At 72.8% G+C, this 53,990-nt stretch carries 59 protein-coding genes (1 of these 59 cut by a window edge); 31 read left to right on the top strand and 28 right to left on the bottom strand.

The window, feature by feature from the left end; all coding sequences use genetic code 11:
* The first annotated feature begins 68 nt into the window (after nucleotides 1-68).
* Nucleotides 69-1,073: a LacI family DNA-binding transcriptional regulator gene (locus ACQP2P_RS30290; RefSeq protein WP_433606527.1), complete on the top strand. Its 1,005-nt coding sequence runs from the start codon at nucleotides 69-71 to the stop codon at nucleotides 1,071-1,073.
* Between the two features lie 77 nt (nucleotides 1,074-1,150).
* Complete coding sequence (locus ACQP2P_RS30285) at nucleotides 1,151-1,543, top strand: hypothetical protein (RefSeq protein WP_433606525.1); 393 nt, start codon at nucleotides 1,151-1,153, stop codon at nucleotides 1,541-1,543.
* A 29-nt stretch (nucleotides 1,544-1,572) separates the two neighbouring features.
* Here ACQP2P_RS30285 and ACQP2P_RS30280 read toward each other — a convergent pair whose 3' ends face one another.
* From ACQP2P_RS30280 to ACQP2P_RS30255, 6 genes are all read right to left on the bottom strand, one after another.
* Nucleotides 1,573-3,897, bottom strand: a complete 2,325-nt coding sequence (locus tag ACQP2P_RS30280) for a putative bifunctional diguanylate cyclase/phosphodiesterase (RefSeq protein ID WP_433606523.1) — start codon at nucleotides 3,895-3,897, stop codon at nucleotides 1,573-1,575.
* A gap of 66 nt (nucleotides 3,898-3,963) precedes the next feature.
* Entirely contained in the window at nucleotides 3,964-5,091 is a 1,128-nt protein-coding gene (locus tag ACQP2P_RS30275) for a VWA domain-containing protein (protein ID WP_433606521.1), read from the bottom strand.
* Entirely contained in the window at nucleotides 5,091-6,038 is a 948-nt protein-coding gene (locus ACQP2P_RS30270; protein WP_433606519.1) for a vWA domain-containing protein, read from the bottom strand. Before ACQP2P_RS30270 ends, ACQP2P_RS30275 begins: the two co-directional genes overlap by 1 nt.
* Nucleotides 6,035-6,919: a DUF58 domain-containing protein gene (locus tag ACQP2P_RS30265; protein WP_433606517.1), complete on the bottom strand. Its 885-nt coding sequence runs from the start codon at nucleotides 6,917-6,919 to the stop codon at nucleotides 6,035-6,037. Before ACQP2P_RS30265 ends, ACQP2P_RS30270 begins: the two co-directional genes overlap by 4 nt.
* Nucleotides 6,920-6,923: 4 nt before the next feature.
* Nucleotides 6,924-7,910: an AAA family ATPase gene (locus tag ACQP2P_RS30260; protein ID WP_433606515.1), complete on the bottom strand. Its 987-nt coding sequence runs from the start codon at nucleotides 7,908-7,910 to the stop codon at nucleotides 6,924-6,926.
* 89 nt (nucleotides 7,911-7,999) lie between these two features.
* Complete coding sequence (locus ACQP2P_RS30255; RefSeq protein ID WP_433606513.1) at nucleotides 8,000-8,770, bottom strand: S1C family serine protease; 771 nt, start codon at nucleotides 8,768-8,770, stop codon at nucleotides 8,000-8,002.
* 1,054 nt (nucleotides 8,771-9,824) lie between these two features.
* On the opposite strand from ACQP2P_RS30255, the gene lipB reads away from it, so the two are divergent.
* Both lipB and yicI read left to right on the top strand, forming a co-directional pair.
* Nucleotides 9,825-10,496 carry a lipoyl(octanoyl) transferase LipB gene (gene lipB, locus ACQP2P_RS30250; RefSeq protein WP_433606511.1) on the top strand — a complete coding sequence of 224 codons (672 nt, stop codon included), beginning with the start codon at nucleotides 9,825-9,827 and terminating at the stop codon, nucleotides 10,494-10,496.
* Nucleotides 10,497-11,823: 1,327 nt separating this feature from the next.
* On the top strand, nucleotides 11,824-14,154 hold the full coding sequence (yicI, locus tag ACQP2P_RS30245) for an alpha-xylosidase (protein WP_433606509.1): 2,331 nt from the start codon (nucleotides 11,824-11,826) through the stop codon (nucleotides 14,152-14,154).
* A 102-nt stretch (nucleotides 14,155-14,256) separates the two neighbouring features.
* Here yicI and ACQP2P_RS30240 read toward each other — a convergent pair whose 3' ends face one another.
* Nucleotides 14,257-14,721, bottom strand: coding sequence for an RrF2 family transcriptional regulator (locus ACQP2P_RS30240; protein ID WP_433619327.1), 465 nt, complete (start codon nucleotides 14,719-14,721; stop codon nucleotides 14,257-14,259).
* Between the two features lie 88 nt (nucleotides 14,722-14,809).
* On the opposite strand from ACQP2P_RS30240, the gene ACQP2P_RS30235 reads away from it, so the two are divergent.
* Nucleotides 14,810-15,547 (top strand): SDR family oxidoreductase, encoded by a 738-nt coding sequence (locus tag ACQP2P_RS30235; protein ID WP_433606507.1) that lies wholly within the window; start codon nucleotides 14,810-14,812, stop codon nucleotides 15,545-15,547.
* Nucleotide 15,548: 1 nt separating this feature from the next.
* Here the strand turns inward: ACQP2P_RS30235 and ACQP2P_RS30230 are convergent, their stop codons facing one another.
* Entirely contained in the window at nucleotides 15,549-15,776 is a 228-nt protein-coding gene (locus ACQP2P_RS30230; protein ID WP_433606505.1) for a hypothetical protein, read from the bottom strand.
* Between the two features lie 7 nt (nucleotides 15,777-15,783).
* Between ACQP2P_RS30230 and ACQP2P_RS30225 the strand changes: the two genes are divergently transcribed.
* Both ACQP2P_RS30225 and ACQP2P_RS30220 read left to right on the top strand, forming a co-directional pair.
* Nucleotides 15,784-16,341, top strand: a complete 558-nt coding sequence (locus ACQP2P_RS30225; protein WP_433606503.1) for a hypothetical protein — start codon at nucleotides 15,784-15,786, stop codon at nucleotides 16,339-16,341.
* Complete coding sequence (locus ACQP2P_RS30220) at nucleotides 16,338-18,203, top strand: glycoside hydrolase family 5 protein (RefSeq protein WP_433606501.1); 1,866 nt, start codon at nucleotides 16,338-16,340, stop codon at nucleotides 18,201-18,203. Before ACQP2P_RS30225 ends, ACQP2P_RS30220 begins: the two co-directional genes overlap by 4 nt.
* A 3-nt stretch (nucleotides 18,204-18,206) precedes the next feature.
* On the opposite strand, the gene ACQP2P_RS30215 is transcribed toward ACQP2P_RS30220, so the two are convergent.
* On the bottom strand, nucleotides 18,207-18,428 hold the full coding sequence (locus ACQP2P_RS30215) for a hypothetical protein (RefSeq protein ID WP_433606499.1): 222 nt from the start codon (nucleotides 18,426-18,428) through the stop codon (nucleotides 18,207-18,209).
* Between the two features lie 360 nt (nucleotides 18,429-18,788).
* Between ACQP2P_RS30215 and ACQP2P_RS30210 the strand changes: the two genes are divergently transcribed.
* A complete protein-coding gene (locus tag ACQP2P_RS30210) occupies nucleotides 18,789-19,298 on the top strand; it encodes an N-acetyltransferase family protein (RefSeq protein WP_433606497.1) in 510 nt (169 codons plus the stop codon).
* 324 nt (nucleotides 19,299-19,622) lie between these two features.
* On the opposite strand, the gene ACQP2P_RS30205 is transcribed toward ACQP2P_RS30210, so the two are convergent.
* Complete coding sequence (locus ACQP2P_RS30205) at nucleotides 19,623-20,195, bottom strand: hypothetical protein (RefSeq protein ID WP_433606495.1); 573 nt, start codon at nucleotides 20,193-20,195, stop codon at nucleotides 19,623-19,625.
* Between the two features lie 77 nt (nucleotides 20,196-20,272).
* On the opposite strand from ACQP2P_RS30205, the gene ACQP2P_RS30200 reads away from it, so the two are divergent.
* Both ACQP2P_RS30200 and ACQP2P_RS30195 read left to right on the top strand, forming a co-directional pair.
* Nucleotides 20,273-21,040 (top strand): aminoglycoside phosphotransferase family protein, encoded by a 768-nt coding sequence (locus tag ACQP2P_RS30200; RefSeq protein WP_433606493.1) that lies wholly within the window; start codon nucleotides 20,273-20,275, stop codon nucleotides 21,038-21,040.
* A 168-nt stretch (nucleotides 21,041-21,208) separates the two neighbouring features.
* Nucleotides 21,209-21,601, top strand: coding sequence for a RidA family protein (locus ACQP2P_RS30195; protein ID WP_433619325.1), 393 nt, complete (start codon nucleotides 21,209-21,211; stop codon nucleotides 21,599-21,601).
* A 203-nt stretch (nucleotides 21,602-21,804) separates the two neighbouring features.
* On the opposite strand, the gene ACQP2P_RS30190 is transcribed toward ACQP2P_RS30195, so the two are convergent.
* Both ACQP2P_RS30190 and ACQP2P_RS30185 read right to left on the bottom strand, forming a co-directional pair.
* A complete protein-coding gene (locus ACQP2P_RS30190) occupies nucleotides 21,805-22,017 on the bottom strand; it encodes a hypothetical protein (protein ID WP_433606491.1) in 213 nt (70 codons plus the stop codon).
* A 159-nt stretch (nucleotides 22,018-22,176) separates the two neighbouring features.
* Complete coding sequence (locus ACQP2P_RS30185; protein WP_433606490.1) at nucleotides 22,177-22,647, bottom strand: hypothetical protein; 471 nt, start codon at nucleotides 22,645-22,647, stop codon at nucleotides 22,177-22,179.
* Nucleotides 22,648-22,908: 261 nt separating this feature from the next.
* On the opposite strand from ACQP2P_RS30185, the gene ACQP2P_RS30180 reads away from it, so the two are divergent.
* Nucleotides 22,909-23,211: a hypothetical protein gene (locus ACQP2P_RS30180; RefSeq protein WP_433606488.1), complete on the top strand. Its 303-nt coding sequence runs from the start codon at nucleotides 22,909-22,911 to the stop codon at nucleotides 23,209-23,211.
* Between the two features lie 26 nt (nucleotides 23,212-23,237).
* Nucleotides 23,238-23,777: an AAA family ATPase gene (locus ACQP2P_RS30175; protein WP_433619323.1), complete on the top strand. Its 540-nt coding sequence runs from the start codon at nucleotides 23,238-23,240 to the stop codon at nucleotides 23,775-23,777.
* A 140-nt stretch (nucleotides 23,778-23,917) separates the two neighbouring features.
* Here ACQP2P_RS30175 and ACQP2P_RS30170 read toward each other — a convergent pair whose 3' ends face one another.
* The 4 genes from ACQP2P_RS30170 to ACQP2P_RS30155 are packed head-to-tail and all read right to left on the bottom strand — an operon-like array spanning nucleotide 23,918 to nucleotide 26,869.
* Complete coding sequence (locus tag ACQP2P_RS30170) at nucleotides 23,918-24,688, bottom strand: oxygenase MpaB family protein (RefSeq protein WP_433619321.1); 771 nt, start codon at nucleotides 24,686-24,688, stop codon at nucleotides 23,918-23,920.
* A 20-nt stretch (nucleotides 24,689-24,708) separates the two neighbouring features.
* Nucleotides 24,709-25,899: an MAB_1171c family putative transporter gene (locus ACQP2P_RS30165; RefSeq protein WP_433606486.1), complete on the bottom strand. Its 1,191-nt coding sequence runs from the start codon at nucleotides 25,897-25,899 to the stop codon at nucleotides 24,709-24,711.
* A 4-nt stretch (nucleotides 25,900-25,903) separates the two neighbouring features.
* A complete protein-coding gene (locus ACQP2P_RS30160; protein WP_433606484.1) occupies nucleotides 25,904-26,419 on the bottom strand; it encodes a hypothetical protein in 516 nt (171 codons plus the stop codon).
* 54 nt (nucleotides 26,420-26,473) lie between these two features.
* On the bottom strand, nucleotides 26,474-26,869 hold the full coding sequence (locus ACQP2P_RS30155; RefSeq protein ID WP_433606482.1) for an XRE family transcriptional regulator: 396 nt from the start codon (nucleotides 26,867-26,869) through the stop codon (nucleotides 26,474-26,476).
* A 750-nt stretch (nucleotides 26,870-27,619) separates the two neighbouring features.
* Here ACQP2P_RS30155 and ACQP2P_RS30150 point away from each other — a divergent pair.
* Complete coding sequence (locus tag ACQP2P_RS30150; protein WP_433619319.1) at nucleotides 27,620-27,970, top strand: PadR family transcriptional regulator; 351 nt, start codon at nucleotides 27,620-27,622, stop codon at nucleotides 27,968-27,970.
* Nucleotides 27,967-29,013 carry a hypothetical protein gene (locus ACQP2P_RS30145; protein WP_433606480.1) on the top strand — a complete coding sequence of 349 codons (1,047 nt, stop codon included), beginning with the start codon at nucleotides 27,967-27,969 and terminating at the stop codon, nucleotides 29,011-29,013. The genes ACQP2P_RS30150 and ACQP2P_RS30145 overlap by 4 nt, the downstream gene beginning before the upstream one ends.
* On the opposite strand, the gene ACQP2P_RS30140 is transcribed toward ACQP2P_RS30145, so the two are convergent.
* Complete coding sequence (locus ACQP2P_RS30140; RefSeq protein ID WP_433606478.1) at nucleotides 28,994-30,136, bottom strand: DUF5925 domain-containing protein; 1,143 nt, start codon at nucleotides 30,134-30,136, stop codon at nucleotides 28,994-28,996. The genes ACQP2P_RS30145 and ACQP2P_RS30140 overlap by 20 nt on opposite strands.
* 129 nt (nucleotides 30,137-30,265) lie before the next feature.
* Here ACQP2P_RS30140 and ACQP2P_RS30135 point away from each other — a divergent pair, with 129 nt between their 5' ends.
* Nucleotides 30,266-31,018, top strand: a complete 753-nt coding sequence (locus tag ACQP2P_RS30135) for an alpha/beta fold hydrolase (protein ID WP_433606477.1) — start codon at nucleotides 30,266-30,268, stop codon at nucleotides 31,016-31,018.
* 248 nt (nucleotides 31,019-31,266) lie between these two features.
* On the opposite strand, the gene ACQP2P_RS30130 is transcribed toward ACQP2P_RS30135, so the two are convergent.
* Complete coding sequence (locus ACQP2P_RS30130) at nucleotides 31,267-32,190, bottom strand: phosphotransferase (RefSeq protein WP_433606475.1); 924 nt, start codon at nucleotides 32,188-32,190, stop codon at nucleotides 31,267-31,269.
* Nucleotides 32,191-32,496: 306 nt separating this feature from the next.
* On the opposite strand from ACQP2P_RS30130, the gene ACQP2P_RS30125 reads away from it, so the two are divergent.
* Nucleotides 32,497-32,895 (top strand): hypothetical protein, encoded by a 399-nt coding sequence (locus ACQP2P_RS30125; protein WP_433606473.1) that lies wholly within the window; start codon nucleotides 32,497-32,499, stop codon nucleotides 32,893-32,895.
* 133 nt (nucleotides 32,896-33,028) lie between these two features.
* Here ACQP2P_RS30125 and ACQP2P_RS30120 read toward each other — a convergent pair whose 3' ends face one another.
* A complete protein-coding gene (locus tag ACQP2P_RS30120) occupies nucleotides 33,029-34,078 on the bottom strand; it encodes a hypothetical protein (protein WP_433606471.1) in 1,050 nt (349 codons plus the stop codon).
* Between the two features lies 1 nt (nucleotide 34,079).
* Complete coding sequence (locus ACQP2P_RS30115; RefSeq protein WP_433606469.1) at nucleotides 34,080-34,577, bottom strand: SigE family RNA polymerase sigma factor; 498 nt, start codon at nucleotides 34,575-34,577, stop codon at nucleotides 34,080-34,082.
* Between the two features lie 329 nt (nucleotides 34,578-34,906).
* Here ACQP2P_RS30115 and ACQP2P_RS30110 point away from each other — a divergent pair, with 329 nt between their 5' ends.
* The 4 genes from ACQP2P_RS30110 to ACQP2P_RS30095 all read left to right on the top strand — a co-directional run bounded on the left by ACQP2P_RS30110 (nucleotide 34,907) and on the right by ACQP2P_RS30095 (nucleotide 38,437).
* Nucleotides 34,907-36,007, top strand: a complete 1,101-nt coding sequence (locus ACQP2P_RS30110) for a hypothetical protein (RefSeq protein WP_433606467.1) — start codon at nucleotides 34,907-34,909, stop codon at nucleotides 36,005-36,007.
* A 157-nt stretch (nucleotides 36,008-36,164) separates the two neighbouring features.
* Complete coding sequence (locus tag ACQP2P_RS30105) at nucleotides 36,165-36,668, top strand: hypothetical protein (protein ID WP_433606465.1); 504 nt, start codon at nucleotides 36,165-36,167, stop codon at nucleotides 36,666-36,668.
* 67 nt (nucleotides 36,669-36,735) lie between these two features.
* A complete protein-coding gene (locus tag ACQP2P_RS30100; protein ID WP_433606463.1) occupies nucleotides 36,736-37,419 on the top strand; it encodes a HEAT repeat domain-containing protein in 684 nt (227 codons plus the stop codon).
* Nucleotides 37,406-38,437 (top strand): MerR family transcriptional regulator, encoded by a 1,032-nt coding sequence (locus tag ACQP2P_RS30095; protein ID WP_433606461.1) that lies wholly within the window; start codon nucleotides 37,406-37,408, stop codon nucleotides 38,435-38,437. Before ACQP2P_RS30100 ends, ACQP2P_RS30095 begins: the two co-directional genes overlap by 14 nt.
* A gap of 21 nt (nucleotides 38,438-38,458) precedes the next feature.
* Here the strand turns inward: ACQP2P_RS30095 and ACQP2P_RS30090 are convergent, their stop codons facing one another.
* Nucleotides 38,459-39,286, bottom strand: coding sequence for a helix-turn-helix transcriptional regulator (locus tag ACQP2P_RS30090; protein ID WP_433606459.1), 828 nt, complete (start codon nucleotides 39,284-39,286; stop codon nucleotides 38,459-38,461).
* 112 nt (nucleotides 39,287-39,398) lie between these two features.
* On the opposite strand from ACQP2P_RS30090, the gene ACQP2P_RS30085 reads away from it, so the two are divergent.
* The 3 genes from ACQP2P_RS30085 to ACQP2P_RS30075 all read left to right on the top strand — a co-directional run bounded on the left by ACQP2P_RS30085 (nucleotide 39,399) and on the right by ACQP2P_RS30075 (nucleotide 42,147).
* Entirely contained in the window at nucleotides 39,399-40,304 is a 906-nt protein-coding gene (locus tag ACQP2P_RS30085) for an oxidoreductase (protein WP_433606457.1), read from the top strand.
* Between the two features lie 103 nt (nucleotides 40,305-40,407).
* Nucleotides 40,408-41,523, top strand: a complete 1,116-nt coding sequence (locus tag ACQP2P_RS30080; protein ID WP_433606456.1) for a glycosyltransferase — start codon at nucleotides 40,408-40,410, stop codon at nucleotides 41,521-41,523.
* 72 nt (nucleotides 41,524-41,595) lie between these two features.
* Entirely contained in the window at nucleotides 41,596-42,147 is a 552-nt protein-coding gene (locus tag ACQP2P_RS30075) for a hypothetical protein (RefSeq protein ID WP_433606454.1), read from the top strand.
* Nucleotides 42,148-42,162: 15 nt separating this feature from the next.
* Here the strand turns inward: ACQP2P_RS30075 and ACQP2P_RS30070 are convergent, their stop codons facing one another.
* The 3 genes from ACQP2P_RS30070 to ACQP2P_RS30060 are packed head-to-tail and all read right to left on the bottom strand — an operon-like array spanning nucleotide 42,163 to nucleotide 43,154.
* Nucleotides 42,163-42,363, bottom strand: coding sequence for a hypothetical protein (locus tag ACQP2P_RS30070; RefSeq protein ID WP_433606452.1), 201 nt, complete (start codon nucleotides 42,361-42,363; stop codon nucleotides 42,163-42,165).
* Between the two features lie 7 nt (nucleotides 42,364-42,370).
* Nucleotides 42,371-42,643: a DUF3618 domain-containing protein gene (locus ACQP2P_RS30065; RefSeq protein ID WP_433606450.1), complete on the bottom strand. Its 273-nt coding sequence runs from the start codon at nucleotides 42,641-42,643 to the stop codon at nucleotides 42,371-42,373.
* A gap of 58 nt (nucleotides 42,644-42,701) precedes the next feature.
* A complete protein-coding gene (locus tag ACQP2P_RS30060) occupies nucleotides 42,702-43,154 on the bottom strand; it encodes an anthrone oxygenase family protein (protein WP_433606448.1) in 453 nt (150 codons plus the stop codon).
* A 390-nt stretch (nucleotides 43,155-43,544) separates the two neighbouring features.
* Here ACQP2P_RS30060 and ACQP2P_RS30055 point away from each other — a divergent pair, with 390 nt between their 5' ends.
* Together ACQP2P_RS30055 and ACQP2P_RS30050 are read left to right on the top strand one after the other, a co-directional pair.
* Nucleotides 43,545-44,234, top strand: a complete 690-nt coding sequence (locus ACQP2P_RS30055) for a TetR family transcriptional regulator (RefSeq protein WP_433606446.1) — start codon at nucleotides 43,545-43,547, stop codon at nucleotides 44,232-44,234.
* A gap of 172 nt (nucleotides 44,235-44,406) precedes the next feature.
* The gene (locus ACQP2P_RS30050; RefSeq protein ID WP_433606444.1) at nucleotides 44,407-45,324 is read left to right on the top strand and encodes a DUF3500 domain-containing protein; all 918 of its coding nucleotides are present in this window, start codon (nucleotides 44,407-44,409) and stop codon (nucleotides 45,322-45,324) included.
* Between the two features lie 466 nt (nucleotides 45,325-45,790).
* On the opposite strand, the gene ACQP2P_RS30045 is transcribed toward ACQP2P_RS30050, so the two are convergent.
* Entirely contained in the window at nucleotides 45,791-46,612 is an 822-nt protein-coding gene (locus tag ACQP2P_RS30045; protein ID WP_433606442.1) for a transglutaminase-like domain-containing protein, read from the bottom strand.
* Nucleotides 46,613-46,666: 54 nt separating this feature from the next.
* Here ACQP2P_RS30045 and ACQP2P_RS30040 point away from each other — a divergent pair, with 54 nt between their 5' ends.
* The 4 genes from ACQP2P_RS30040 (at nucleotide 46,667) to ACQP2P_RS30025 (ending at nucleotide 48,923) form a co-directional block, all read left to right on the top strand.
* Nucleotides 46,667-47,071, top strand: a complete 405-nt coding sequence (locus ACQP2P_RS30040) for a DUF6158 family protein (protein ID WP_433606440.1) — start codon at nucleotides 46,667-46,669, stop codon at nucleotides 47,069-47,071.
* Nucleotides 47,072-47,136: 65 nt separating this feature from the next.
* Entirely contained in the window at nucleotides 47,137-47,406 is a 270-nt protein-coding gene (locus ACQP2P_RS30035) for a BatC protein (protein WP_433606438.1), read from the top strand.
* Nucleotides 47,407-47,418: 12 nt separating this feature from the next.
* The gene (locus tag ACQP2P_RS30030) at nucleotides 47,419-48,483 is read left to right on the top strand and encodes an NAD-dependent epimerase/dehydratase family protein (RefSeq protein ID WP_433619317.1); all 1,065 of its coding nucleotides are present in this window, start codon (nucleotides 47,419-47,421) and stop codon (nucleotides 48,481-48,483) included.
* A gap of 107 nt (nucleotides 48,484-48,590) precedes the next feature.
* Entirely contained in the window at nucleotides 48,591-48,923 is a 333-nt protein-coding gene (locus tag ACQP2P_RS30025) for an STAS domain-containing protein (RefSeq protein ID WP_433606436.1), read from the top strand.
* Here the strand turns inward: ACQP2P_RS30025 and ACQP2P_RS30020 are convergent.
* The 3 genes from ACQP2P_RS30020 to ACQP2P_RS30010 form a co-directional block, all read right to left on the bottom strand.
* Nucleotides 48,907-49,959, bottom strand: coding sequence for a glucose 1-dehydrogenase (locus ACQP2P_RS30020; protein WP_433606435.1), 1,053 nt, complete (start codon nucleotides 49,957-49,959; stop codon nucleotides 48,907-48,909). The genes ACQP2P_RS30025 and ACQP2P_RS30020 overlap by 17 nt on opposite strands.
* A gap of 52 nt (nucleotides 49,960-50,011) precedes the next feature.
* Nucleotides 50,012-50,953, bottom strand: a complete 942-nt coding sequence (locus ACQP2P_RS30015) for a hypothetical protein (protein ID WP_433606433.1) — start codon at nucleotides 50,951-50,953, stop codon at nucleotides 50,012-50,014.
* 232 nt (nucleotides 50,954-51,185) lie between these two features.
* The gene (locus ACQP2P_RS30010) at nucleotides 51,186-52,547 is read right to left on the bottom strand and encodes an extracellular solute-binding protein (RefSeq protein ID WP_433606431.1); all 1,362 of its coding nucleotides are present in this window, start codon (nucleotides 52,545-52,547) and stop codon (nucleotides 51,186-51,188) included.
* A gap of 140 nt (nucleotides 52,548-52,687) precedes the next feature.
* On the opposite strand from ACQP2P_RS30010, the gene ACQP2P_RS30005 reads away from it, so the two are divergent.
* Entirely contained in the window at nucleotides 52,688-53,779 is a 1,092-nt protein-coding gene (locus tag ACQP2P_RS30005) for a diguanylate cyclase domain-containing protein (RefSeq protein WP_433606429.1), read from the top strand.
* Nucleotides 53,780-53,845: 66 nt separating this feature from the next.
* On the top strand, nucleotides 53,846-53,990 hold the beginning of the coding sequence (locus ACQP2P_RS30000) for a methyl-accepting chemotaxis protein (protein WP_433606427.1). It continues 1,487 nt past the right edge of the window; the window shows 145 of its 1,632 coding nt (coding positions 1-145); its start codon is at nucleotides 53,846-53,848; its stop codon lies beyond the right edge, outside the window.

Genomic DNA, 53,990 nt, shown 5'->3' with positions numbered 1-53,990 from the left:
ACGACGTGATCGACAACGGTCGGGGCGGTGCGGGACGCGCGGGCGCGGGAACCGCTACCGTGTGCGCCATGGCAACGATCGGTGACGTGGCGAAGCAGGCGGGAGTCTCCCCGAGCACGGTCTCGTATGTCCTCAGCGGCAAGCGGACCATCTCGGACGAGACCCGCGCGCGGGTCCTCGCCGCGATCGAGGTGCTCCGCTACCACCCGCACGCCGGGGCGCGGGCGCTGGCCAGCAACCGGTCCAACGTCATCGCGCTGATCATGCCGCTCTACACCGGCCTGTACGTGCCGATCCTCATGCAGTTCGTGATCTCCGTGGTGACCGCCGCGCGCCGGTTCGACCACGACGTGCTGCTGCTCACCCAGGACGAGGGGGAGAAGGGCCTGGAGCGGGTGTCCGCGAGCTCCCTCGCCGACGGGCTCATCGTCATGGACATCGAGGAGCACGACCCCCGGCTGCCGCGGCTGCGCACCCTCGGCCGGCCCTCGGTGCTCATCGGCTTCCCGGCCGACGGGACCGGGCTGACCTGCATCGACCTGGACTTCGCGGCGGCCGGCGCGCGGTGCGTGGACCACCTCGCCGACCTCGGGCACCGGTGCGTGGCGCTGGTCGGGTCGCCGCCGGAGGTGTACGAGCGGGGGCTCGGCTTCGCCCGCCGCACCGCCGACGGGTTCCACGAGGCGCTGCGCCGGCGGGGACTCACCGGGTCGACGGTGCCGTGCGAGCCGTCCCCGGACGCCGTGCACGCCGTGGCGGAGTCGCTGCTGGCGCGCCATCCGGACCTCACGGCGGTCGTGGTGCACAACGAGCCGGCGGTACCGCTGCTGCTGGACGCCTTCGCCGCGCTCGGCCGGTCCGTCCCGCACGACGTGTCCGTGGTGGCCATCGGCCCCGACGACCTCGCCGAGCGGTCCAAGCCCCGGCTCACGTCGGTCGGCATCCCGGCGGAGGAGATCGGCCGGCGCGCGGTGGAGCTGGTCGCGGCGAAGCTCGACGGCCGCCCCGTCCCCGACGCGACGCTGGTCGAGCCGGTGCTGGTGCCGCGGGACAGCGCGGGCCCGATCCGCTGACGGGACAACCGGCAAGGCCATGATCCGGTACCGTGTGCGCCGCCCCGTCCGCGAGCCCACCCGGAGCTGAGCCGCCCATGTCCGAACTCTCCTGCCGCTTCTGCCACCGGACGCCCGCCGCGAACGTACGCTTCCACGGCCACCAGGGCATGCTGGTCCTGATGCGCTTCAGCCGCCTCGACGGCCCGTTCTGCCGCGACTGCGGGCTCGCCGCCTACCGCGACATGAGCGCGCGGACGATGGTGCGCGGCTGGTGGGGCGTGTTCTCGCTGTTCGCCACCGCGGGCGTGCTCCTGCTCAACACGGCCCGCCGCGGCCGGGTGGCGGCGCTGCCGCAGCCGCAGCGGGAGCGCAACGAGCACACCCTGGACCCCGGCAAGCCGCTGCTGGACCGCCCCGCCGCCTACGGCCTGCTGGTGCCGGCGCTGCTGCTCGTCTTCGTCGGCTGGTCGGTCGTCAACGGCGGCTGAGCCGGAGCACCGGGTGGCCGCGCGGCCGGCTAGGACAGGTAGTCGGCGACGGTGATCGACCGCTGGCGGGCCAGCAGGGCCGAGACGCCCTCGGCGGTGAGCGGCTCGGCGAGGTGGTAGCCCTGGCCCCGGGTGTAGCCGAGCTCGCGCAGCACCGCGGCCTGCTCGGCGCTCTCCACGCCCTCGGCCACCGTGTCCAGGCCGAGGGCCCGGGCCAGCTGGATCACCGCGCGGGCGACCGCCTGGCGGGCGTCGGCCGCCGCGGGCCGGCCGTCGTCGATCTCGATGCCGTCCACGAAGGACTTGTCCAGCTTCACGATGGCGGCCGGGAAGGCGCGCAGCAGGCTCAGCGAGGACTCGCCGGTGCCGAAGTCGTCGAGGGCGAGCCGGATGCCGAGCCGGTCGAGCTCGTGCAGGGTGCGCGACACCTGCTGGCCGCGCAGGACCGCCGACTCGGTCACCTCCAGCACCAGGTGCTCGTACGGCAGGCCGGTGTCGGCCAGGGCGGCGGTCACGTCGGCGACGAAGTCGGGGTCGTGCAGCTGGCGCGCGGAGACGTTCAGGCCCGCCTCGAGCAGGCTGCCGGGGCCGAACTCGGCGCGCCAGCGGGCCGCCTGGCGGCAGGTCTCGCGCAGCACGAACAGGCCCAGCGGCACGATGAGGCCGGTGCGCTCGGCGGCCGTGATGAACTCCGCCGGGCTGATCACGCCGCGGACCGGGTGGTGCCAGCGCACGAGGGCCTCGACGCCGACGACGCGGTGGTCGGCGAGGCGCAGGATCGGCTGGTACACGACCCGGAACTCGTCGTTGTCCAGCGCCCGGCGCAGCTCCCCGCCGAGCTGCATGTGGGCCAGGACCGGCTCGGCCATGCCGTCGACGTACCGCACGAACCCGGCCTTGCCCCGCTGCTTGGCCGTATACATGGCCACGTCGGCGTCGCGCAGCACCGAGTCGACGGTCGCCCTGACCGGCTGGTCGGGCCAGGCGGTCGCGATGCCGACGCTGGCCTGCACGAGCAGCCGGTGCGCGCTGATCGGCTGGTCCAGCGCGGCCAGCAGCCGCCGGGCGAGGACCTCGGGGTCGGCGCCGGCCCCGGTGAGCAGCACCGCGAACTCGTCGCCGCCGACGCGCACCGGCAGGCCGTCCGTGCCCACCTCGGCCCGCAGCAGCCGGGCGACGGAGACCAGCAGCTCGTCGCCGACGCCGTGGCCGAGCAGGTCGTTGACGGTCTTGAAGTCGTCGAGGTCGACGAGCAGCACGTGGGCGGGCTCGGCCGCGGCCAGGGCGGCGGCGATCCGGTCGCGGAACAGCGCCCGGTTGGCCAGGCCGGTGAGCCCGTCGTGGCTGACCTCGTGCTGCAGCCGCTCCTCCTGCACCCGCGTGCTGTGCAGCAGCCGGGCGTTCTCCCGGAACGCGAGGTACTGCCGCAGCGTCACCAGCACCGTGACGAGCACCGCGGCGAGCAGTACCACGCGGCTGGGCCAGCCCAGCGGCGCGCCGAGCGCGACGGCCACGAGCGGCACGTCGGCCGCGGCCACGGCGAGGTAGGGCAGCAGCACCCCGCCGCGGCCGCGGGCGCGGCGCAGGCCCAGGTCGGCCCGCACCTGGGCGAGGACGGCGAGGGTGGCCAGCAGCGGCGTCAGCGGCATCACGATCGCCTGGGCGGGCGCGCTGCCGGCCGCGCCGAGCCGGACCGCGAGGACGGTGACGATCGCGGCGGTGACCCCGCCGGCGGCCGCCATCAGCCGGATCGCGTCGCGGTCGACGGGCCCGCCGGCGACGTAGGACACCTTCGTGGCCGCGCCGACCGCGACGAGGAGCCCGAGCCCGGTGAGCACCATCGCCTGCGGGCTCCACGGCTCCGCGGCGGCGATCATGGGGGCCAGCCCGGCGTACCAGAGCACGACCGCGCAGCCGAGGAACCCGATGGTGCGGTCCAGCAGCATGCGCCACCACTCGACGCCCTCGGCGGCGACGACGGGCACCCGGATCATGGCCCAGATCGCGACGAGGAACCCGACCGCGGCGCACGCGGCGGCCGGCACCGGCATGGGGTGGGTCCGGGCCTCGGTGGAGTGCACGAGCATGTCGACGGCGAACCAGGCGTAGCCGAACGAGATGAGCGCGACGGCGGCGAGCATGGTGCGCCAGAACCGCCGCGCGACGGGCTGCAGATCGCCGGCGCGCAGCAGCCGGTACACGCTCACGGTGGCGAACACGCCGCCCAGCGGGGCGAAGACGTAGGCGATGGCCTCGGTGCCCGCCCCCACGGTCAGGTGGGCCACGCACCACACGGTGCCGAGGGCGGCCACCGCCGCGGCGGCGAGCACATAGCGCCGGGCCTCCCGGGTCACGGATGGAACGATAGCGTGCCCGTTGCGTGCCGGATCTCACCCGAACGTTCCGTTCCGGCCAGCGCATCAGCGCCGAATGGGCGGGCCTCCCGTCGATGCCCGCTCGGGGCCGCCCGCCGGCGCGGCGGCCGGCCGCGGGCGGGACCACCACTGGGCGAGGGCCACCGCGGCGAGCACGAGCAGCGCACCGCCGAGGGCGAACCAGACGCTGATCTCCGTCTTCCTGTGCTGCAGGGTCACCTGGCTGGGCAGGTCGTGCAGCACGTCGCCGAGGGCCTTGGCGTTGTCGGCCTTGAAGTACTTGGCCCCGGTCATCTCCGCGACCTTGGTCAGGGTCGGCTCGTCCATGTCCTGGAACCGCCCGCGGCCGCCGAAGCCGAAGCCGCCGCCGCCCGGCCCGCCGCGGAAGCTCTGGTTGCCGCTGATCTGGTTGCTGGAGCACACCATCGGCGAGGGCTGGTCGGTGCCGAAACCGATGGTGAAGACCCGCAGGCGGCGGGCGGCGGCCTGCTCGGCGGCGGTGATCGGGTCCACGCCGTCGGTGTTGCGCCCGTCGGTGAGGATCACGATCGTGTCGGGCTCGTAGTCGCCGCCGCCGGCCCCGGCGGTGCCCCCGTTGTCGGGAACCTCGACGCCCGTCGGGGGCACGTCGGGGTTGATCTCGGCGATGGCGTCGATCGAGGCGAGGATGGCCAGGCCGATGGCGGTGCCGCGGGAGGTCCGCAGCCCGTCGATCGCCTTGGCGAGCTTGTCCTTCTCGGTGGTGGGCGGCACCAGCAGGCCCGCGGTGCCGGAGAAGGCGACCAGGCCGATCTTCGCGCCGCCCTCGTGCTCGGCGATGAACTCCTTGGCCGCCGTCTGCGCGGCGGTCAACCGGTTCGGGTCGACGTCGGTGGAGCACATCGATCCGGAGACGTCGATGGCCAGCAGGATGGTCGCGGCGTCGTCGGGCACGAGCACCGACGCCTGCGGGCGGGCGGCGGCCGTGCCGGCGAAGAGGATGCCGGCGGCGAGCAGGCCGAGCGGGACGCGCCGGCGCCACGAGGAGCGGCCGGGCAGCGCGGCGCGCACGAGGGCCACGCTGGACAGGGTCACGGCCACCTTGCGGCGACGGCGGCGGCTCCACCACCGGTAGGCCAGCAGCAGCGGGAACGCCAGCAGGATCGTGAGGGCCCACGGCCAGGTCAGCGACATCAGAGGATCCGTCCGAACCAGGTGGTCATCAGTATGCCCCCGATGGTGAGCAGCAGCACCGCGATCGCCGCGGCCGCCCCGGTCAGCTCGACCGGCTTGCGCTCGGTGGTCAGCCGCAGGTCGAGCGACTGGTACACGTCGTGCAGCGCCTGCGCGTTCTCGGCGCGGTGGTAGTTGCCGGCCGTGGTCTGCGCGATCTGGGTGAGCAGGTCCTCGTTGAGCGACGTCGCCACCTGGTAGCCGTCGACCTCGACGGTCGCGCCGTCGACGGTGCCGACGCCGACGGTCTCGATGCGCACCCCCGCCTTCGCGGCCAGGCTCGCCGCCGCGAGGGCGTCGGGGCCGCCGGTGTCCTCGCCGTCGGAGAGCACGACGATCGTGGCGTTGCCGAAGTACCCGATGTCGGGCGCCGCCTCGCCCGAGTTCCCGTCCGGCAGGCTCACGGGCTTGCCGACGACGACCGTCAGCGAGGCGAGGATCGCCTGGCCCAGCGAGGTGCCCCCGTTGACCTGCAGGCGCTTGATCGCCGCGGCGGTCGCGTCGTGGTCGTCGGAGGGCTGCTGGGTGGTGAGCGCGCCCTGGTCGAAGGCGACGATGCCGATGTTGACGGTGTCGGGCTGGGCCGCGACGAACTCGGTCGCCGCGGACTTGGCGGCGGCGAGCCGGCTGGGCTGCACGTCCCCGGCCTTCATGCTGTTGGACACGTCGAAGGCGAGGATGACGGTGCCGGCGGCGCGCGCGACGGGCAGCGTGGCGGCGGGGCGGGCGACGGCGAGCAGCAGCAGGGCCGCCGCGGTCAGGAACATGACCTGCGGCAGGTGCCGCCGCAGCGCCGACCCGGCCCGCAGCGCGGCGGGGCGGCGGCGGTGCATCCGGAAGTACACGAGGAACAGCGCGACGGTCACGACCACCGCGACCGCCACGAGCAGCGGGTATTCGAACGTCATCGGCGCCTGCGCCCGGTGTCACGGACCATGGCGACCAGCGCCTGCAGCGGGTCCTCGTCGGTGCTGACCACATGCCCGCGCACCCCCGAGCGGCGCATGGCCTCGGCCACGCCGGCCTCGCGCGCGTCGACCTCGGCCCGCAGCCGCAGCCGGAACTGCGGGTCGCCGGTGTCGACGAGGATCTGCTCGCCCGTCTCGGCGTCCTCGACGACCACGAGCCCGAGGTCGGGCAGGTCCAGCTCGATCGGGTCGACGACCCGGATCGCGATCACCTCGTGGCGCAACGTGAGCCGGGTCAGCTGCGGCTCCCAGCCCTCGCCGATGAAGTCGGAGACGACGAACACGAGGCTTCTGCGCCGCGCGGTCGACGCGGCGAGGCGCAGCATGGCGGCGAGGTCCGTCGCGCCCCGCTCGGGGCCGCGGGTGGAGGCCCTTGCGATCTCATGAGCCAACCGCAGCACGTGTACCCGTCCGGCGCGCGGCGGCAGCACGAGCTGTTTCGCGTTGTCGTAGAGGATCGCGCCGACCCGGTTGCCGCCGTACGTGAGCAGCCGGGCCAGGCTGACGGCCAGCTCGGTGAGCGTCGCGTCCTTGCCGTTGCCGGCCGTGCCCACGCGCATCGAGGCCGAGAGGTCCAGCACCAGCCAGGCCGTGAGCTCGCGGTCCTCGGTGTACTGGCGCACGAACGGCTCGTCGAGGCGCGCGGTCACGTTCCAGTCGATGTGCCGCACGTCGTCCTCGGCGGTGTACTCGCGCAGGTCGGCGAAGTCGATGCCGGTGCCGCGGAAGACCGTGCGGTACGACCCCTGCACCTGCCCGTCGAGGCGGCGCAGGATCTGCCACTCCAGGCGGCGCAGCAGGCGATCCTCGGCCGTGGTCATGCGCTCAGCGGCTTCCGTCGCGCGCCGGGGCCGGTGCGGGCACGGCGACCGCGGCGAGCACCTGGGCCACGATCATGTCCGGGGTGACGTCGTCGGAGAGGGCCTCGTAGGACAGCACGAGCCGGTGGCGCAGCACGTCCGGGGCGAGCTCGTGCAGGTCCTCGGGCACCACGTAGTCGCGGCCGCGGATGAACGCCAGGGCCCGCGCGGCCAGCACCAGGTTGATCGAGGCGCGCGGGCTGGCCCCGAAGGTGACGTAGCGGGTCAGGTCGCCGAGCCCGACGTCGGCCGGGTTGCGGGTCGCGTTCGTGAGCCGCACCGAGTATTCGATCAGCGACGGGTCGACGTAGACCTCGTCGACCTGGCGCTGCATCTCCACGAGCCGGTCGGGGTCCACGACGGCCTGGGTGACGGCCTCGGGCAGGATGGCCCGCTCGACGATCACGAACTCCTCGGTCGGGCTCGGGTACCCCACCAGGACCTTCATCATGAACCGGTCGACCTGCGCCTCGGGCAGCGCGTAGGTGCCCTCCGACTCGATCGGGTTCTGGGTGGCCATGACCAGGAACGGCTTGGGGATCCGGTGGGTCTCCCGGCCGATGGTGACCTGCCGCTCCTGCATCGTCTCCAGCAGGGCGCTCTGCACCTTGGCCGGGGCCCGGTTGATCTCGTCGGCGAGCAGCAGGTTGGTGAAGACCGGGCCGAGGCTGACCTGGAACTCGCCGGAGGGCTGGTGGTACACCCGCGTCCCGACGATGTCGGCGGGCACCAGGTCCGGGGTGAACTGCACCCGGTGGAACTGCCCGCCGATGGCCGCCGCGAGGGCCTTCACGGCGAGCGTCTTGGCCAGGCCGGGGACGCCCTCGACGAGGATGTGGCCGCGGCTGAGCAGGGCGACCATGAGCCGCTCGAGGAGCCCGTCCTGCCCGACGATGGTCTTGCGGACCTCGTAGAGCACCTGCTCGACGGCGGTCGCGTTCGGTACGTCCATGCTCTTCCTTACCGTCATTGTTCCGGTCCTGGTTCACCGGGCCCGGTCGAGCCCGGGGCCGCGCCGGTGGGTACCGATCTTCCTCACCGTCATTGCTCCGGTCCTGGTTCCCCGGGGCCCGTCGAGCCCAGGGCCGCGCCGATGGGCACCGCGAAGCCGACGCCGACGAACGTGCCGGCCGAGGTGGGGTTGGCCAGCGCCACCACGATGCCGATGACCTCGCCCTTCGCGTTGACCAGCGGCCCGCCCGAGCTGCCCGGGTTCACGGCCGCGTCGAACTGGATGAGCCCCGTGAGCTTCGTGCCGTCCGGGTTGGCCGCGGCCCGGTCGAGCCCCGAGATGACGCCGGTGGTCGTGCTGCTGGTCAGGCCGAGCTGGTTACCGATGGCCACGACGTCGTTGCCGACCGCGATCCGTCCCGAGTTGCCCAGCACGGCCGGGACGAGCACGTCGGGCAGCGTCGCCGGCGTGAGCGTCGCGATGTCGAGCTCCGCGTTGGACCCGGCGACCCGCGCGGCCGACTCGGTGCCGTCGGCGAAGCGGACCTTGATCGCGGTGCCGCCCTTGACCACGTGGTACGCGGTCAGGATCGTGCCGGTCGCGTTGGCGACGACCCCGGTGCCGGTCGCGCCGCCGTCGGGGAGCGTCGTCTCGATGGTCACCACGGACGGCGCGACGGCCTGGTAGATCTGCGCCGTGGTGGGCGGCCCGGACGCGCTGGGCGAGGCCCCGGCCGAGGGCCTGGTCGCCGCGGGCGCCGCTCCTTCGCCGCCGGCCTGGAACGCGAGGATGCCGGTCGCGACGATGGCGAGCACGACGACGCCGACGCCGATGCCCAGGTCACGGCGGGTGAGTGCCACCGGCGTCCGGCTGCTCCTGCCATCCTGCCCGGGTTGCGGGTCCGGCTCCGGGCTCGGGCCGCCCGGGCTCGGGCCGCCCGGGCTCGGGCCGCCCGTGCTCGGGCCGCCCGTGCTCGGGCCGCCTGGGCTCGGGCTGCCCGTGCTCGGGCTGCCCGGTTTCGGTCCGGGCCATCTCGCGAGAGCGGGTTTCGCGGGCTCGCGCTGTTTGGAGCCGGGTTCCGCGATGACCGTCACCTCGGGGCCGGCCCACTGCCGCTCGGGCTTCCCGGCTGGGCGCATGGGGCAAAGATAGCGTCGGTAGCTCGGAGAACGGTAAGAGTGCGCTCGGTCGTGCGGCCTGGTGTCGTGCTCATGGTTCGTCATCCGCACGGGTTCGCGTTCGTGGTGGAGCGACTGGGGGAAGTATTCGCGGACCCTGCCGCCGGGCGGCCACTTGCTTGTGCCGGGGCGGATCGGGTCCGGGTCCGGGTCCGGCACGATCTGCGCGTCCGGCCGCTGTAGTTCCGGCCGCAGCCTGCGGGCACCTCGGACGGGCCGGTGGTGGAGATCGCGGCCACGGTGTGGTGCCGGGCGGTCGCTCCGGTGCCGGCCACCTACGGGATCTCCGAAGCCGTCCGCATTGCTGCCCTCGATTGCGGCCTCTGTGTGCGGCCCGCGTTGCCGGCCGCGTTGCCGCCCTCGTTCGTCGCCCTTGTTGCGGCCTCGCTCGTCAGCCGTCCGCGTTGCTGCCCTCGATTGCGGCCTCTGTGTGCGGCCCGCGTTGCCGGCCGCGTTGCCGCCCTCGTTCGTCGCCCTTGTTGCGGCCTCGCTCGTCAGCCGTCCGCGTTGCTGCCCTCGATTGCCGGCTCTGTGTGCTGCCCGCGTTGCCGCCCTCGTTCGTCGCCCTCGTTGCGGCCTCGCTCGTCCGCCGGTGTCAAAATCGGACAGGCGCCCGCGAGGGCCCCGGCGGTGATTACTAAATTATCGAATTGCCGGTAATCAGTAATCGGTAATTCGGCGAACGTCACAGAGCGTGCATCCGTGGCGGGAAGTGCCCGCGAGGGAGGATTGACCGGTGGCGGAGCTGATGCGGGTGGATCTGGGGGAGGTCGAGTACACCGAGGCTCTCGAGGCGATGCGCGGCTGGGTCACGCAGCGTCAGGCCGGCGCCGCCCCGGACCGACTGTTTCTGCTCACGCACCCGCCGATCGTCACGTACGGGCGGCACACCGCGCTCTCCGACCTCCCCCGCGACGGATCACTGCCCGTCATCGAGGTCGACCGCGGCGGGCACGCGACCTATCACGGCCCGGGGCAGCTCGTCGGGTATCTGGTCATGAACCTGCGCGACGGTGGCCCCGGCGATGTCGTGCGCTGGCTCGAGCTCGCGCTCATCGAGGCGCTCGGGGATCTCGGGTTCGCGGCGGTGCGCCGGGACACGCCGAAGGGGGCGGACAGCCTCGTCGGGGTGTGGACGCCCGAGCACCACAAGATCGTGTCGATCGGGATGCGTATCCGGGGCGGTGTGACCAGTCATGGGTTTGCCGTCAATGTCGATTCGGATCTCGGGGTGTACGAGCGGTTCGTGGCCTGCCGGCTCGATGGGGTCACGATGACGTCGCTGCGGAAGATGGCCGAGGATGCCGGGGTCCCGGTGCCGTCCATGGAGCGGGTGCGGGACGCGGTTGCCCGGCGCCTCGGGGCCACCGTCGGCGCGACCTCCACGCCGAGCGCCGGGGCGGCGTAGCCGAGGCGTCTTCGGCGGCGGCCTGCTCCATTCGGGGTGTCGGGGTGGTGTGGCCGAGGTGCGTTCGGCGGCGGCCTGCTCCACTCTGCGTGTCGGGGTGGCGTGGTCGAGGTGCGTTCGGTGGTGGTCTGCTCCACTCCGCGTGTCGAGGTGGGGTGGTCGAGGCGTCTTCGGCGGCGGCCTGCTCCACTCTGCGTGTCGGGGTGGCGTGGTCGAGGTGCGTTCGGTGGTGGTCTGCTCCACTCCGCGTGTCGAGGTGGGGTGGTCGAGGCGTCTTCGGCGGCGGCCTGCTCCACTCCGGGTGTCGGGGTGGCGTGGCCGAAGCCCGGTCAGTGGTGGCCTGCTGCACGCTGAGCGTCGGCGGCGGTCTGTACGGTCGAGCGTGCCCGAAATCCGGGCGATCAAAAACGGCCACGGCGACCAGCCGGCGTACGTGACACCGGGGCGCCCCACCGGGGTGAAGGTGTGAACAGTGAGGCCCTGTCGCCGGGGCGTCCGCGCCCGTTGAGTGTGGGAACGGCGTGGCTCCTGTCGCCGGGGCGTCCGCGCCTGCTGGGTGTGGGAACGGCGTGGCTGCTGTTGCTGGGGGCATCCGCGCCTGCTGGGTGTGCGAACGGCGTGGCCCCTGTTGCCGGGGTGTGCCGCGGGCTGAAAAGGCGCCGCCCTGCGCCCGCACCAGGGCCCGCCACGAGTGTGCGAACGGTCATGCCCTACTGCCGGGCTGTGGACGCGTTCGCCGCGGTAGGGCGGAAACCGGCGAATGCCCCGTCGGGCGAAAAATGCGGATATGTCGCGGCGCGAAGCGCCCAACATATCAAGCATCCGGCCCCCAGACCCGAAAGAGAGCTCTGGAAGTTTCCCGATCAACCCCGCCCCACCAGCGCCAAGCCGATCGACTGTTGACAATCACCGCACGACTTCGTAACTTGCCAGTCGAAGCGCTTCGACACGATTTCGACACACCCCATCGGAAGCCGCGAAGACGCCCCAGTGAGCGAGACCGACTGCGCACCGCAACCGGCGCGGCGACACCCCCGCCGCGTCACACCTCCCCATCAGGAGCAGACGTGTTCACGCGCATCCGCAGCGCCGCTGTAGCCGCGGCGGCCATGCTCGCCCTCGCCTGCTCGCTCACCGCCTGCGGTGGTGAGCACGCCCGGGGCGACGGCACGACCTTGAAGCTCTGGCACTACGAGCGCGCGACGAGTGCCATGGGCATCGCTGCTGGGCATCCTGCCCGCGGTGCTGTTCTTCCTCGTCTTCCAGCGCACCCTGACCCGGGGCGTCACGGCGGGTGCGGTCAAGTGAGAACCCACATGGAGCCCGCATGAAGTTCACCGACGGGTACTGGCAGCTGCGCCCCGGCGTCGAGCCGCAGTACCCCGTGCACGTCCGCGACGTCGAGGTCCGCGCCGACCGGCTCACGGTCTACGCGCCGGCCAAGCGCATCGTGGAGCGCGGCGACACGCTCAACATGCCGCTGCTGACCGTGCGGTGCACGGCCCCGGCCCCGGACGTGATCGCCGTGCGCGTCACCCGGTACGCCGGCGGCGTCGACCGCGGCCCGCACTTCCGGATCGAGGCCGACCCCGCCGCCTCGCCGAAGGTGACCCGCGACGAGGAGTACGCCACGTTCACCTCCGGCGAGCTCTCCGCCCGCTTCGCGCTCGGCGACGAGTGGCGGCTGGAGTTCACGGCCGGCGGCCGGGTGCTCACCACCAGCCCGCGCAAGGCGATGGCGGCACTGTCCACGCAGGACGGTCACTACCTGCGCGAGCAGCTCGAGCTCGGCGTCGGCGAGACCGTCTACGGCCTCGGCGAGCGCTTCGGGCCGCTGGTGAAGAACGGCCAGACCGTCGACGTGTGGAACGCCGACGGCGGCACCAGCAGCGAGCAGGCGTACAAGAACGTGCCGTTCTACGTCACCAGCGGCGGCTACGGCGTGTTCGTCAACGACCCGGGGCCGGTCTCGTTCGAGGTCGGCTCCGAGGCGGTGTCGCGGGTGCAGTTCTCGGTGCCGGGGCAGGTGCTGGAGTACCTGGTGATCTACGGCCCGAGCCCGAAGGACGTGCTGCGCAAGTACACGGCGCTGACCGGCCGGCCGGCGCTGCCGCCCGCGTGGTCGTTCGGGCTGTGGCTGTCCACCTCGTTCACCACGAACTACGACGAGGCCACCGTCACGTCCATTGTGGAGGGTATGGAGCAGCGCGGCCTGCCGCTGTCGGTGTTCCACTTCGACACGTTCTGGATGCGCGAGTTCCACTGGTGCGACTTCGAGTGGGACCCGGAGACGTTCCCGGACCCGGCCGGCATGCTCGCCCGGCTCAAGTCCCGAGGTCTGCGGATCTGCGTGTGGATCAATCCGTACATCGCGCAGCGCTCCGCCCTGTTCGCCGAAGGTGCCGCGAACGGGTATCTGGTCACGTACCCCGGCGGGGACGTCTGGCAGTGGGACCGCTGGCAGGCCGGCATGGGCCTCGTCGACTTCACCAACCCGGAGGCGAAGGCCTGGTACCAGGCGAAACTCCGCGGCCTGCTCGACCTCGGCGTGGACGCGTTCAAGTCGGACTTCGGCGAACGCATCCCCACCGACGTGGTCTGGCACGACGGCTCCGACCCGGTGCGGATGCACAACTACTACACGCACCTGTACAACGAGGCCGTCTTCGACGTCCTGCGCGAGCACCGCGGCGACGGGGAGGCGGTGCTCTTCGCCCGCTCGGCGACCGCCGGCGGCCAGCAGTTCCCGGTGCACTGGGGCGGCGACTGCTCCTCCACCTTCCCGTCGATGGCCGAGAGCCTGCGCGGCGGGCTGTCGCTGGCGATGTCCGGGTTCGGCTTCTGGAGCCACGACATTGGGGGCTTCGAGGGCACCCCGGACCCGGCCGTGTTCATCCGCTGGATCCCGTTCGGGCTGCTGTCGTCGCACAGCCGCCTGCACGGCAGCGGGTCGTACCGGGTGCCGTGGCTCTTCGGCGACGAGGCGGTCGCCGTGCTCGGCGAGTTCACCCGGCTCAAGGCGCGGCTCATGCCGTACCTCTTCGCGGCCGCCGTCACCGCCCACCGCGAGGGCGTGCCGGTGATGCGGCCGATGGCCCTGGAGTTCCCCGACGACCCGGCCTGCTCGCACCTGGACCGGCAGTTCATGCTCGGCGACTGCCTCCTCGTCGCCCCGGTGTTCAGCGCCGGTGGCGACACCACGTTCTACCTGCCCGCGGGCCGCTGGACGGACCTGCGTGGCGGGGAGGTGCTGACCGGGCCGGGCTGGGTCAGCCGCCGGTACGGGATCGGCGACCTGCCGGTGCTCGTCCGGCCCGGCTCGGTCATCGCGCTGGGGGCGCGTGACGACCGCCCCGACTACGAGTACGCCGACGGGGTGACCCTGCGCGTCTTCGAGCTCAAGGACGGCGCGGCCACGACCGTCGAGGTCCCGACCTCGCGGGGCCGGCCCGCCGCCACGTTCACCGTGCGCCGGGCCGGGACCGTCGTCGAGGTGCGCCGCGGCGGGAGCGCGGCGCCCTGGCGGGTGCAGCTGGCCGGCGTCCACACGGTGGCGGCCGTGGACGCCGGCCGGCTGGCTCCCGCGGACACGGCGCCGGGCGGCGTCGTCATCGAGGCGGACGCCGGCGCCGAGCAGGTGATCGTCCGCCTCTCATAGGCCTTCTCGCTCCCACGGGGGAACCGGGGCCGGCGCTCACGTGTGGGGTGGCGCCGGCCCTGTCCACCACGGGCTCGCCCCAGCCATCGGCGGCGGCCGTGTTCACCCCAGCCATTGCCGGATGCCGTCGAACGTGCCCGGGCCGTAGTCGCTCGTCACGCCGGACGCCAGGTCCGCGATGGTCACATCCCGCAGCGCCGCTCGCCAGGCCTCGTCGGCGGCCATCATCGCGCGGTGCACCGGGCACGGGACCGTGCACGCCTCGGCCGGGGTGGCCAGGGGGCCGCGCTGGCGGATCTCGGTGCAGGTGAAGGCCGGGGTGGCGCCGTCGACCGCCTCGACGACGTCCAGCACCGTGATGTTCGCCGGGTCCCGGGTCAGCGCGTAGCCGCCGGCGTGGCCCTGCACCGAGTGGATGAGCCCCGCGCGGGCCAGGCTCTGCAGCTGCTTGGCCAGGTAACTGCCGGAGACGTCGTGCAGCTCGGCCAGGCGCGCGGCGGGCACCGGCCCGGCGGCCGCGGTCAGGACCACGCAGCAGTGCAGCGCCCACTCGACACCACCCGACATCTTCACCCGGCCATGCTACTTGACTCGGACACGATGTATCCGGGAACATTCCTTCTCGGACAAAACTTATCCGAGTTGGAGGACGGTCATGAAGGTCGTGGTTTTCGGCGGCACCGGGCTCATCGGCCGCAAGCTGATCGCGCTGCTCACGGCGGCCGGGCACGAGGCGGTCGCGGCGTCGCCGAGCTCGGGGGTCGACACGGTCGCGGGCACGGGCCTGGACGAGGTGCTCGCGGGCGCCGCCGTCAGCGTCGACGTGACGAACTCGCCGTCGTTCGCCGACGACGACGTGCTCGCGTTCTTCCGCGCCTCGACGGCGCACATGCTGGAGGCGGCGTCGCGGGCCGGCGTGGGGCACCACGTCGCCCTGTCGATCGTCGGCGCCGACCGGGTGCCGGACAGCGGCTACCTGCGGGCGAAGGTCGCGCAGGAGGACCTGATCACGAGCGGGCCGGTGCCCTTCACCATCGTGCGCGCGACGCAGTTCTTCGAGTTCGCCGCGGGCATCGCGGCGGCGTCGACCGGGCCGGACGGCACGGCGCACCTGACGCCGGCGCATCTGCAGCCGATGGCGGCGGACGATGTGGCCGCGACGCTCGCCGACGTCGTGCCGGGCGAGCCGGTGCAGGGGATCGTGGAGGTCGGCGGCCCGGAGAAGATCGGCCTGGACGAGTTCGTGCGCCGGGCGGTCGGGTCGGACCCGAAGGTCGTGACGGACCCGGCGGCCCCCTACTTCGGCGCCGTCATCACCGACGACTCCCTGGTGACGGGCCCGGGCGCGCGCATCGGCGGGATCACGTACGCGTCCTGGCTCGCGGCCCGCTGACTCAGGCGTACGCCCCGCGGTCGTAGGGCAGGCCCAGCTCGCGGAAGACCAGCCCGGCCGAGCCGTTGCGCGGGTCCCACAGGTCCTCGTTCGCGGCCAGGGCGCGCAGGTACTCGGCGCGCTGCGGCTCCGGCAGCGCCTTGAGCAGCGGGCCCCAGTCGCTGCGCGCGGTGTGGACGGACGCGACCGGGGCCAGCGCGAGGCGGCGGCAGCACCGGGGCGCAGGCACCGATGGCGTGACCGGCCGCAGCGCGTACACCCGGATCGGACAGCGCGGCCCGCGCGGCGGCCAGGATCGCGGGGACGACCTCGCGGCAGCCGGCGATCGCGCGGGCGTAGACGGCGTTGCCGAGCAGCTCGTCGCCGTAGATCGCCTCGTCGTCCTCCTCCTCGATGGCCGCGGTGACGGCCGCCTCGACGTCCTCCCACGCGGCGAACCCGGTCAGGTCGAGGGCCGGCTGGGCGGCCTCGGCCACCGCGGCCAGGAAGTTGAGCAGGTTCGCGCGCAGGGCGGGGTCGGGCACGCCGGGAAGGATCTCGGCGACGGTGGCGGCGGCCGGCGGGGTCGCGATCCAGGGGGTGCCCTGGTGGATGACGGCGCCCCACAGGTGCCGCATCGCCGCGCCGCGGGCCGCCTCGTCGTCGCCGGTGAGGGCGGCCAGGTGACCGGGCGTGTCCTCGGCCCGGCCGTACGCGTGCAGCAGCATCCCGTAGTCCGTCACGCCGGGAACGGTACCGCCGGGGCGTCGCATCCGGTTCCAGAGCCGACTTTTCAGCTACGCTCATCGATATGAAGCGGGTTCTGCTCGTGCTGGCGCTGGTGGCCGGCCTCGTGCCGCTCGTGAGCTTCCGGACGACCGCGACCGCCGCGCAACCGCAGTGGACGCCGCCGCTGAGCACGCGGGGGCGGTACATCGTGGACGCCGACGGCCGCCGGTTCAAGCTCAAGGCCGGCAACTGGCACGGCGCGAGCGGCACCTGGACCGGCTCCGGCGATCCCGAGGCCGACGCCAACCACCACGCGGGGGAGAACTCGGGCCGGGTCCCGCTCGGGCTGGACCGGGTGGTGCTGGACACGATCGTGGCGCAGTTCGCCGCGACCGGGATCAACAGCGTCCGGCTGCCGTTCTCCAACGAGATGGTGCACGACACCAAGCCGGTCACCGACGCGGCCGTGGCCGCCAACCCGGCCCTGCGGGGGCTCACGCCGCTGCAGGTCTACGACGCCGCCGTCGCCGCGCTCACCGGGGCCGGGCTCGCGGTGATCCTCAACAACCACACCAACACCACCCGCTGGTGCTGTGGCGTGGACGGCAACGAGCGATGGAACGCGAGCCAGTCCGACGACACCTGGCAGTCCGACTGGCTGTTCATGGTCCGCCGGTACCGCACCAATCCGCGCGTCGTCGGCGCCGACCTGTACAACGAGGTCCGCCGCAGCGTCTGGGACGACCCGAACTGGGGCCTCGGCGACAACCACGACTGGTTCGCCGCCGCCCAGCGCCTCGGCGACCGGATCCTGGCCGAGGCCGACCCGGACCTGCTGATCATCATCGAGGGGATCAACTGGACCGGCATCCCCGTCGACGGGTTCGCGCACGGCCGCCCGACGCTGGAGCCGGTCCGCGCCCTCTCGCCGTCGCTCGTGCGCTCCGGCAAGCTCGTGCTGGCGGCGCACTTCTACGACTACACCGGCCCGCACCACAGCGGCGCCACCGGCGTCGGTGAGACCAGCGACCCCCGCTACCGCGACCTGAGCCGCGACGAGCTGTTCGCGACCCTGCAGCAGGAGGCGTTCTACGTCGCCGACGAGGCCGCCCGCCACTACACCGCGCCGCTGTGGGTGAGCGAGTTCGGCATCGGCCGGTTCGGCAGCGACGCGAAGAGCCGGGCCTGGTTCGCCAACTTCGTCGACTACCTCGTCGCGCACGACACCGACTTCGCATACTGGCCCCTGGTCGGCTGGCAGGACAACGGCACCGGCAACGGGTGGGCGCTGCTGAGCTGGGACCGCTCCGGTCACCTGCTCGGCATCGACGACGGCGGGGACTGGCGGGCCGCGGACTGGCACCGGCTCGTCGCCGCGCCCGGCCGCACCGGCGTCGTCGAGCCCGTCGCGCACTGGTCGATGCTGAGCCCGGACCACGGCGACTTCGTGCAGTCGCTGCGGATGCGGGCGCTGCCCGACTGGGACCCGGGGGCGCGCAAGGCCGCCTGCCCCGACGGGCAGCGGCTGGCCGGGCTCGCCCGCGACGGCAACCGCGGCCTGTGCACCGACGCGGGGCCGGCGCTCGCGTGGCCGGCCTCGTCCGCGGCGCAGGTGGTCACGAATGAGCGGTACGTCACGACGGACTGGGCGGGCGGCTACACGAAGTTCCAGTGCCCGGACGGATCGTTCCTGATCGGGTACGCCGTGCGCGGTGCCACGGTCTCCAGCGCCCTCTGCGCCCCGTCGGGGGCCGCGGTGCCGTCCGGCGGCCGGACGGTGTGGTTCGACCGGGGCGACAACCGGCCCGCCGAGGCGCACGGCGGGGACTTCGCCGGCGGGCACTACAAGGGGCAGTGCGGGGACGGGGAGTACGCGGCGGGCATCGCCTTCACCCGGCGCGTCGGCTCCAACGGCGCCCCGGCCGCCCTGTTCTGCCGCGGCCTCTAGCACCTAGCGGCGGCGGGCGCCGGCCATCGTGACGCCGCCCGTGACCGCCAGCACCAGGCCGATGCACAGCGCGCCGCCCGCGACCGCCAGGTTCGCGTAGCCGAGGTCCGCGAGCGGGGCGCTCACGTCGTAGAAGCCCTGGGTGAGGTAGTACACGACGGTGTAGGCGACGCCGCCGGCGAGCAGCAGCAGACCCGCGACGAGCATCGATCGGCCGACAGTCATGCGCCGATGCTACTGAGCCGCCGCCACCCGCACCGGCGCCGCGGCGCACAGGGGGTTTCCCGGGACCGTACGGGCTTCCGGAAATAACCCGGTGCGGCGACGGCGGCCCGGTGCCTACACTTGGCGTCGATCGCGGTGCGCAGCCGGCGGATACTTCTGGTGATGCATGGGTTCGATTCCCGTACCCCGCCGGCGCCCTGGATCTCGCGATCATCGAAGACTGCCGCGTATCGGCCCTCGCGCCGGATTCGGCAGGCCCGCGCCGCGGTGGTGCCGGCTGTGCACCGAACTGCTCGTGCACCCGACGTCCATGCTGCAATCGAGTGGCGGGCCCGCATTGCCCGAAGGCAGGATGACGCCGTGGCTGACCTTCAGGGATTTGTGATGCGTTTCAGCACCGAACGTGATGCCAGACGGCTGGAGGAGCTGCAACGCGGAAGCTGGATACCCACAGTGACGCCGGCCGGTCCCTACCAGCCACGCCGCTTCTTCGACCACCACCGTCCCGATGAGGTACTTGTCGCAGAGCGCGACGTGCTGCCGATCGGCTACATCGTGGTGCGCCGCGCCTCGCAGATGGCAAGTCACGCCCACGTCGCCGCCATCGAAGGGCTTGGTGTCGCCGCGGACGCCCGGCGGCGAGGCGTCGCCGGCGCACTCCTGCACGCCGCCGAGCGCGCGGCAGCCGCGCGCGGGTTCACGCGCCTGACGTTGCACGTCCTGAGCTGCAACGTCGCCGCGCTTGCCCTCTACGCCCGGCACGGCTTCGAGACCGAAGGCGTGCTCCGTGGCGAGTTCCGGCTCCCCGTCGGGCCCGGCGGCGCGATGACAAGCGTCGACGACATTCTGCTCGCCAAGCGGGTGGCCTGAACTCGACCGCATACATCGCCGTGCCAACAGTGACCGTGCGCCGGGATCCACTGTCCGGGCTCCCGGCGCAATGGCCCGGCCCGGGTGCCAACCCCAGACGGCGCAAGTCTCGTGTACCGGGGTGAGACGACGTTCTGAGGGGTGCTGGTGGACGATGAGGCGGGATTTCGGGAGTTCGTGTCGGCACGGCTGGGGCGTCTGTCGCGGATCGCGTACCTGTTGACGGGCGACCATCACAAGGCCGATGACGCTGATGCGGTACCCCGGCTGATCGTGGTTCTGCCGGCCGGGACCGGTCATCGTCCCGGCCGGCGGGGCCGCGGATCACACCAGGCCCAGCATCCACTCCACACCGTGACGGGCGGCGGCGACGCCGGGCTCGCGGGACTGTGCGGTGAAGACGAGCACGCGGCCGTCCTGGCGCGGGTACAGGTACACGCCATGCCACCACGGTTCGCCCTCATGCTCGTACGCCAGCTCGAGGACCTGCACGCCCCGGCCCATCGTGCGGCGGGCGACGACCGTCTGGCCCTCGCCGATCATCACGTCCGGGTCGGCGATGCGCGCCGGGCCCTGCACGGAGATGGACGCGTCGTGCTCTCCGGCGAGGCAGTACGGGTCCATGGTCGACTCGACGCTGAAGCCGTCGGGCCAGACCGCCTTGAAGCCGGTCGTCTCGATCACCCAGTACGGGTGGTCCGGGCCGGGCTCCACGTCGACGATGCCGGGCACGGTGCGCGCGTCCGAGGGGTCGACGATCGCCGTCGCCGGACCGTCCGGCCGCCAGTGCGTCACCACCACGACGTCGGAGCCGGCGTCGGGGCGCTCGAAGGTGTACGGCCAATGCGGCATCAGTACCAGACCATGACCGGCGAGGCGGGCGAAGACATGTCCCATGCCCGCGCACTGTAGTCACGACGGTGCGCCGCGGATCAGCCGCCGTCCTGAGCGGCCGTCTCGGTATCGTGCTGCGCATGGCCGATCAGGTGTTACAGGACGACCCCCATCGCCAGGTGGTGCGGATCGGCGATACCGTGCGCCGTCCTGTGCACCCGTGGTCGCCTACCGTCCACGAGTTGTTGCAGCACCTGGAGAGCGTCGGATTCCCGTACGCGCCCCGGTTTCTCGGCATCGATGCCGAGGGCCGAGAGGTTCTCACCTACCTCGACGGCGAATCGGGCGGCGCAGCCTGGGCCAAGGTCGTCGAGGACGCCGGTCTGCTCGCGATGGCGCGTCTTCTGCGCGATTACCATGAAGCCGTACGCGGCTTCCGCCCGACGGCCACGGCCGGGTGGGCAGCCTACGCCGGAAGCTTCGGCGCCGACGAACTGGTCTGCCATGGCGATTTCGGGCCGTGGAACCTGGTGTGGCGAGGCCTTCAGCCGGTCGGCATCCTGGACTGGGACTACGCGTGGCCCGCCCCGGCCGTTCACGACATCGCCTACGCGCTGGAGTACGTGACACCGTTTCGCGACGATCGGATGTGCATCGAGTCGTTGCGCTATCCCACACCGCCGGATCGGCGGCGCCGAATGGCATGCTTCGCCGGCGCCTACGGGCTCACGACGACTGCCGGGCTTGTCGACGCCGTCATCACCCAGCAGCGCCAGGTGTGGCTGCGGGCTCGGCACCTCGCCGCAGCGGGACGACAGCCTCAGCTGGCATGGCAGGAAGCCGGCGTCCTGGATGGAGTCGCGAAGCGGATCGACTGGAGTCGCAGCAACCGGCACCTGTTCGAGTAGTCCTGGGGCTCCATCTGTGGGCGCCGCCACGAACAGTAGCGGCGCGCCCGCAGCGGCAGATCGGGACGCCCGGCGATCGCGGGTGGCCGGGGATCATGGGTGGCCGGATTTTCGTTCGTCACTGCCGGGCGAGTCTGCGACGATGCGTCCGTGACCGTATCCGGCTCCATCGAGCTGATCCGCGCGCCCCAGCTGACCGACCAGGCTCCGTACGCCTACGCCGCGGTGGCCTCCGACGTCCGGCGGCTGGTGTTCACCGCCGGTGCCTGCCCGCTCGACGAGGCCGGCGCGACCGTCGCCGTCGGTGACGTGGCCGGGCAGGCCGAACAGGTGATGGCGAACCTTCGCACGGCGTTGGCGGCCGCCGGTGCCACCCTCACCGATGTGGTCAAGACGACCGTCTACGTCGCCAGCCACGACCGCACCGACCTCGTCACGGCGTGGGACGTGGTCCGCCGGCACTTCGCCGACCACGATGCGCCCAGCACCCTGCTCGGGGTCGCGGTCCTCGGCTATCCCGACCAGCTCGTCGAGGTGGAAGCCGTCGCAGCGCTCCGCTGACTGGAAGCCGGTCACCGTCGGCAACGCCCAACATCCCACCGCCCAGCGCCGCTCAGCGGCAAACCACGATGTCAAGATCGGCCGGCCGGCCGGCCGGCCGGCTCGGAGCGGCGGTGGTCGGCACCGTCGGTGCGTGAGCTGTGGGACTGAGGTCGGGCCGCGACGGCCCGGTCGGCGCGGACTCGCCGACCGGGCCTGCGTCCTCAGCCGAGGAGCATCGCGCTGAATCGCGATGCGAGCGCGTCGAACTCGATGACGCGTACGCGCAGCGTGGCGCCGACCGCGGCGCTGCCACCGCGGACGAGCCCTGACAGACCGCCGTCGGACTCGACGAAGAGCCCGAACGGCTTGGTCGACGTGACGACGACGTTGATTTCGTCGCCCGGCGTCAGAAGGGTTCCGGTCATGCGGCTCACCCCCTCTCGATACCTCAGGGTGAGTCGGACGGCGGCGCCGACGTGGCCCCAGGGTTGCCCTTCGTCGCGGGGTCATGACCGGCGCCGGGCTCCGCCCGGACGTCACGCCTGCCATGGTACCGAACGATGGCGTTCGATCCGCAAGCCTGGTGTGGGCGGTCAGGCCGCCGTCGGTGACGGGTCAAGCGAATCGTCGGAGGGCTGCGCGGGTGCCTGGTCGGCGGCCGGCGGGCGGAGCAGTCCGGTCGCCCAGGACGCCGGGGCGGCGATCGCCGAGACCACGATGCCCACGATCACCGGTGCGGAGGCCCCGTGCGTGGCCGGCGCCAGCCGCCGATGAGGGAGTCGAGGGCGATGCCGGCGTTGATGGCCGAGGCGGGCAGCGTGGCCCGCCAGGTCGGCACCGGGGCCGGACGGGGCGACGATGCGGTACTGCAGCGACGGCACCATGCCGAAGCCGGCGATGCCCCAGATGGCCAGCGCCAGGGCGACGAGCAGCGGCACTTCCGCCACGAAGTACAGCAGCGCGACCGAGACGCCGGTGACCTGGCCGAGGAACGGCGTGATGTAGGTCAGTGTCGCGTATGGTCCGGCGAACAGCAGCACGCACAGCCCGAGGAGGGCGAGCACCCGCGGCGCGATCGCGTGGCGGGCCTGGGTCCAGGCGTTGCCCGCGCCGCCGCCTGGGGACGGCGGGACGGCCAGCGTCCCAGGAACAGCAGGAGCAGTGCCAGGCTGGTACGTCTGCGGCTCGCCGGCGCGGCCTGCGGACTCGTGATCTCCGTGTCAGTACATCCAAGGTCGTAGGTAGGGAACGATCCCTAACATTCGCGGTGGCTATAGTTTCCAGGGCACCCGTCTCTGGTTCGTGGGTGATGGCGAGGGGGCACGATGCGGCGGTCAGGCTCCGAGACCCGCGAGCACCTCCTGCAGGCGGCGCACGATCTGTTCTACTGGCGTGGCATCAGGGCCACCGGCGTCGACATGGTGGCCGAGGTCGAGCCCGTCGACGACCCCGACGCGCTCGCCGACCGCCTGGCCCTGATCGCCGAAGGGATGAACGCGTCGGTGCAGGCCCTGGGCATCGACGGCCCGGTCCGGCAGGCCAGGGCCATGGCGGAGCTGCTGCTCGACGCGGCCACGACCCGCGACGCCGCGCGCCGCCCGGCCCAGCCGTCCCGTTCCGGCAGCTGACGTCTGCCCACCGGTCATCGGCAGTGATGATGAGGCGACCGACGCTGTTTCTGACGGTGGGGCTCCCGGGCACCGGGAAGACCACCGCCGCCCGACGTATTGAGATCGAGCAGGGAGCGCTTCGTCTCACGAAGGACGAATGGGTGAAGGCGCTCTTCGGGTCCGAGAACCCGCCGTCGGCCGGGGACGTGATCGAAGGACGGCTCATCCAGATCGGGCTGCGCGCCCTGGAGCTAGGCAACACTGTCATCATCGACTTCGGCCTCTGGAGCCGGGATGAGCGCTCCGCGCTCCGCCAGGCAGCGACCGACCGGGACGCCACGGTGAAGATGCTCTACTTCGAACTCACGCCGGCCGAACAGCGCAGACGCCTTGATCAGCGCCAAACCGAAGCCCCACACACGACATGGCCCATGTCCGACGAGGAGCTCGCCGAGTGGGCGGCCCGGATCGAGGCGCCGACGCCAGGCGAGCTCGAAGGCAGCGAGCCCATCGGCGGCCCACCGGCCGGATTCGCGACGTGGGACGAATGGCGCGGACACCGCTGGCCACCATCGGTCTGCTGACCCGGCCCCTCGCGGCGCTGCCACGACCGTATGAGCGGACGCCTCATCCGGCACGCCACGATGAAAGCGGGAGTGGCTCAGTCCGACGTGCCGAATGCCGAGGCGTGGATACTGACGCGGCCGGGCTGACGGCGTAGCCGCTAGCTTGGACTGCCGGCATGGCGGAGGAGTCGCGCTCGCGTCCTGAGCACACAATGGAGCAGCTTCCGTGCCCACCAGGCTGGGCGGGGCGTGCCTGTCGCCTGCGCCAACGCCGGATCGAGTAGGGCATTGGTCAGGTGGCGGCCGAGCGGCCGGATCGGCCGGGGAAGTTTCGCTACCAAGCCTTTTGTCGCGGCCATCAGCTCAGTCGCGGCAACGCTGGGCGCGAAGCGGTCGCGCTCGAACGTATCGAAATAGTGTTCGTAGGCCTCGATGGTGCGCGGGATGCCGACGATGTTCATGCGCCTGCCGAGCTTGGTGTAGAAGTGAAAGATCGCCGCACGTTCGTGGCAGCACAGTGGCCGCCAGCCGTGTCGGTCGATCCAGCGCGGCACGATGACGATGAAGGTGCCGAGAACGTATAGGTAATCCTCGTTCGAGATGGCGAACTGGCGGTGAATCCGATTGAGCTCACGCGTCGCGGCACGGCCGCGCGGGTGGTCGAGGCCATGGTCGATGAGTTCGTACATCAGCCTGCCGGTATCACGGGCACGCTGCGCTGGCTGTTCGGTGGTCTTGCCGGTGCCGTGCAGTGTCTCGGCGATCGATGGCACGGCGAAGGTGCGCCAGAAGGCCAGCAACAGTCCGAGTCGATGGTCGAATGGGAACTCATGCCTTGCTGTGATGCGATAGATCTCGTCGGCGTCGGCAACTGGGTCGAGGCGCTGTAGTTCGGCAAGTCGCTTGAATCGGTTTGGGCGGTGCAACATCACGGTTCTACTTCCGCTCGTTACCAGGTCCGCGACGTGTCGCCCGGCAGGTTTCGCAACGCGACGGACACGGCAGCAAGCCACTTGAGCTCGGCGGCGGAGGAGCTGCGTGCGTCACCGGACGCATGTGATGATCCGGCGGATGGCTCATGCATTCCGCCTGCATGCAGGGCTGCGCGCACCCTGGCGGCTTCCCGGGAGGCCAGAACTGCGACAGGCTGACTACCCCCGGTGGAGCCGACCGCGTTCCCGTGGCGATCAGCGTGCGCGGGCAGCTCTTGCAGGGCCAGGAGCCCGTCGCGGATCTCGACGACGCGGCGGTAGAGCCGGTAGTCGAGATCACGAAGCATGGCCAGGTCGGCTATTCGTGAAGCCGGTGGATCCAGCGCGATTGACGGAATAGCGCGGTAGAGCTCGTGCCACAGCGGGTACAGCTGCAGGTAGCGGCGGGCTCGCAGCGGCCAGCCGGCAGCGCGGGTGAGGCCGGAGCCCCATGACGGAATCGTGAAGCCGACGGTGATGGTGATGGCGCCCACGCAGGCGCAGGCGGTAGCGATGTCATTCAAGGCGTGGATACGCGCGGCCGTCGTCCAGGCCGTCAGCACGAAGGCTGCCTTGCCGGCGCAGTACCCGAGTGCGGTAAGGGAACCGGTGGCGACCAGACGAAGCCCGCGCCGGAGCCATGGGTGATCGGGCGCCGTGGTCGCGACGCGGCGCGCGAACTGCAGTCCTCGGTAGGCACCGATGCTCAGGCCAATGCCGAACGCGGTGACGTACACGAGCAGGAATGTCCCGCCCGCCGGTTGCGGGCCGAAGGTGTCGTCAAAGTCGGCGGTCGGCGCCGCACCTGCCCCTGACCAGGCGAAGAGAGCGGTCATCGCAGCGATGACCGCTCCGAAGAACAGCAGTAGCCGCCTGCTTCGACGGCGGGCTTCCTCGGCAGGCAGGTGCCAGAGCATCAGCATGATGAGAGCCGCGACGCTGTAGCCGACGATGCAGATGTACGTGAGCAGTGAGGCCAGGTTCTCCACGCCGGTGACGTCGGTGATGGCGGCTACCACGGGTGGCAGCATCATGGTGAACCCGGCTGATGGCAGCGCAATCGCGAAAGTCAGTGCCCACAGCGCCGGGTTGCGAGGATCGCGGCGCACCGCCGCGGCCTTGTAGGCGACGGCGCTCCATGCCAGTGCTGCGCAGCCCAGGAAAGCCAAGGATCTAATCATGTCTTTCCCTCCCGTGCTCCAGTGAGCGTCCGAGGCGGCCGACGATCGGATCGTCCGGCACCGGTGGAGTTCGGCGGACTTGGCTGATGCGCTGGCCGAGCAGTGATGCGAGGACTTCGGCCTCCTGCTCGGCCAGTGTGCTGTATGTCGTTCGAGCGAAGACACGCTCGATGATCCTTGGATCGATGTGCCGGAAGAGCGCAGGCACTTCGTCGTCGCCGCCGAGCTGGAGCCGGTGACCGAGCAAGAGGTGCGCGACTTCGTGCAGCGCGATGTGGTCGCGTTGCGGACCGGTCGCTATCTTGGTCACCGCGATGTAGTCGGTGGTGTCGGTCGCAATGCACAGACCGCACGGCGCCCCGACAGGAAGATCGAGCGCGAGCAGGTGCATCGGGCGCCCCCGCTGTTCGGCGAGAACGGCAAGAAACGCGTCCAAGTTGAAGGGTTCCGGTACGGACAGGCCGCGAACGATCGTCCGGCATCGTCTGCGGATGCTGCGGAGCGTCACGCGGGCCCGCCTCGACGCTGCGGACGGCCGCCAGATCCCGACCCCGACTTCCACTCAGCGATCATCGACGGACGTGTCCGGCTGACGCTGTTCCAGTTCGCGGATGGCCTCAAGCATTCTCGTGATGGCACCGATCGCCTGCTCCGCTTCGGGGACGACTGACTGCCGGAGCGCCACTGTGCGAGCGCGAACCTCGTTGACGAGGGCGGCAACGGCCAACTCGCGGTCGACCTCGAGGGCTATGCGGTCACTGGTGAAGTACTCCACCGGCACCCCGAAGAATTTCGCGAGCGCTCGCAGGTGGCGCAGGTGCGGGTCATCCTTCTCCCCGCTGCGCAGGTGCCCGATGTAGGCGTAGGAGATCGGCTCGCCGGCGGAGGTGACTGCATCCGCAACCTCGCGCAAGGTGTACCGCTCTCCGTTAGGCTTGCGGACCTTCTCGAACAACACGGTAAGGCGGTCCGCCAACGTTCCCCCGCCGCTTGGTTCGTCTGGGCCGGTCACACACGTCTCCCAACCTCTGTGTCCACTTATATACACATGATTCGGGTCCGTGTATAGGCATTGACGATCCCGTGGGATCTGTGCATAAGATTCGATGCCCGGTCATGGAATGGCCAATGGCCGGCGGCCGCAGGGGTCGTGGCTGGCTTTGGAGGCAGCGTTCGCCACGGGGGAGTGCGCTGGCCGCCCGAGCCGGCCACGACCTGTGGGGTGTCCAGTTGCGGCTGCTGGATCAGTCACGCCCAGGGGGACTCGCGGCCTTTGTGCTGGGCACGTCCGCGCCGGTCGTGCGGGAGAACGTCATCGCTGATCCGCGTACCGGGGAAGGGATGGCACAACCGTCGTCATCATGACCCTCATCACGCCGACGGCGGGACCGTCTTCGACCGGCCGTTGGAGAAGTTCGACGCGATGCGCCGCAGCCTTCAGGCGACCCGCGCCCGGCTCGCACTGGAACTCGCGTTCGCCAGTGACGTCGTCGGAGCCGGCTTTGGATGGTCGACCTCGACCGAGCTGACCGACGACGAGACGGCCCGGCAACTACGGTCGGTTCAGCGGATCGCGGCTCGTGCGGAACGTGATCAGGGCTACGGCCGTTCGTCGCTGCGGATACACGCCGAGATCTCGGGTCGGGATCGGCCGGGGCATGCGGTGCGGATGTTCCGCTATACCTTCGCACGCGATATATTGGGCCACGTGGAATCCCCACTGCGTGAACCCACGTTCCTGATCCTCACCGCCCTCGCCGGCGAGCCGATGCACGGCTACGGCCTGATCGCCGAGGTGGCCCGGCTGTCCGAGGGGCGCATCTCGCTGCGGCCCGGCACGCTGTACGGCGCATTGGACCGGCTGGTCGACGCGGAGCTGGTGGCCGTCGACCGCGAGGAGATCGTCGACGGCCGGCTGCGCCGCTACTACCGGCTCACCGAGCCGGGCGGCGAGGTGCTGGCCGCCGAGACCGAACGCATGCGCCGCAACGTCAAGGCGGCAACCGCCCGGCTGCGCGCCGCCAAGGCCGCGCCCCGCCCGAGCCGGGGATTCGCATGAGCCTGACCGATCTCGAACGGCGCTATGCGCGCTGGATGGCGCTGTTCTATCCGGCCGGCTATCGGCGGACGCGTGGCTCGGAGCTGATGGACACCTACCTGTCCCTCGCCGCGCCCGACCGGAGGAGACCCTCGCCGGCCGACGTCTTCGACCTCGCGGCCGGTGGGCTGGGCCAGCACCTGCGGGCCGCACCCGGCCTCGGCCCCGGCTTTCGGCTCGCCGGCCTGCTTGCACTGACGACCGCCACCGCATTCGCAAGCGCGTGGACGATCCTCGAGGTACGGGCGCCAATCGTGTTCTGGCATCGGTATTCCGGACCGTTCATGTCCCTCGGGGCGGCGGCGTGGGTGTTGTGGTTGCTGGCCGCCGTCGTGTACGCCGTCGCTCCCGGCCGGTGGTTCCGCCGCGCGGCGGTCCTCGCCGTGCTGGTCACCGCGGGTATCGCGCCCGCCGCGACGCTGACCGGCATGCTCCGCCCGCCGCTGGGCGTGCTGCTGCCCCAGCTCGTGCTCGGCATCGTCGCGGTTGGCGCCGCCACACGGTACCGCTGGTGGGTCCGGCTGGCGCCGCTCGCCGCCGCGGCGTTGACCGTGCCGGTCGTCGTGGCCGCCGAGCCGCGCCTGGGCTTCGACGGCGACTACTACCTGCCCGCCGCAACAGCCTTGCCGGCCGCCGCGGTGACGCTGCTCATCGGCGCGACACTGCTCACGCTCGGCCTGGCCGGCCGCCGCGACTCCCGCGGTGCCTGGGCGCTGCTCATCCTGCTCACGCCGATCGGCATACTCGCCCTGCACCCGATCGGTGCGATGCTCGACAACACCGGCCCCGGCCGGCCGACCGTTCCGCAATGGCCATCCATGGTCGCCGCCGGGGTACTGGTCGCCGTCGTGGGACCGGCGCTGCTGCTCCTGACCCTCGCCGCAACGGCTCGACGCCCGGCGGGCGGCCGGTCACTGCCCGCCGAGGCCACCCATTGCCCAACCTGCGGCGCCCCGTTCGTCATCCGGGACGTCGTGCACCGCGTTACAGGTACTGACCGCTGAGGAGCGGCTCCCGCTCGGCTGTGGTGTCGAAACCGTCGCGCAGCGCGTACAACTCGGCGAGGGTCGCGCCCTCGGCTGGGATGCCGGCCGACGTGCCCAGCCAGGCCGCCGCCTCACCGAACGGCAACGCGGGTACCTCGATCCGGGCCAAGCAGCGGCCCGGCCGGACGACAGCCGGGTGCAGCCGGGCGAGATCCTCGTTGGTGGTGATCGCCACCAAGACCTTGCGACCTTGGCCGAGCAGGCCGTCGGTCAGGTTGAGCAGCCGGGACAGCGCCTGGCCGGTGTGCTGCTTGGCCTCGCCGCGGATCAGCTCGTCGCAGTCTTCGAGCAGGAGCAGCCGCCACTTCTCGTGCTTCTTGTCCGGGCACGAACAGTCGCCGGCCCGGTTGAGCGCGACCTCCATCAGGTAGGCCGGGCTGCAGAACAGCGTGTCCGGGTCGAGCACGCAGTCGAACTGGCACCAGTCCCGCCACTCGTGGGCCAGCGCGCGCAGCACGGTGGTCTTGCCGGTGCCCGGCGGCCCGTGCAGCAGCAGGAGCCGACCGCGCACCGAGGTACGGTCGACCTCGACGAGCCGGTCGAACTGCGTCGTTGCGCTGCGGGCGTAGTTGTTGCGGATGTCGGACCACGGACCGGCGGTAATGGGCCGCGGGTTGCGTTGCGGGCCGTGCGCCGAGGCGTACCAGAAGCCCATCGAGACGGCCTTCTCCACCGGTGGGGTCTCGTCGGTCATCCCATCGATCGCCGATGCGATGATCTCGTCGCCGAGCTCCGCGCTGGTCGCGGTGACCGACACCGTGGCGGTCTTGTTGCGCGGCCAGTGCACCGCGCGCAGGGTCCAGCCATCACCGGCGGCCAGGCTGGCGCGCTCGGTCTCGTTGACGGCCTTGCGCAGCACCAACACCCCTGGCGGCAGGAGGGTTGCCTCGTCGCGGACGTTGTTGAGGTCTTTGGTGACCGCGTACGGCTGGGCGCCGGTGACGAACGAGGTCAGCGCAAGGGCGTCGATGACATCGCGCGGGGAGTCGGCGTCGTCGACTGTGACGACGATGGGCAGCAGCGTCTCCGGGACGGTGCCGGGGGCGCCGAGCTGCAGCGGGAACTGGCGTGGACTACGCACGGATCAATGATCGCCACTGGGGCTGTCGCGGTACACCGAGTTTCCAGGCTGCGGCTTCACCAGCCGACGGGACAACGCGAACGGAGCGACCCCACTATGCTCACCGGGAGCGCTCCCAAGGAGGCCCTCATGCGCCGAGTCGCGGCACTTTGCCTGACCCTGATGCTCACCGCCTGCTCGGGCGGCTCCCCGGACCCGGCGCCGCCGTCGGAGGGCCCGAAGGCCGGGTCCCATTGCGCCGACGCCGCGGATCGCGGCAAGCGGGTCGGGTTCGCCACCCCGGCGGGCACCCAGCTGGCGGGCGTCGAGCTCGGGACCGGCTCGAAGGGCATCGTGCTCGCTCACCAGAACGGCTCGAACCTGTGCGAGTGGCTGCCGTTCGGCCAACGCCTCGCCACCCTCGGGTATCGGGTGCTCGCGTTCGACTTCGGCGGCGACGGCGACTCCGGCCCGCACCAGGGCGACGACCGCCTGGACGACGACGTAGTGGCCGCGGCCACCCACCTGCGCACGAGCGGGGCCACCGACGTGGTGCTGATGGGCGCCTCAAAGGGCGCGGCCGCGTCGCTCGCCGCCGCCGTCACGCTGACCCCCAAGCCGATGGCGGTCGTGTCGCTGTCGGCGCCGGCGGTGTTCGGCGGTGTCTCGGCCGAGGACGCGGTGCCGCGCCTCGCCTCGCCTGCACTCTTTCTGGCCGCCGAGAACGACCACCCGTTCGCCGACGCCGCGCAGCAGTTCGATGCGGCTGCGCCGAAGGCCGTACCGCATCAGGTCTTCATCGCCATCGGCGCCGAGCACGGGACGGGTCTGCTGGCCGGAGGTCAGGCCACGAAGGTCACCGAGCTGATCGAGGCGTTCCTCAAGCAGCACGCGCCGGCGTGACGACCAGGCTGCTGCACGGCATTCTGGCGCGCCCGGCGGCCGGTCGGGCCGATCGCCGCGATGGCGGTCGCGGCCGCCACCGGCTGCCAGCGACCCCGGTGAGCGCAACCGTCCCCGCGACGGTGCCCACCCGCCGCCGCAGGCGGGAACCCATGCCCCGGCGAGCGATCCATGGCGACGCAACGACCCTCCGCCGGCTCGCTGACGTACTCACGACAGGAGTCCTGGAACTGGCTTCGTCGGCCGTTCTATGCGTTCGCTCGGCGGAGGCGTTCTGCCGCTTGCGTCCGGAGCGCGTTGCCGCACACCGGGGGTTGGCCGTGCAGGGCTTCCCATCGGGCGTTGTGGGCTGCAGGCCATAGGCTGGCGGCCCACGCGATCTCCAGTTCGACGGCTGTAAACGAACGTCCCCGGCTGTGCTGGTAGGCGGTCAGGAACGCCTCAGTACTGGCGATCGGCGCAAGCGTAGGCAGTCCTGAGCCTCTGGGAAACACCCCGCTCGCCGCTCCTACCAGCGCGGCCTCCGGCTGCCAGGCCAGGCTGTCCCAGTCGTGTACCGCCCACAGTTGCCGGCCGTGCCACCGCAGGTTCTGTGCCTCGAAGTCGGCGTGGCTCAGGACGCACGGCAGGTCGGCGGCCAGCGTCCTTCCCCGGGCCCTTTCCGCTGTCTCGGTGACGTATGCGGGCACCTTGCTCTGGTCGCGCTCATCGAGGAAGCTGATCGCCGGCCACAACCCGGGGTCGGTGTGGTCCCAACGCACCCAGCGCGGATTCGGCAGCGGCGGGGTGACGTCGACGTCGGCCAATTCAGCTGTGACCCGGGCGTATACCTCCGCGTAGCGGACGGCCACGTCCGGCGTGTCCCCCTGCAGGATGTCACCGCCGGGCCGGAATACTTCGGCATGGACGGCCAGCGAACCGACACCGATCACCGGTGTGAGCGGCCGTGCGCATGGAAACCCGCGCTCGGCCAACCGGGCCTGCGCCGCGACGCAGGACCCGGCCCGACCGTCGTCGCCGCGCGCCTTGATCACAACGTCTACGCCGGAGGTCAGCCGAAGACCGAACACCGTCGAGATCTGTTCCAGGCCGAACAGCACGTCGGCAGGCTCGGCACCCAGATGGTCCAGACACCATCCAGACAACCAGTCCGGCGTGTCGTTCAAGTGCATAGTGAGACTATGCCAGGTGCGCTACGACGTCTGTCAACGTTCGCGGCATCGCGTCCACGCCCGCTTGGCCCGGCGTCGCAGGACATCGGCCTAGCCGGTCCATCGGTGCGGCATTGCGCTGGCGGGAGCCACGACGACCGCCGCGTCGGGCCTTGGCCGGAATCGGGAATGCTGCGACCCCGGCCAGACCCGCATCCCCGCGGCTACGAGCGTGCACCTGCTGGAACATGGCCAGACGCAGGCAGGCCGTGGCTCCAGGCGGTCGGCGGATACCGCTCGACGAGACCTGCGGGTAGATAGGCGCTGATGATGTTCGAGGAACTCCGTGCATCCGACGAGGTCATAGCTGGCTGGCGTGAGCTGGCGCGTCAAGTACGCGATGCGCTGGAGCACGCCGGGATCCCCCCACATCTCACAGACGACTACCCCGGGTCCGCAGGAGCTCGTGTCGATGTCGACTGCGGCAATGACGAGATGGGCGGTGTCTTCGTCGTCTGGAACCCCGGAGCAGTCCTCACGCAGCAGATCATCGAGTCGACCATGGAGCACCGAGCGGACGACCCCGCGCAGCAACTCTTCCTGTCCATCACCACAGCCATGCGTGAGGCCATGCTTGTCGTGCTGCGCGCCTCCCGGTTCGACGTCGTTGCTGTAGACGACCTCACCCACCACCCTCCGAGGATCCATGTCCTCGGGATCTCGTGAGGCGGCCTGTGATGACAGGTGTACGCACAGCGACAGATCATGGCATCGGCGGCGCTGAACAGTCGTCGCGCGGCGTGACCGAAACTGTGGTTGGGTTTCATGGGGCGGTGGCGCACGATGGTGGACGGCAATCTCAGCCCGGCGTCGCCGGAAGCCACTGCTGCGGCATCGAGATGTCCGGGGCGGACCGGACAGTCCTGCCCATCGCCAGTACCTCGGCTTCGGTCGCGCCGCGGGACGTCGTCATGGCCAAGCTCAGCTCGCCGAACTCCGGCAGTTGCAGCTGCATTCCGTCCTCGCCGGGCACCAACGCCGCCGGCCAGCCGGCCACCTTGCGGTCCAGCGCAGCGGCGTCCTTCGTGCGCGGCTCCCGTTCCGTGACGATCAGGATGATGCGGTGCGCCGTGCCCGTTTGGCTGTAGGTGATGGTCGCGCCGACCAGAGACGCCCGCTGCTGTTCGGGCAGCAACCGCAGCGCGAGGTCGCAGTTCTCCACGGTGTAGCCGGTCGGCAAGGCGACGGGCGCGGCCGGCGCGGCGCAGTGCGTGCGACGGTCGAGGTGGACGTGCTCGGCCAGCTCCATGGCGAGTGCATCGCTGCCGGCGGTCACATGCATCCACACCCCGGCCCCGTCGGCGATCTCCCACACGACCCGGTGGAAGTCGCCCGAGCGGTACAGCGTTGCCGTGCGCTGCCCCACGGTGATCGCCTGCGTCGATTCGGCGGCTTCGATCGGCATCGGCTTGTCCAGCAACTGCAGCTGGGCGCTGGCTCCCCGATCGTCTCGGAGTAGCAGCCCCGGCTCCGGCGCGAACCGCACGTCGTACAGGTCGTACGCGGCAGGGATCGCATCGAGTGCGAACGGCAGCTCGTCCGGGTCGCCGGTGGTCACCTCGGCGCGGCTCGGCAAGCGTGACGCGTCGGTCGTGGGCAGCCCGGGAACGCCGGGCACGACGACGAGCGGGGAAACACCGACCGGCACCGACGGCTCGCCGTGGTTGCGATACACCGCGATACCGATGACCAGGGCACCGGTCACCACCAAGGCGGTACTTCCGGTGGCCAGTCGGCGCGTCGCGATCCGGCGTCGGCCCCGCCTGGCGGCGCGCTGCGCCAGGACGGTGAGGTCCGCCCGGCTTTCGGCCCGCTCACGAAGTGTCTCGGTCAGCAGTTCGTCGATCATGTCACGCTCCCAGAGTCCGTGGTGCTCGGTGCCGGGAAATGTCTTCCCGCAAGGTCGCCAGCCCGCGCATGGCATGGGTCCGAACGGTCGCCGTGGAGCACGACAGGATCTCGGCGATCGCCGCGTCGCCGAGGTCTTCGTAGTACCGCAAGACCAGGACTGCGCGCTGTTTCGGCGGCAGCGCGCGGATGAGGCGCCACATCGCGTCCCGCTCGGCCACGGCCTGCTCATGGTCGCCGCCGCCGCGGCGGTCGGGGACGGCGTCGATCGTGACTTCCCGATTGGTCAGCCGCCGCCACCACGAGATGTTCGCGTTGACGAGCATGCGGCGCACATACACGTCGGGACGGTCGGCAGTACTGATCCGGTGCCATTTCGTGTATGCGCCGGCCAGCACTTCCTGCACGAGGTCCTCAGCCCGGTGCGGGTCGCCGGTCAGCAGGCAGGCGAGGCGAAGCAGCGCGGGCCCGCGGGCGTAGACGTACTCGTGGAAGTCCATCTTCCGAACAGACGCATCCGGCGGCCGCAACCGTTGACCCGGCACGCGGTAGATCGGAGGCCAGGCGTGATTCCGCTGCACGCACATCGGCACGACAGGAAGCCTCGTCCTCGCAGACCCTGCTACCCGCAGTAACGAGCGTTGGCCGGCCGCCGCGCACCAACCGCGGCATGAGCGGATGCCGTCGCGTCGTGCCGTAGCCGGCGGGACGGACGAGCGTTCCGCGGAAGCGCTACGTGCCAGAACGGCAGCCAGCCGTCACTTGCGGCATACGATGCAACGCGTGCCAGCGCGTTGGAGCGGTTCCGGTCGGGGCGGAAGGTGCGGGGGTGTCTGACGACTACGTGGAGGTGGACTTCGGTGCGGGCCTGAGGCGGCTGCCGCGTTGGCAGCAGGTGCTCGACCTGACCCCGCATCGCGACGGTCTGGTACCGGCCGAGGGACCGGTGGACTGGTCGCAGCTCGATCTGCTACCCGGCTGCCTGACGGTGGATTGGGCGGGTCCGCAGCGCGGGGTCGTCGAGGCCATCGCCAGGCACCCCACCATCCGGTTCCTGTACTGGCGCGACGCCGTCGGCGACGTGGACCTGAGGTCGACGAATCTTGGCACGGTCCAATTCGAAGGCCCCGGACTGGGCAACGTGCGACTTCCCGAATCGGTCGAGACGCTGCTCCTGCTCGATCCGCCGGCAGCGCCGCAGGTGGAGGCGCCCGACGAAGGTCACGGGCTGGACCTGCGATACTTCCAGTCCGGCAGCGAGGTGCTGGTGCCGGACGGGCTGCGGCGCACACGCACGCTATGGCTTCGGGTTGGCGGTACGGTTTCGGCGGCCGCGCTGTCCCACTTGACGGACCTGGAGCAGCTGATAATCACCTTCGACGATCCGCCGGGCACGCTGACCGAGCTGAGCGAGCTGCGCTGGCACGACCGCCTGCGCACGCTGCGGCTGGATGACGCGTTCGGCCTGGACTCTGAGGGGTTGCCCGACCTACCGGGTCTACGCCGTCTGGAACTGAGCGGGACTAGGCGTACGACGGCCGCTGTGGTGAAGGGGAGGTATAAGGGCAGCGGCGTTACGGTGTCGGTCAGCGGCGCCAAAGGGGAGTCGTGGTTGGCGGAGCACATGGACAACCCGTTCCGGGACTGGATCGAGGACTCCAAAGGTTTCGGGCGGGCAGCTGCTGGCGCATACGCACGAGCACGGCGCGCGGTCGAAGCGATCGTCCCTGAAACGCCGGGCGCATTGGCCGCGGCGGAACAGGGACTTCGCGGGCTCGTCGCCGACCTCAGCTCAATCAACGACAAGTACGAGCTGATCGACACCCTCTACCGCGAGCAGGCATGGGACGCCTTTCGGGCGTTGGCAGCCCGGCTGCAGGTTCCCGAGCAGCAAGCCGAGGAGTGGTTCGACAGCGGGCGCCGCTTCTGACCGTCGCCCCCGGTCGGTCGTACGGACACCGAACTAACGTTAGTATCCGCACATCGGCATGTCGGTGCGCCGGCCGGTGATGGGTGGCCGTCACGCTACGTGGTAGTCCTCGCGCTCGTGGTCGGCGGCCGGCGGGCGGGTCAGTAGCGTGGCGGGTATGGAGCCACATCCTCGCGCGCTGCCGTTGCCGGACCTCGAGGCGTTGTTCGGCGTGCTCGTGACCGTGCACGCCCAGCTCATGACCGACGAGCTTCCGCCGGAGCTCGTGCGCCGGCTCCTCGAACGGCTCACCGACCACGGCCCATTGCCCCAAGACGCGTCAGCCGGAGCGATGAACGCGCTGCTCGCCGACCTGTGCCAGCGCATGCATTGGGCGATGTCCGGCGACGACGGCGACTACCCACCCCCAGCACCGCGGCGAACCATCCACTACGTCGACATCCCGGACGACCCGGGCACCGTCAACGCCTGCGTGGCGGACCTGGCGGAGCTAGGCGCCGAGATCAGCGATCAGATCGAAGGCCGGACGCGGCCGGGTCATCGGCACATCGCCGCGGCGTTTCCCGAGCTTCCGCCGGACCCGGGCCACCATGCCCGGGTGGCGCAGCTGTCAGCGCTGGCCCACCGCCACGGAGGACGGTACGCCGGCTTCGGCGCCTGATGCGCGGGAGAGCGAGAAAGGCCGTCCGGCTTGACCTTCTCACTGTGTCAAGGCCTTGACTGATCGCATGAACGCGGCATCGACGCACGAAGACGACAGGCGGCTCGCGGACGCGCTCGGTGCGGCCGAGGCCTCGACGCGGCTCAAGGCGGCCCTCGCGATCGGGACGCGGCCCGGAGACGGGTTCGCCGACGTGCTCGTGGCGCGGTGTGCGGTCGAGCCGGATTTCTTCGTGCGCGACATGCTCACGTGGGCGCTCACCCGCCTGCCGCGCGAAGTCACCGTGCCCCGGCTCGTCGCCGAGCTGACGTCCGAGCGGGCGCAGGCGCGCAGCCAGGCGCTGCACACGCTGTCGAAGATCGGCGACGCCGGGGCCTGGCCGGCGGTCACGGTCGCGTTGCTGCGCGACGGGGACGACGAGGTCGCCCGGGCGGCGTGGCGGGCGGCCGTCGTGCTCGTGCCCGACGGCGGGCGGGCGGCGCTCGCCGCGGAGCTGGGTACGCAGCTCGGGCGGGGCGACCGCGAGGTACAACTGAGCCTGAGCCGGTCCCTCGCCGCGCTCGGCGAGATCGTCGAGCCGGTGCTGCGGGCGGCCGCGGCGCACCCCGACGCCCGGGTGCGGGCGCACGCGGCCGCCACCGAGCGGCTGCTGCGCGATCCGGACTCGGCGTTCGAGCCGGACCTGAACGCGGCGAGGCGGGTCGACGCGCTCGGGCGGGAACGGGAGGAGCGGCTGCGTGCTGATCGGTGAGGTGGCGCGCCGGTCCGGGGTGAGTGCGCGGATGCTGCGGCACTACGACTCCCTCGGGCTGGTGCGCCCGACCGGGCGGACGGTGGGCGGATACCGGGAGTACACCCCGCAGGACGTCCGGCGGATCTTCTACGTGGAGGGCCTGCGGTCGCTCGGGCTGTCGCTGCGGGAGATCGCGCGCACCCTCGAGGACCCCGGGTTCACGCCGTCCGCGCTGGTCCGCGACCTCATCCGGCGGACCGGAGAGCGCCTCGAACGGGAGCGGGAGCTGCTCGACCGGCTCCGGACGGTCGACGCGGCCGGGCCCGCCGCCTGGCCGGACGTCGCCCGGGTCGTGGAGCTGCTGCACGGGCTGGCCTCGCCGAGCGCGGCGCGCCGGCAGCAGGCCGCCCTCGCTCCGGCCGAGGCCGCGCCCGTCCCCGCCGACGTGCTCGCCCGCGCGGTGCTCACCGAGGCGGACCCGAACGTCGCCGGGGCGCTGCGGTGGGCCCTGGCGCGGGCCGGGGGCGACGGGGTCGCGGGGCTGGCCGCGGGGCTGGGCTCCGGCGACGCGCAGGTCCGGCGGCGGGCGGTACTGGCGCTCGCGGAACTGCCCGGGGACGAGGCGACCCGGCTGCTGGCGGGGGCGCTCGACGACGAGGACGCCGCGATCCACCGGCAGGCCGCGCTCGCGCTGGGCGCGCGCGGGGTGACCGCGGCCGTGCCGACGCTCGTCGGGATGGTCGTCGAGGGGCCGAACGACGTCGAGGCGGCCGAGCTGCTCGGGGCGCTGGCCCGGGAGGGGGAGTGGGGTGGGCGGATCCTCGGCGCGCTCGTCGCCGAGCTCACCGCGCCCGGGGCCGGCCCGGCGGTGCGGATACGGCTGACGCAGGCCCTGGCCGAGCTGCCCGGGACCCTGGCGCTGGACACCCTGCGGCGCCTGGCCGGCGACGACGACCGGCCCGTGGCCCTCGTCGCCGGGGCCCTCGCGCAGATGGTCGAGGCCGCGGCCGGGACGCAAGGGCAGAGCGCCGGCTGACGCCCGGGCGTCCCGCGAGGTCTACAGCAGCCGCAGGCGGTCGGCGTGGGGCGTGCCCGGCTCGGCGGTGAACACCAGCATGACCGGGCCGGGGTTGCCGGGCAGCGGATAGGTGTCCCAGTCGAGCACGACGTCGCCGACCTCGGGGATCCGGAACGTCTTGGTGCCGCTGACCGATTCGCGTACGTCGTGGCGCCCCCACAGCCGCCGGAACTCGGCGCTGCGGATGCTCAGCTCGCCGACGATCGCGGTGGCCCGCGGGTGCGTGGGGTCGGTGGCGACCGCGGCGCGCATCATGCCGATGTAGTCCAGGGCCTGCTGCTCCCAGTCGGGGCAGCGGCGCCGGCTCGTGAGCGTGTCGTCGAACATCAGCAGCAGCATGTTGAGCCGGTCCGGCGGGTAGCCGTCCGGGTCGCCGAGCAGCGCCACCGCCTTCGGGTTCCAGTCCAGCAGGTCCAGGTGGCGGCCGAGGACGACCGCCGGGGTGTCCATCACCCGCAGCAGCCGCCGGGTGCCGTCCGGCACCCGCTCCGCGGCGCGCTCCACCCGGGCCGGCATCGGCCGGCGAGCGGCGTGGGCGAGGGTGAACAGGTGCCGGCGCTCCCGGTCGTCGAGGCCGAGGGCACCGGCGAGCGCGTCGAGCACGTCATCGGACGGCCGTACCTCGCGCCCCTGCTCCATCCGCTGGTAGTAGTCGGTGCTCAGCCCGGCCAGCAGGGCCAGCTCCTCGCGGCGCAGCCCGGCGACCTTGCGGCGGCCGCCCGGCTCCAGGCCCACGTCGCGCGGGCGGAGGCGATCGCGGCGGGCGCGCAGGAAGTCGCCGAGCTCGCGGGCGTACGGATGGGTCATGGGGCAAGTGTGCCGCGCCGCCGGGCGCCCAGGGTAGGTCTGGCAGAACGACGGAAGCCGGGCCCGGGGCACCTAGCGTCGTGTCGACCACGACGTTTCCCGGAGGCCGCAGATGACCGGATGGACCACCGCCGACATGCCCGCCCAGCACGGCCGGATCGCCGTCGTGACCGGCGCGAACTCGGGCCTCGGCCTGGTCACCGCGACCGAGCTGGCCCGCCACGGCGCCCGGGTCGTGCTCGCGGTGCGCAACACCGCCGCCGGGGCCGAGGCCGCCCGGCGCATCGGCGGTGACGTCGAGGTCCGGGAGCTGGACCTGGCCTCGCTCGCCTCGGTGCGCGCGTTCGCGGCGGGGCTGGCCGCCGACCACCCCGCCGTCGACCTGCTGGTCAACAACGCCGGCGTGGTGCTGCTCGGCCCCCGCCGGAGCACCGCCGACGGCTTCGAGCTGCAGCTGGGCACCAACCTGCTCGGCCACTTCGCGCTGACCGGGCTGCTGCTGGGCACCCTGGCCGCGGCCCCGGCGCCCCGGGTGGTGAACCTGAGCTCGATCACGCACAAGACCGCGCACCTCGACTTCGACGACCTGATGTTCGAGCGCGGCTACCGGGCCTCGGCCGCCTACGGCCGGTCCAAGCTCGCCACCACCGTCTTCGGCGTCGAGCTGGACCGGCGGCTGCGCGCGGCCGGGTCGCCGATCGTCAGCGCCCTCGCGCACCCGGGGCTGACCCGCACCAACCTCACGCCGCGGGCCTGGGAGCACCGCGGGCGGCTCGGACGCGTGATCGCCCGGGCCGGGCTGCTCGCCACCCAGCCGGTCGAGCGGGGCGCGCTGCCGCAGCTGCGGGCCGCGACCGACCCGGGCGTGCGGGGCGGGGAGTTCTTCGGGCCGGCCGGGCTCTTCGAGACGCGCGGGCGGGTCACCGAGGCCCGGCTCAGCCGCGAGGCGGCCGATCCCGTGGTCGGCCGGCGGCTGTGGGCGGCGGCCGAGGAGCTGACCGGGGTCAGCTTCCTATGAGCGCGACGACGAGGTTGTGGTCCGACAGGCCGCCCGCGTCCTCGACCGTCGCGCGTCCGGGACTCCTTCGCGGACCGCGACGGCGGTGCAATAATCCGGGTCCATGCGCGTGCTCTTCACCGCCGTGCCGATCCACGGGCATCTCCTGCCGCTGCTCCCGCTCGCCGAGGCCGTCGCGGCCGCCGGGGACGACGTGGCGTTCGCCGTCCCCGGGTCGCTGACCGGGCTGGTCGGCGGGCTGCCGGTGCTCCCCGCCGGGCCCGGTATCGACGACCTGCTCGCCGAGAACGACCGGCGCACCGGCGGCGCCGACATGCACTCGGGCTTCGAGCCGGTGGCCGAGCTCTTCGCGGGGACCCTCGTGGACACCTCGTTCGACGCGGCGCTGCGCCGGGCGCGGGAGTTCGGGGCCGAGGTCGTGGTCGCGGACGAGTACGACACGATCGGGCCCATGGTCGCGGCCACGCTCGGGGTGCCGCTCGTCCGGCACGCGGTCGGGCTGCCCGTGTCGCCGCCCGGGCTCGGGCCCGCGATGGAGGCGCGGCTGGCCCCGCGCTATGCCGCGCGCGGCCTCGCCCGGCCCGCCCGGCTGGCGCTCGTGGACCTCTGGCCGCCGGCGCTGCACGGGCCGCGGTGGGTGGCGGGGGAGGACCGGCTGGCGATCCGGCCCAGGGCGTACACCGGAAGCGAGCCCTTCGACCTGCCGGCCCCGGCCGGGTTCCGGGTGCTCGTCACGCTCGGGACGGTCCTGCTCGAGGCCGGGCCGCTCGACGCCCTCGTCGACGCGGTGGCCGCACTGGACAATGTGGACGTTCTGGCCACGGTTCCGGCCGGGCTCCCGCGCTCGCTCGCCGACGCCCGGGCGAACGTGCGGTTCGTCGGCTTCGTGCCGATAGCGCAGCTGCTCGACGCGGGCGTCGGCGTGGTCCTCGCGGCCGGTGGCGCCGGGACCGTGCTCGCCGCGCTGAGCCGGGGCATCCCGATGGTGCTGTGGCCGAAGGGCGCCGAGAAGCCGCAGAACGCCGAGCGGGTCGTCGCCGCCGGGGCGGGCATCGCGATCGACGATCCCGCGCGCGCCGCCGAGGCGGTCGCCGAGGTGCTGCGCGATCCGTCGTACCGTCGGCACGCCGAACGCGTCGCCGCCCAGATCGCCGAGGCCCCGGACCCGGCGGCGGTCTGGGCCGCCCTGCGCCCGCGCATCGGCGCCGCCGGAACCTGAGCCGTTCGGACGATCGATTCCGGGTGTCGCAACGCATTGCGCGGCCGGGCCGGGCGGCCGGACAATCGTCGCGTGCAGACCGCCTATGCGGAGATGGTGGCCGCGTTCACGGGGAGCCGCCTGCCGGTCCCACCGGTCCCCGAGCCGCTGCGGCCGCGGCTGCGCACCGTGCGCGACTGGTGCTGGGCGACGCGCGAGATCGACGGTTTCCGGATGTACATGTTCGAGCCCGACTTCCCCGCCGACGTCCTCGCGGCGCGCGTGCCCGACTACGTCGCCGTGAGCCACGCGGGGCACGGCGTGAACTCGTACGCGATCAACTACCACCTCGTCCACGGCCCGCTCGCGGTGCTCCTGCAGGTCGGCTGGGGCGGCATCTACACCGACAACAGCGCCGCGTCACGCCGTCTCGGGGAGCTGTTCCGCCGCTGCGAGTCCCTGCACGAGGCGGCCGCGGCGACGGCCGGCGAGCGGGTCCTGTGCGTCTTCAGCCAGCTGCGCGGCATCTCGGCGTGCGGCCGCGTGCCGGCGCGAGCGGACGGTGACGTCCACGCGTTCGTGACCGAGCACCGCACCGCGGGCGAGGAGGCGTTCGACGTCGCCGAACGCCTCCTGACGGCCTGACTCCGCGGGCGACGCTCAGCTGGTGCGGGTGGTGCCGAGGGTCGTGCTCGGCGGCGTGGCGATGTTGCGGGCCGCCTCGCTGAGCTGGCCCAGGGTCGGGTTGGCGCGGACCTGGCGCGCGTTGTCCACGATCTGCTCGTACTTCGCGCGGCCGGCGCGCGTCCCCAGCACGTAGCCGACGGCCAGACCCGCGGCGATGGGCAGCAGCTTCATCATGTCTCCCTCAAGAACGTCGGTTCGGGCGGCGGCCACGCAGGGCGAGCGCGACGATCGCTCCCACGACCATCGTCGCCCCGGCGGCCAGGACGAGCCGGGTGCGACGCGCCGACAGGCGCGCCACGGTGCGGTGCACGGTGCGGTCGGCGGCGGCTCTCGCCCGGGCCTTGACGTCCGTCTTCGCGGCCAGGGCCTCGAGCGTCTCGCCGAGCGCGGCGCGCGTGCGCACGATCTCGGCCCGCAGCGCCTCCGGGTCGTTGACCCGTCCGTCCGCCGTCACCCCGCTCACCTCCCGCATTCGCCGCAGCTGGCGTTCCCCCGGGCGAGGAAGCCGAAACCTATCCCAGTTGTACCGCCAGTGCCGCCACGAAACAGCCGAAGCCCACGATCGCGGCCGAGGACCGCAAGACGTCGAGGCGCTGCCACCGGGCGACGGTCGCGCGCCAGTCCGCGGGCGGGGCGTCGGCGTCCCAGCCGGCGACCTTCATGTTGATCGGGACCGTGCCCAGGAACGAGAAGCCCAGGAACGCGGCGAGGGCCGCGACCCCCGCCCACCGCCACGCGGCCCCGGGGCCGTCGGCGAGGACGAGCACCGCCACCGCGGCGGCGACCGCCGGCAGCATGATCGCGGGCACCACGACGCGCAGCCTGCGCACGAGCGCGACGCGGGCCTGGATGTGCGCGCGGTCGTCGAGGCGGAGCAGGGCCGGCTGCACGCCGTAGCGGACGATGAACTCCTCGCCGGCGAGTAATCCCGCGAGGATCAGGGTGAGCGCCTGGAGCACTGCCATGGGACACCTCTTTGCCGTTCGTACCCCGCACCGGACGACCAGCTCCTCACCGGGCCGGGTCGGGTGCCTGTCTTGGTTGTCGCTGTTCGCCGCCCCGGGCGCGTCTTCGTTGTCGCTGTTCGTCGTCGCGGGCGTCTTCGTTGTTGCTGTTCGTCGTCGCGGGCGTCTTCGTTGTCGCTGTTCGCCACCTCGGGCGCGTCTTCGTTGTCGCTGTTCGTCGTCGCGGGCGTCTTCGTTGTTGCTGTTCGCCGCCTGGGGCGCGTCTTCGTTGTCGCTCCTCGCCGCCTCGGCCGCGTCTCTGTTGTCGCTCTCGCCGAACCAGGCGCGTGTTTCAGTCGCTGCAAGTTTACGGTAGCAGGATTTCTGCAGCGGCTGAAGTACGATGGCGGGATGAGCGACACGGCGGTCACCTGGCTGCCCGACAGCGCCGCGGCGGAGGAGACCGGGGGGCTGCGGGAGCGCAAGAAGCGGCAGATGCGGGCCCGGCTGTCGGCCACGGCGACGCGCCTGTTCCTGGAGCGCGGCTTCGACGACGTGCGGGTCACCGAGATCGCCGAGGCGTGCGGGGTGTCGGAGCGGACGGTCTTCAACTACTTCCCGACGAAGGAGTCGCTGCTGCTCGACCGGTTCGACGACACCCTGACCGCCCTGCGCACGGCCCTGGCCGACCCGGGCACGCCGCCGCTGCCGGCCGCGCTCGCCGTGCTCGACACCGAGCTGGACGGCCTCACCGCCTGGCTCGCGAGCCAGCCGGACCCGGCCGCCGCGAGCGAGACCCTCCGCCGCTTCCGCGAGCTGAGCACCAGCACCCCGGAGCTGCGCTCGCACCAGCACGACATGATCGACCGCCTCACCGAGACCGCCGCGCGCCTGCTCGCCGGCCGGTCGGCCGCGCCCGAGCCGGCCCCGGCGGCCCACATCGCGGCCGTGGCGCTGCTCGGCCTCTGGCGCGTGCAGGCCGCCAGCCTCCAGCGCCGCCTCGCCGCACACCACCCGCCCGACCGCCTGCGCACCCTGGTCTCCGCGGACGTCCACATCGCGGCGGCGACCATCGAGCCCATCTTCCGCGGGTTCGCATAGAAGCGGGTCCGGGCAGAACTGGTCCCATGACGACTGCCGCCGCCACGCGGGCCCCGGCGGCCTGGTCGTAGCGGGGCGTGGCGGCTGGTCGTTCGCGGGTCCGGGTGGTGATCGCCGCCGCGGCGCTGGCCGGGGCAGCCGATCTTCCCCGGGTTCGGGTAGAACTGGTCCCATGACCACTGCCGCCGCCATGCGGGCCGAGGCCGCCCGGCTGTTGCGCGCCGCGCCGGCCGGAGTGCGCGCGCCGTTCGGGGACGTGGCGAAGCGGCGCTGGATCGAGTACCGGCCCGCGCCGCGCCCCGGCGTCTCGCTCGGCGAGCTGGACCCGGGCGCGCGCAAGGCCGCCCACCGGCTGCTCGCCACCGCGCTGCGCCCGCACGCGTTCGCCCAGGCGATGGGCATCGTCGCGCTCGAGGAGGTGCTGGACCGCGAGGAGGGCTACGGCCGCGGGCGGCACAGCAACGACTACCGCGTCATCGTCTTCGGCGAGCCCGGCCCGGCCGGCCGCTGGGGCTGGCGCTTCGAGGGTCACCATCTCTCCGTCACCATGACCCTCGACGGCGACGCGGTCTCCCCGACGCCGGTGTTCCTCGGCGCCAACCCCCTGGCCACGCACTACCGCGGCCGCCCCGTCCTGCGCCCCCTCGGCCCCGAGGAGGACCTGGCGTTCGAGCTCCTCGACGCGCTGCCCGAGTCGCTGCGCGGGCACGTGCTGCGCCGGCCCGAGGCGCCGGTCGACATCTACAGCGGCCCGCGCGCCGACGTGGTGCCGCCGCCGCCCGGCGTGCCCGCGGCCGAGCTGCCGCGGCTGGCCCGGGAGCGGCTGGACGAGCTCGTCGCCCTGTACCTCGACCGCCTCCCCGCCGACGTCCGCCTCGCCGTCGACCGCGACGCCCTCACCTTCGCGTGGGAGGGGCCACCCGAGCGCGGCGGGCGCCACTATTATCGGGTGCAGGGGCCGGATCTGCTCATCGAGTATGACAACACGACCGCCGACGGCAACCACGCCCACACGGTGCTGCGTCGGCCCGAGTCCGACTTCGGCGGCGACCTCCTGCGCGAGCACCGGGCCGAGCACCCGCACACCTGACACCGCCCCGAGCCGCCCCAAGCCGCCCCGCGCCGGGCCGCGCCGTGCCGCGTTGCGTTGCGCCGCGTAGGAGGCCGCCGCCGAAGGTCGCGCCGAGCCGCGGCGGGCTGAGCCGCGCCGCGCCGAGCCCGGCCGCGTGTGGAGCCGGGCCGCGCCGCCGCGCAGAGGCCGCCGTCGAAGATCGCGCCGCGCCGCGCCCCAAAAGCCGGGCCGCGCCCCACAAGCCGGGCCGCGCCCCACAAGCCGGGCCGCGCCCCACAAGCCGGGCCGCGCCCCAAAAGCCGGGCCGCGCCCCAAAAGCCGGGCCGCGCCCCAGGAGCCGGGCCGCGCCCCAGGAGCCGGGCCGCGCCCCAGGAGCCGGGCCGCGCCCCAGGAGCCGGGCCGCGCCGCGCCCCACGAGCCGGCCGGGTGGCCGTGGGTGGCGACAGGGTGAGGCGACCCCGACCCCGCCGTGCGCCCGCGTCGGTCAGGGGAGCGAGACCAGGCTGGTGCCGTCGTCGAACGGCAGGTCGCCGCCGGCGATCGCGTGAACCTCCATCGTGGACAGTTCCGCGAGGCCCGACTGCACCGTGGCGAACGCCGTCGTCGCCGCGTCCGCGCCGGTCGCGATGCGCAGCAGGCTCGGCCGCGGTGCGAGCCGCGTCGCGTCGACGACCCGCCACACGTTGCCGATCGCCACCTCGGCGACGGCGTGGAAGTCCATCGGGGACAGCCCGGGCGCATACACGGCCGCGGTGCGGGCCGGGATGTCCAGGGCCCGCACCAGGGCGGCGACGAGGTGCGCGAAGTCGCGGCAGACCCCGGCGCCGGCCAGCAGCGTGTCCGCCGCGTCGGTGGAGCCGGTGCTCGCCCCGGCCCGGTAGTCGGTGTGCTCGTGCACGTACGCCACCACCCGCGCCACGGCGTCGGCCACCGCCTCGGCGTCGAAGGGGTCGACGGGGCCGAACTGCCGCAGCGCGAAGCCGAGCATGCGGTCGGAGGGACAGTACCGGCTGGGGCGCATGCCCACGATCCGCTCCAGCGGTGTCACCCGCGCCGGCTCGCCCGCGAGGGAGGCGTGCGCCTCGTAGGTGATCTCCAGCCGGCCCGGCCCGCTGCGCACCACGTGCAGGCGGCCGCCGTCGCCGGTCTCGACGAGTGTGACCGCCACCGGCTCGCCGTCGAGGCGCACGCCGAGGTCGTCGTGCACCCTGACCCCGGGGCGGCGCGCGGCGGCCACCTGCAGGACGACCTCCGCCGCCCGCTCGACATCGAACGCGAGCGAACAGCCCGCCGTCACGTCCGTCACGGGCGCACCGTACCGACTTTGTTGCATCGGCGCCATCGGGGGTACCGAGGCCGCATGGACGAGGTCGAGAAGCTGCTCGACGCCGTGTATACCGGGCGTGAGCGGGTCACCCGCGAGGAGATCCACCGGCACGCGGTCGCCGTCGACGCGCCCGCCGGGGTCATCGACGCGGTGGAGACGCTGCCGGAGGGGGAGTACGCCTACGACGAGGCGAGCGAGGCCCTCGCCCAGCTCGCCCCGCCCGTCATCACCTCGGGTGGCGTCCCGGCCCAGGCGCTGGACGACTCCGATCTGTCGCGGGAGCTGCGGCACCTGCACGAGACCCGCGACGACACGTTCCGGCACGGCTCCGTGCAGGCCCTCGCCAACCACGACAGCCGCACGGCCGAGCTCGAGGCCGAGTACCTGCGCCGGTTCCCGGACCGGGCCGTCGACCCTCAGCGGATTCGCCCCGATTGACGGGGGTCGGGTGGGGTATCGGGGGACCGACCGCGACGTCCGCCGCAGACCGAAGGAGCCGCGCCATGGCGCTCGACGACGATGACATCACCACCACGCCCGCCGGTGCCGGGGCCGAGGGGCCGGCGGACGGGGGCGCCGTGCCCAGCGCCCATGACGGTGGCGCGGACGGCGGCGCGGGGACCGGCGAGGGCACCGCGGACGGCGGCGCCGACGTCGAGGGCCAGGACGGCGGGGCCGACGGCGGCGCCACCGAGGGAGGCGACGAGGGCCCGGCCGACGGCGGCGCGGACCCCGGCACCCACGACGGCGGCGCGGACGGCGCGGCCCGGTAGGAGGCGATGACGATGCGCGTGGTCGTGGTCGGGGCGTCGGGCAACGCCGGCACCGCGCTGCTGCGGCGCCTGCGGGCCGACGACGACCACCGCGTCGTCGGCGTGGCGCGGCGGATTCCGGGCGGCTCGGAGTACTCCGACATGGTGTGGCACCCCTGTGACATCGGCGCCCCGGACGCCGTCGGCACGCTGACGGACATCTTCCGCGGCGCGGACGCCGTGGTGCATCTGGGCTGGCAGATCCAGCCGAGCCACGACCGGGACGTGCTGCGGCGCACCAACGTGGAGGGCAGCCGGGCCGTGGTCGACGCCGCGATCCAGGCCGGGGTGGGCGCGCTCGTCGCGGCGTCGTCGGTCGGCGTGTACGCGCCCGGCCCGAAGGACCACCGCGTCGGCGAGGACTGGCCCGCGACGGGGGTCGCCGCCTCGTCGTACAGCCGGGACAAGGTCGCCCTCGAAGGGCTCCTCGACGCGGCCGAGGACCGGCTGCGGGTGGTGCGGCTGCGCCCGGGGCTGATCTTCCAGCGCGACGCCGGCACGGAGATCGCCCGCTACTTCCTCGGCCCGCTCGTCCCCGTGCGGCTGCTGCGCTTCGGCCGCGTCCCGGTGATCCCCGCCCACCCGCGGCTGCGGCTGCAGGCCGTGCACGCCGACGACGTCGCCGACGCCTACGTGCGCGCGCTCACGTCGGACGCCCGCGGCGCCTACAACATCGCCGCCGACCCGGTCCTCACGCCCGAGCTGGCGGCCGAGCTCTTCCACGGCCGGACGATACCGATTCCGGCGGCGGTACTGCGCGCCGCGGCCGCCGCCACCTGGCACGCCCGCCTCCAGCCCGTCGACGCCGGCTGGGTGGCGCTGGCGCTGTCCGCGCCGCTGATGGACACCACCCGGGCCGCGACCGAGCTGGGCTGGCGGCCCGAGGTCGACGCGTCCGAGGCCCTGCGCGAGCTCGCCGCCGGCATGTCGCACCGGGCCCACGCCGGCAGCGCCCCGCTCTCCGGTGGCGCGAGCAGCCCCGGGCGCCTGGGCGGGCTGCTGCGCGGACGGCTGCCCGGCACCGGTAACCCTTACTGAGTAGGCCCTTCGGGGGACCCCGCACGTCGACCGTCCGACGATTCGCGTCCTCGTAGGGGGTACTGCGGCCCGCCGGCACGGCCTACCGTGACCGGCGGTGATGCTGCATGAGCTTCGAGACGATGGAAATGACGACGATCGTGCGCCGCGAGTCCCCGCGCATCGTGCGGATGGCGGTGCGCGGCGACCTCGACGCGGCCAACGCCGACCTGCTCCGTGGCGCGTTCGAGGACGCCGCGGGTGACGGCGGGGCCCGGCTCGAGGCCGACCTGAGCGGGGTCACGTTCTGCTCGCTGGCCGGCCTCAGCGTGCTGCTCGGCACGCGCCGGTCGCTGGGCGAGCGGTTCGTGGTGCTGGCCGCCCCGCCGGGCGTGCGCCGGCTGCTCTCGGTCCTGCAGATGCCCGACGCGCTGGGGCCGGCGCTCAAGAGCCCAGCGTGAGGACCACCTTGATGTCGTCGGGCCGCGACTCGAGGGCCTCGGCGAAGCGCTCCAGCGGCACCCGCCGGGTGATCAGGCTCTCCAGCCAGGCCGGGTCGGCGGCGGCCAGGGCCTGCGCCGCCGCGGTGTAGTGCCGCGGGTTCGCGTTCACCGAGCCGACCACGACGTCGTTCTCCAGCACCAGGCTCCGGTTGGCCCGGCCGAGGTCGACGGGGATCCGGTGGCCGCTCGAGGAGACGCCGGTCAGGCACGTCACGCCGTAGGCCGCCGTGCCCGCGATCGCGTCGAAGACGACCGGCGGGGCGCCGGTGGCCTCGATGATGATGTCGGGCCGCAGGCGCTCGGTGGTCTCGGCGACGGGGCCGCTGTGGTACGTCGCGCCGAGCGCCCCGGCCGCCCGCGCCTTCGGCCCCGCCTCGGCGCGGTCGAGCACGTGGACGTCGAGGCCCCGCTGCACCCCGAGGAGGGCCGCGAGCAGCCCGATCGGGCCGGCGCCGGTGACCAGCACCCGCTCCGGCGCGAAGTAGGAGCGTGCGCCGACCCGTTCGACCTGCTCCCAGGCCTTGGCCACGACCGACGCGGGCTCGAGCAGCACCCCGGTCTCGGCCAGGCCCGCGTCCAGCGCGACCGCGAACTGCGGCTCGACGCTCCAGAGCTGGCTGCCGTACCCGTCCAGCTCCTTGATGCCCCGCTCGGTGTACTCCCCGTTGCGGCACATGTCGAACTCCCCGTGCGCGCAGGCGGGGCACGGGCGCGGGTCGGGCCGCCGCACGATGCCCACGACGAGGTCCCCGGGCGCGAAGCCGGAGCCGGCGGGGGCCTCCCGCACGCGGCCGAGGGACTCGTGGCCCAGCACGAGCCGGTCGCGGCCCGGCGGCGCCCAGCCGTACTCGCCGGCGGCGATCTCGCGGTCCGTCCCGCACACACCCAGGGCCAGGCCCTCGACCAGCAGCCGCTCGTCCCCGGGCTGCGGGTCGGGCACGTCGCGGACCTCGGCCGAGCCGGGCTGTAGCGGAACGACGGTCAATGCGCGCATGCGGCCGTGGTACCCACCCGGCCCGCCGCCCACTCGCCCGCCACCGGGCCGGTTAGGGCGCGACGGATTCGGCCGCGTGCGGGCCGGGCGGCAACGGTTCCGCGGCGGGCCGCGGGGCCGGCTCCCGCAGGTGCGCGGGGAGCCGGCGGGCCAGCACGCAGCCGGCGGCGACGATGGCCAGGGCCCACACGGTGCCGCACAGCAGCCCGGGCAACATGCCGGCGTCGGGCACGTCGACGGCGAGCGCGGCACCGTAGGCGGCGGCGGTCGCGAGGACCAGCACGGTGGCGGTGCCGGCCGGGGAGCGCGGGCGGCGCAGCAGGCCCGACAGCAGCACGACGACGGCGGCGAGGGCGGCCGCGGGCCAGGTCGGGTCGAACGGGGCCGGCTCGGTGCTCAGGCGCGGCACCGGCGTGTAGAAGCAGCAGCCCTCGCCCGAGTCCGGCGCGCCCAGCCGGTGCCAGGCGTCGCGGGCGTCACGGTACAGCAGCCCGTCGCGGCCGTTGGCGACGAACAGCACGTGCCCGCCGGGCACCGCGTGCGCGACGAGCGAGCGGGAGGCGAGGTGCTCGGCCCGCTCGCCGAGGCCGGGGTAGCCGTCGGCGAGCGCGGCGTAGGCGGGGCCGCCGATCTCCCACACGGTGCGGTATGCGCCGCTGCCGCCGTTGTCGCTGCGCTGCACCTTGAGCTCGCCGCGCCACACGCGGTAGCAGGCGCCGGCCGCGCAGCCCGCCTCCATCGCCGCACTGTGGACCTGCCGCTCGTCGGCGTCGTCGACGGCCTCGCCGCGGTCGTCGACGACCCACCAGGCGCCGCGGCCGGAGCGCTCGGTGCGCACGAGCACGGTGCCGGGCCGTGCGCCCTCGACGACCTCGGTCACCTCGCCGATGTGCCGGAGGTTCTGCACGCGCAGCCGCGTGACGAGTCCGTTGAGCCCGGCGCACGCCAGCAGCGCGGCGGCGAGCACCGCGGCGACGATCCCCCGATTGCGCATGGGACCACGATGGCAGGGCCGCATCAAGGCCGCATCACGAATGGGGCGGCGGATCCCGGGCAGAATCCGCCGCTCCCGTGTTCGATTCCGCCCGCGGTTCGCAGTCGATAGGGCAGTACGAATGCGGGGGGTTTCGGCCGGTGCCTCGTCGCGCCGGCGTGCCATGTGCATTCCCAGGCGCCGATCCCGCGAAACACGGCGGCCCAAGAATCTTCGTCGATGCCGCTCCCGGCTACTTGATGCCGGTCTGGGCGGGGTCCCGAAGCGCCTCGTCGATGTCGGCGGTGGTGCGTTTCAGGATGTCCTCGACCTGGGCCCGGGTCAGGGCCTGCTCGGCGTGCCAGAGGTCGGCGAGGTCCTTGGCGATGATGCTCTCGACCACGATCCAGGCCGGGATCGACGGGTACATGCGGCCGGCCTCGATCATCGTGCGGAAGGCCGCGTACGCCGGGTCGGACTCCAGGCGGGTGCCCTTGATGGCCTCGGTGCGCGCCGGCCACAGGCCCGAGGAGACGCTGTAGCGGCGCTGGCTCTCCTCGCCGGTCAGGAACTTCACCCACTCGAAGGCCGCGTCCGGGTGCTTCGCGGCCTTCAGGATCGCCAGGCCCGAGCCGCCGAAGAAGCCGAATCGTCCCATCTTGCCCGCGGGCATGGGTGCGGTGCCCCAGCCGTGCTTCAGCCCCGGCCGGTCCGGGTCGGCCAGGTAGTCGCCGACCGACTGGGAGTTGTCGATGGTGATGGCGCCGACGCCCTTGGCGAACGCCTCCGGCACGTCGCTGGAGGTCAGCTTCATCGCCTCGGGGTCGTCGTAGAGGTGGACCAGGCGCTGGTAGTAGGCGACGCCGTCGACGGCGGGCGGCTGGTCCAGCAGCGACTTGTCGCCCGCCTCGTCGAGCAGGTCGCCGCCGGCGCCCCAGATGAAGGGGGCCACGTTGTGGATGATGCCGAAGTTGTTCTCGTTGCCGATCGCGAGCGGCCAGACGGTACTGCCGGAGTCCTTGATCTTCTTCAGGGTGGCCTCGAAGGCGTTCCAGTCCGTGAACGCGGTCGCGGGGTCCACCCCGGCCGCGGCGAGCACGTCCTTGCGGTAGAACAGGGCGCGCACGTCGGTCAGCCAGGGCAGCGCGGTGATCTCGTCCGAGCCGAGGCGGTGGCTGGCGCTCCAGCTGGCCGCCGCGAACACGTCCTTGCCGCCGACGGCCGCCAGCTCGGCCTCGGTGTAGGGCCGCAGCGCGTGCAGGGCGCTGAACCCGCCGACCCAGGTCGTGCCCAGCACCGTGACGTCCGGGCCCTCGCCGCTGGTCGTGGCGGTGCTGAGGCGGGTGAGGGCGTCGCTCCACTGGATGCGCACGGGCTTGATGGTGATGTTGGGGTGCGCCTTGTGGAACTCCTCGGTCTCCTGGATGACCGCGCGGTCCTGGATCGGGCCGCCGTAGGGCATGTACCAGAACTCGAGCTCCACGGCCGGGCGGTCCGCGGCGTAGCCGACGGTGTCCGCGGCCCCGCCGCCGTCGCCGCCACCCTTCGCGCACCCGGACAACGCCAGGGCGGCAACGGTCGCGGCGGCCACGGACCTGAGCACAGTGCGCCTCATCACACCGGTCCTATCGACCGGCGGCCCGGCCGGCTGAGCCCAGACGACCGGCGGAAAAGTCGTAGGTCGGCGCCGTGGCGGTCGATAGTCGGACCATGCGCGGGAGACTGAGGGACACATTGGCGTGGAGGTGGCCACGCGTGCTGGCGCTCGCCCTCGTGCTGCTGGCCGCGGTCACCGTCGCCAACATCGAGCTGCACGGCCGCAGCCGCGCCCACGAGGGCACGCGGGCCCAGCTCAACGAGCTCAACGTGCTGCTGCACGAGGAGAGCTCGCTGCAGTGGAAGACCCTCGCCAGCCGCAACACCCCGGTGAAGGTCGCCCGGGAGCTCGGCGGGATCCGCCTGCGCGAGCGCGACATCCTCGACCGGCTGCCCGGGGCCGAGGCACTGAGCCGGCAGGTCGAGAGCTACCACGCGGTGCTCGACGACGAGCTCGGCCTGCTCGGGGTGGGCAAGACCGGCGAGGCGCTCGCGCTGGAGCAGCAGCGGACCGACCCGGCCTTCGTCGTGCTCGCCAACACGCTGCAGCGGCTCGAGGAGTCCGAGACCGCCGACGCCGACCTGGCCAAGAGCCTGGCCGACTTCACGCTGATCCTGGCCATGGCGTTCGCGGTCGCCGCGATCGGGCTGCTGCTGTACCGCTTCGAGCGCGAGCACCGCGCCTCGCTGCGCGCCCGCGAGGAGCTGCTGCACCAGCAGCAGGAGGCGCTGGACACGCTCGCCGAGCACGAGGCCCTCGTGCGCCACCAGGCCGCGCACGACCCGCTCACGGGCCTGGGCAACCGGCGCGCGCTCACCGAGCTGCTCACCGGCGCGGCCGGCCCGCACACGCTGCTGCTGGTCGACCTGGACGAGTTCAAGCCCGTCAACGACCGCCTCGGCCACGCCGCCGGCGACGAGCTGCTCATCGCGGTCGCCGGGCGGCTGCTGGAGGCCACCCCGGACGGCGCCGTGGTCCGCCTCGGCGGCGACGAGTTCGCGGTCGTGCTGGCCGGCGGCGAGCCCGAGGGCGTCGCGCTGGCCGAGCGGATCGTGGCGGTGCTCGGCGAGCCGTTCGACATCGCCGGCACCTCCGTGCGCATCGGCGCGAGCGTCGGCGTGGCCAGCGCCGAGGAGGTCGGCGACGGCGCCGGCGACCACCTGCTGCGCGAGGCCGACGAGGCCATGTACCGCGTCAAGCAGTCCACCAAGGGCGGCTTCGCCGTGTCCTGCGTCATGACTGCTCGGTAACCTCGTGTCCCTGCCGAACTTCGGGGCGTCGCAGTATTCGCGCTCGCCCGTAGGAGTCTGGTGCTCATGGTTCGTCTCGTCCGCCACGTCCGGCTCCGCACCCGGCTGGCGCTCGCCTTCGCCGTCATGTGCGCCCTGCTCGCCGGCATGGCCGTCATCGGCGAGCGGGGCTCGGCGGCGCAGGAGGACGCGAGCGCCGGCATCGGCCGGC

The organism is Dactylosporangium sp. CA-139114, from assembly GCF_050955725.1.
Taxonomy (GTDB): Bacteria; Actinomycetota; Actinomycetes; order Mycobacteriales; family Micromonosporaceae; genus Dactylosporangium.
Note: the sequence above shows the minus strand (reverse complement) of the source record. Positions and strands in the feature narration are given on the sequence as shown.

Excerpts from the sequence above, each read along its gene's own strand:
- ACQP2P_RS30290 (WP_433606527.1), top strand. The coding sequence starts at position 69 with ATGGCAACGATCGGTGACGTGGCGAAGCAGGCGGGAGTCTCCCCGAGC.
- ACQP2P_RS30285 (WP_433606525.1), top strand. The coding sequence starts at position 1,151 with ATGTCCGAACTCTCCTGCCGCTTCTGCCACCGGACGCCCGCCGCGAAC.
- ACQP2P_RS30275 (WP_433606521.1), bottom strand. The coding sequence starts at position 5,091 with ATGTCGCTGACCTGGCCGTGGGCCCTCACGATCCTGCTGGCGTTCCCG.
- ACQP2P_RS30270 (WP_433606519.1), bottom strand. The coding sequence starts at position 6,038 with ATGACGTTCGAATACCCGCTGCTCGTGGCGGTCGCGGTGGTCGTGACC.
- ACQP2P_RS30265 (WP_433606517.1), bottom strand. The coding sequence starts at position 6,919 with ATGACCACGGCCGAGGATCGCCTGCTGCGCCGCCTGGAGTGGCAGATC.
- ACQP2P_RS30260 (WP_433606515.1), bottom strand. The coding sequence starts at position 7,910 with ATGGACGTACCGAACGCGACCGCCGTCGAGCAGGTGCTCTACGAGGTC.
- yicI (WP_433606509.1), top strand. The coding sequence starts at position 11,824 with ATGAAGTTCACCGACGGGTACTGGCAGCTGCGCCCCGGCGTCGAGCCG.
- ACQP2P_RS30240 (WP_433619327.1), bottom strand. The coding sequence starts at position 14,721 with ATGTCGGGTGGTGTCGAGTGGGCGCTGCACTGCTGCGTGGTCCTGACC.
- ACQP2P_RS30235 (WP_433606507.1), top strand. The coding sequence starts at position 14,810 with ATGAAGGTCGTGGTTTTCGGCGGCACCGGGCTCATCGGCCGCAAGCTG.
- ACQP2P_RS30220 (WP_433606501.1), top strand. The coding sequence starts at position 16,338 with ATGAAGCGGGTTCTGCTCGTGCTGGCGCTGGTGGCCGGCCTCGTGCCG.
- ACQP2P_RS30215 (WP_433606499.1), bottom strand. The coding sequence starts at position 18,428 with ATGACTGTCGGCCGATCGATGCTCGTCGCGGGTCTGCTGCTGCTCGCC.
- ACQP2P_RS30205 (WP_433606495.1), bottom strand. The coding sequence starts at position 20,195 with ATGGGACATGTCTTCGCCCGCCTCGCCGGTCATGGTCTGGTACTGATG.
- ACQP2P_RS30200 (WP_433606493.1), top strand. The coding sequence starts at position 20,273 with ATGGCCGATCAGGTGTTACAGGACGACCCCCATCGCCAGGTGGTGCGG.
- ACQP2P_RS30180 (WP_433606488.1), top strand. The coding sequence starts at position 22,909 with ATGCGGCGGTCAGGCTCCGAGACCCGCGAGCACCTCCTGCAGGCGGCG.
- ACQP2P_RS30175 (WP_433619323.1), top strand. The coding sequence starts at position 23,238 with ATGATGAGGCGACCGACGCTGTTTCTGACGGTGGGGCTCCCGGGCACC.
- ACQP2P_RS30170 (WP_433619321.1), bottom strand. The coding sequence starts at position 24,688 with ATGTTGCACCGCCCAAACCGATTCAAGCGACTTGCCGAACTACAGCGC.
- ACQP2P_RS30145 (WP_433606480.1), top strand. The coding sequence starts at position 27,967 with ATGAGCCTGACCGATCTCGAACGGCGCTATGCGCGCTGGATGGCGCTG.
- ACQP2P_RS30135 (WP_433606477.1), top strand. The coding sequence starts at position 30,266 with ATGCGCCGAGTCGCGGCACTTTGCCTGACCCTGATGCTCACCGCCTGC.
- ACQP2P_RS30130 (WP_433606475.1), bottom strand. The coding sequence starts at position 32,190 with ATGCACTTGAACGACACGCCGGACTGGTTGTCTGGATGGTGTCTGGAC.
- ACQP2P_RS30125 (WP_433606473.1), top strand. The coding sequence starts at position 32,497 with ATGATGTTCGAGGAACTCCGTGCATCCGACGAGGTCATAGCTGGCTGG.
- ACQP2P_RS30120 (WP_433606471.1), bottom strand. The coding sequence starts at position 34,078 with ATGATCGACGAACTGCTGACCGAGACACTTCGTGAGCGGGCCGAAAGC.
- ACQP2P_RS30115 (WP_433606469.1), bottom strand. The coding sequence starts at position 34,577 with ATGGACTTCCACGAGTACGTCTACGCCCGCGGGCCCGCGCTGCTTCGC.
- ACQP2P_RS30105 (WP_433606465.1), top strand. The coding sequence starts at position 36,165 with ATGGAGCCACATCCTCGCGCGCTGCCGTTGCCGGACCTCGAGGCGTTG.
- ACQP2P_RS30100 (WP_433606463.1), top strand. The coding sequence starts at position 36,736 with ATGAACGCGGCATCGACGCACGAAGACGACAGGCGGCTCGCGGACGCG.
- ACQP2P_RS30090 (WP_433606459.1), bottom strand. The coding sequence starts at position 39,286 with ATGACCCATCCGTACGCCCGCGAGCTCGGCGACTTCCTGCGCGCCCGC.
- ACQP2P_RS30085 (WP_433606457.1), top strand. The coding sequence starts at position 39,399 with ATGACCGGATGGACCACCGCCGACATGCCCGCCCAGCACGGCCGGATC.
- ACQP2P_RS30080 (WP_433606456.1), top strand. The coding sequence starts at position 40,408 with ATGCGCGTGCTCTTCACCGCCGTGCCGATCCACGGGCATCTCCTGCCG.
- ACQP2P_RS30070 (WP_433606452.1), bottom strand. The coding sequence starts at position 42,363 with ATGATGAAGCTGCTGCCCATCGCCGCGGGTCTGGCCGTCGGCTACGTG.
- ACQP2P_RS30060 (WP_433606448.1), bottom strand. The coding sequence starts at position 43,154 with ATGGCAGTGCTCCAGGCGCTCACCCTGATCCTCGCGGGATTACTCGCC.
- ACQP2P_RS30055 (WP_433606446.1), top strand. The coding sequence starts at position 43,545 with ATGAGCGACACGGCGGTCACCTGGCTGCCCGACAGCGCCGCGGCGGAG.
- ACQP2P_RS30050 (WP_433606444.1), top strand. The coding sequence starts at position 44,407 with ATGACCACTGCCGCCGCCATGCGGGCCGAGGCCGCCCGGCTGTTGCGC.
- ACQP2P_RS30040 (WP_433606440.1), top strand. The coding sequence starts at position 46,667 with ATGGACGAGGTCGAGAAGCTGCTCGACGCCGTGTATACCGGGCGTGAG.
- ACQP2P_RS30035 (WP_433606438.1), top strand. The coding sequence starts at position 47,137 with ATGGCGCTCGACGACGATGACATCACCACCACGCCCGCCGGTGCCGGG.
- ACQP2P_RS30030 (WP_433619317.1), top strand. The coding sequence starts at position 47,419 with ATGCGCGTGGTCGTGGTCGGGGCGTCGGGCAACGCCGGCACCGCGCTG.
- ACQP2P_RS30025 (WP_433606436.1), top strand. The coding sequence starts at position 48,591 with ATGAGCTTCGAGACGATGGAAATGACGACGATCGTGCGCCGCGAGTCC.
- ACQP2P_RS30020 (WP_433606435.1), bottom strand. The coding sequence starts at position 49,959 with ATGCGCGCATTGACCGTCGTTCCGCTACAGCCCGGCTCGGCCGAGGTC.
- ACQP2P_RS30015 (WP_433606433.1), bottom strand. The coding sequence starts at position 50,953 with ATGCGCAATCGGGGGATCGTCGCCGCGGTGCTCGCCGCCGCGCTGCTG.
- ACQP2P_RS30010 (WP_433606431.1), bottom strand. The coding sequence starts at position 52,547 with ATGAGGCGCACTGTGCTCAGGTCCGTGGCCGCCGCGACCGTTGCCGCC.